48 protein-coding genes, 1 tRNA gene and 4 pseudogenes (1 of these 53 running past the window's edge) are annotated in these 57671 nt (G+C 28.3%); 35 read left to right on the plus strand and 18 right to left on the minus strand.

Annotated elements, in window-relative coordinates; translation table 11 throughout:
* The first annotated feature begins 212 nt into the window (after positions 1-212).
* The 4 genes from rnpA (at position 213) to A8C32_RS13305 (ending at position 4564) form a co-directional block, all read left to right on the plus strand.
* A complete protein-coding gene (gene rnpA, locus A8C32_RS13290; protein WP_069830922.1) occupies positions 213-590 on the plus strand; it encodes a ribonuclease P protein component in 378 nt (125 codons plus the stop codon).
* Between the two features lie 14 nt (positions 591-604).
* Positions 605-2239, plus strand: coding sequence for a S41 family peptidase (locus A8C32_RS13295; protein ID WP_069830923.1), 1635 nt, complete (start codon positions 605-607; stop codon positions 2237-2239).
* Positions 2240-2313: 74 nt separating this feature from the next.
* Positions 2314-3165, plus strand: coding sequence for an OmpA family protein (locus A8C32_RS13300; protein WP_069830924.1), 852 nt, complete (start codon positions 2314-2316; stop codon positions 3163-3165).
* Positions 3155-4564 carry a T9SS type B sorting domain-containing protein gene (locus A8C32_RS13305; protein ID WP_069830925.1) on the plus strand — a complete coding sequence of 470 codons (1410 nt, stop codon included), beginning with the start codon at positions 3155-3157 and terminating at the stop codon, positions 4562-4564. The genes A8C32_RS13300 and A8C32_RS13305 overlap by 11 nt, the downstream gene beginning before the upstream one ends.
* A gap of 100 nt (positions 4565-4664) precedes the next feature.
* Here A8C32_RS13305 and A8C32_RS13310 read toward each other — a convergent pair whose 3' ends face one another.
* From A8C32_RS13310 to rpiB, 7 genes are all read right to left on the minus strand, one after another.
* Positions 4665-5132 carry a DinB family protein gene (locus A8C32_RS13310; protein WP_069830926.1) on the minus strand — a complete coding sequence of 156 codons (468 nt, stop codon included), beginning with the start codon at positions 5130-5132 and terminating at the stop codon, positions 4665-4667.
* Between the two features lie 193 nt (positions 5133-5325).
* Positions 5326-6000 (minus strand): porin family protein, encoded by a 675-nt coding sequence (locus A8C32_RS20945; protein WP_205635393.1) that lies wholly within the window; start codon positions 5998-6000, stop codon positions 5326-5328.
* A gap of 242 nt (positions 6001-6242) precedes the next feature.
* Complete coding sequence (locus tag A8C32_RS20950) at positions 6243-6527, minus strand: hypothetical protein (RefSeq protein ID WP_205635394.1); 285 nt, start codon at positions 6525-6527, stop codon at positions 6243-6245.
* A 322-nt stretch (positions 6528-6849) separates the two neighbouring features.
* Entirely contained in the window at positions 6850-7260 is a 411-nt protein-coding gene (locus A8C32_RS13320) for a GNAT family N-acetyltransferase (protein ID WP_069830927.1), read from the minus strand.
* A 5-nt stretch (positions 7261-7265) separates the two neighbouring features.
* The gene (locus tag A8C32_RS13325) at positions 7266-7712 is read right to left on the minus strand and encodes a GNAT family N-acetyltransferase (protein WP_069830928.1); all 447 of its coding nucleotides are present in this window, start codon (positions 7710-7712) and stop codon (positions 7266-7268) included.
* 26 nt (positions 7713-7738) lie between these two features.
* Positions 7739-8656 carry a cation diffusion facilitator family transporter gene (locus A8C32_RS13330; RefSeq protein ID WP_069830929.1) on the minus strand — a complete coding sequence of 306 codons (918 nt, stop codon included), beginning with the start codon at positions 8654-8656 and terminating at the stop codon, positions 7739-7741.
* Positions 8657-9091 (minus strand): ribose 5-phosphate isomerase B, encoded by a 435-nt coding sequence (gene rpiB, locus A8C32_RS13335; protein ID WP_069830930.1) that lies wholly within the window; start codon positions 9089-9091, stop codon positions 8657-8659.
* Positions 9092-9856: 765 nt separating this feature from the next.
* Here rpiB and A8C32_RS13340 point away from each other — a divergent pair.
* The 5 genes from A8C32_RS13340 to A8C32_RS13360 all read left to right on the plus strand — a co-directional run bounded on the left by A8C32_RS13340 (position 9857) and on the right by A8C32_RS13360 (position 17729).
* Positions 9857-10744 carry a T9SS type A sorting domain-containing protein gene (locus A8C32_RS13340; RefSeq protein WP_069830931.1) on the plus strand — a complete coding sequence of 296 codons (888 nt, stop codon included), beginning with the start codon at positions 9857-9859 and terminating at the stop codon, positions 10742-10744.
* 281 nt (positions 10745-11025) lie between these two features.
* Positions 11026-13215 (plus strand): ribonuclease R, encoded by a 2190-nt coding sequence (gene rnr / locus A8C32_RS13345; RefSeq protein WP_069830932.1) that lies wholly within the window; start codon positions 11026-11028, stop codon positions 13213-13215.
* Positions 13216-13578: 363 nt separating this feature from the next.
* Positions 13579-14253, plus strand: coding sequence for a head GIN domain-containing protein (locus A8C32_RS13350; protein ID WP_069830933.1), 675 nt, complete (start codon positions 13579-13581; stop codon positions 14251-14253).
* 116 nt (positions 14254-14369) lie between these two features.
* The gene (locus A8C32_RS13355; protein ID WP_069830934.1) at positions 14370-15047 is read left to right on the plus strand and encodes a LysE family translocator; all 678 of its coding nucleotides are present in this window, start codon (positions 14370-14372) and stop codon (positions 15045-15047) included.
* A 945-nt stretch (positions 15048-15992) separates the two neighbouring features.
* Positions 15993-17729 (plus strand): tetratricopeptide repeat protein, encoded by a 1737-nt coding sequence (locus tag A8C32_RS13360; protein WP_069830935.1) that lies wholly within the window; start codon positions 15993-15995, stop codon positions 17727-17729.
* A gap of 393 nt (positions 17730-18122) precedes the next feature.
* Here the strand turns inward: A8C32_RS13360 and A8C32_RS21510 are convergent.
* Positions 18123-18272 (minus strand): annotated as a pseudogene (locus tag A8C32_RS21510) (integrase core domain-containing protein); the annotation flags it as partial.
* Between the two features lie 355 nt (positions 18273-18627).
* A pseudogene (locus tag A8C32_RS13365) lies at positions 18628-19142 on the minus strand (IS1595 family transposase); the annotation flags it as partial.
* Between the two features lie 194 nt (positions 19143-19336).
* Here A8C32_RS13365 and A8C32_RS13370 point away from each other — a divergent pair.
* Positions 19337-20272: a T9SS type A sorting domain-containing protein gene (locus A8C32_RS13370; protein ID WP_069830937.1), complete on the plus strand. Its 936-nt coding sequence runs from the start codon at positions 19337-19339 to the stop codon at positions 20270-20272.
* 255 nt (positions 20273-20527) lie between these two features.
* Here A8C32_RS13370 and A8C32_RS20005 read toward each other — a convergent pair.
* Positions 20528-21234 (minus strand): annotated as a pseudogene (locus tag A8C32_RS20005) (IS1595 family transposase); the annotation flags it as partial.
* Between the two features lie 306 nt (positions 21235-21540).
* Between A8C32_RS20005 and A8C32_RS13380 the strand changes: the two are divergent.
* A complete protein-coding gene (locus A8C32_RS13380) occupies positions 21541-23061 on the plus strand; it encodes a T9SS type A sorting domain-containing protein (protein WP_069830939.1) in 1521 nt (506 codons plus the stop codon).
* Between the two features lie 813 nt (positions 23062-23874).
* Here the strand turns inward: A8C32_RS13380 and A8C32_RS13385 are convergent.
* Both A8C32_RS13385 and folB read right to left on the minus strand, forming a co-directional pair.
* A tRNA-Cys gene (locus A8C32_RS13385) sits at positions 23875-23945 on the minus strand.
* Between the two features lie 48 nt (positions 23946-23993).
* Complete coding sequence (gene folB, locus A8C32_RS13390) at positions 23994-24356, minus strand: dihydroneopterin aldolase (protein WP_069830940.1); 363 nt, start codon at positions 24354-24356, stop codon at positions 23994-23996.
* A gap of 122 nt (positions 24357-24478) precedes the next feature.
* On the opposite strand from folB, the gene A8C32_RS13395 reads away from it, so the two are divergent.
* The 5 genes from A8C32_RS13395 to A8C32_RS13415 all read left to right on the plus strand — a co-directional run bounded on the left by A8C32_RS13395 (position 24479) and on the right by A8C32_RS13415 (position 30087).
* Positions 24479-26476, plus strand: a complete 1998-nt coding sequence (locus tag A8C32_RS13395) for a glutamine--tRNA ligase/YqeY domain fusion protein (protein WP_069830941.1) — start codon at positions 24479-24481, stop codon at positions 26474-26476.
* A 56-nt stretch (positions 26477-26532) separates the two neighbouring features.
* The gene (locus tag A8C32_RS13400) at positions 26533-27633 is read left to right on the plus strand and encodes a TPM domain-containing protein (protein WP_083253349.1); all 1101 of its coding nucleotides are present in this window, start codon (positions 26533-26535) and stop codon (positions 27631-27633) included.
* Between the two features lie 45 nt (positions 27634-27678).
* On the plus strand, positions 27679-28164 hold the full coding sequence (locus tag A8C32_RS13405; RefSeq protein WP_069830942.1) for a DUF1761 domain-containing protein: 486 nt from the start codon (positions 27679-27681) through the stop codon (positions 28162-28164).
* Between the two features lie 177 nt (positions 28165-28341).
* Complete coding sequence (locus A8C32_RS13410) at positions 28342-29502, plus strand: GNAT family N-acetyltransferase (protein ID WP_069830943.1); 1161 nt, start codon at positions 28342-28344, stop codon at positions 29500-29502.
* Positions 29503-29580: 78 nt separating this feature from the next.
* Complete coding sequence (locus A8C32_RS13415) at positions 29581-30087, plus strand: hypothetical protein (protein ID WP_240491747.1); 507 nt, start codon at positions 29581-29583, stop codon at positions 30085-30087.
* 106 nt (positions 30088-30193) lie between these two features.
* Here A8C32_RS13415 and A8C32_RS13420 read toward each other — a convergent pair whose 3' ends face one another.
* Positions 30194-31114 carry an SPFH domain-containing protein gene (locus A8C32_RS13420; protein ID WP_069830945.1) on the minus strand — a complete coding sequence of 307 codons (921 nt, stop codon included), beginning with the start codon at positions 31112-31114 and terminating at the stop codon, positions 30194-30196.
* Positions 31115-31175: 61 nt separating this feature from the next.
* On the opposite strand from A8C32_RS13420, the gene A8C32_RS13425 reads away from it, so the two are divergent.
* On the plus strand, positions 31176-31859 hold the full coding sequence (locus A8C32_RS13425; RefSeq protein ID WP_069830946.1) for a hypothetical protein: 684 nt from the start codon (positions 31176-31178) through the stop codon (positions 31857-31859).
* A 141-nt stretch (positions 31860-32000) separates the two neighbouring features.
* Here the strand turns inward: A8C32_RS13425 and gltX are convergent, their stop codons facing one another.
* Positions 32001-33512 (minus strand): glutamate--tRNA ligase, encoded by a 1512-nt coding sequence (gene gltX / locus A8C32_RS13430; RefSeq protein WP_069830947.1) that lies wholly within the window; start codon positions 33510-33512, stop codon positions 32001-32003.
* A 153-nt stretch (positions 33513-33665) separates the two neighbouring features.
* Here gltX and A8C32_RS13435 point away from each other — a divergent pair, with 153 nt between their 5' ends.
* The 5 genes from A8C32_RS13435 (at position 33666) to A8C32_RS13455 (ending at position 43040) form a co-directional block, all read left to right on the plus strand.
* Positions 33666-37151 (plus strand): DUF4175 family protein, encoded by a 3486-nt coding sequence (locus tag A8C32_RS13435; RefSeq protein ID WP_069830948.1) that lies wholly within the window; start codon positions 33666-33668, stop codon positions 37149-37151.
* Positions 37144-37563, plus strand: coding sequence for an rRNA maturation RNase YbeY (gene ybeY, locus A8C32_RS13440; protein WP_069830949.1), 420 nt, complete (start codon positions 37144-37146; stop codon positions 37561-37563). The genes A8C32_RS13435 and ybeY overlap by 8 nt, the downstream gene beginning before the upstream one ends.
* A 404-nt stretch (positions 37564-37967) precedes the next feature.
* The gene (gene mnmG, locus A8C32_RS13445) at positions 37968-39839 is read left to right on the plus strand and encodes a tRNA uridine-5-carboxymethylaminomethyl(34) synthesis enzyme MnmG (RefSeq protein ID WP_069831072.1); all 1872 of its coding nucleotides are present in this window, start codon (positions 37968-37970) and stop codon (positions 39837-39839) included.
* A 463-nt stretch (positions 39840-40302) separates the two neighbouring features.
* The gene (locus A8C32_RS13450) at positions 40303-41148 is read left to right on the plus strand and encodes a class I SAM-dependent methyltransferase (protein ID WP_069830950.1); all 846 of its coding nucleotides are present in this window, start codon (positions 40303-40305) and stop codon (positions 41146-41148) included.
* Between the two features lie 1373 nt (positions 41149-42521).
* Complete coding sequence (locus A8C32_RS13455) at positions 42522-43040, plus strand: OmpH/Skp family outer membrane protein (protein WP_069830951.1); 519 nt, start codon at positions 42522-42524, stop codon at positions 43038-43040.
* A 47-nt stretch (positions 43041-43087) separates the two neighbouring features.
* Here the strand turns inward: A8C32_RS13455 and A8C32_RS13465 are convergent.
* Positions 43088-43975: pseudogene (locus tag A8C32_RS13465) on the minus strand (transposase family protein).
* 320 nt (positions 43976-44295) lie between these two features.
* Between A8C32_RS13465 and A8C32_RS20710 the strand changes: the two are divergent.
* The 10 genes from A8C32_RS20710 (at position 44296) to A8C32_RS20355 (ending at position 52123) form a co-directional block, all read left to right on the plus strand.
* Complete coding sequence (locus tag A8C32_RS20710; RefSeq protein WP_165605843.1) at positions 44296-44439, plus strand: hypothetical protein; 144 nt, start codon at positions 44296-44298, stop codon at positions 44437-44439.
* On the plus strand, positions 44429-44926 hold the full coding sequence (locus A8C32_RS13470) for a hypothetical protein (protein ID WP_069830953.1): 498 nt from the start codon (positions 44429-44431) through the stop codon (positions 44924-44926). The genes A8C32_RS20710 and A8C32_RS13470 overlap by 11 nt, the downstream gene beginning before the upstream one ends.
* Positions 44880-45188, plus strand: a complete 309-nt coding sequence (locus A8C32_RS13475; RefSeq protein WP_069830954.1) for a hypothetical protein — start codon at positions 44880-44882, stop codon at positions 45186-45188. Before A8C32_RS13470 ends, A8C32_RS13475 begins: the two co-directional genes overlap by 47 nt.
* A 476-nt stretch (positions 45189-45664) precedes the next feature.
* Positions 45665-48040 carry a TonB-dependent receptor gene (locus tag A8C32_RS13480; protein WP_069830955.1) on the plus strand — a complete coding sequence of 792 codons (2376 nt, stop codon included), beginning with the start codon at positions 45665-45667 and terminating at the stop codon, positions 48038-48040.
* A gap of 4 nt (positions 48041-48044) precedes the next feature.
* Complete coding sequence (locus A8C32_RS13485; protein ID WP_069830956.1) at positions 48045-48890, plus strand: DUF4249 domain-containing protein; 846 nt, start codon at positions 48045-48047, stop codon at positions 48888-48890.
* A gap of 99 nt (positions 48891-48989) precedes the next feature.
* Positions 48990-49523: an RNA polymerase sigma factor gene (locus A8C32_RS13490; RefSeq protein ID WP_240491748.1), complete on the plus strand. Its 534-nt coding sequence runs from the start codon at positions 48990-48992 to the stop codon at positions 49521-49523.
* Between the two features lie 5 nt (positions 49524-49528).
* Positions 49529-50071 (plus strand): hypothetical protein, encoded by a 543-nt coding sequence (locus A8C32_RS13495; protein ID WP_069830958.1) that lies wholly within the window; start codon positions 49529-49531, stop codon positions 50069-50071.
* The gene (locus tag A8C32_RS13500; protein WP_069830959.1) at positions 50052-51140 is read left to right on the plus strand and encodes a hypothetical protein; all 1089 of its coding nucleotides are present in this window, start codon (positions 50052-50054) and stop codon (positions 51138-51140) included. Before A8C32_RS13495 ends, A8C32_RS13500 begins: the two co-directional genes overlap by 20 nt.
* A 13-nt stretch (positions 51141-51153) precedes the next feature.
* A complete protein-coding gene (locus A8C32_RS13505; RefSeq protein ID WP_069830960.1) occupies positions 51154-51819 on the plus strand; it encodes a hypothetical protein in 666 nt (221 codons plus the stop codon).
* Between the two features lie 112 nt (positions 51820-51931).
* Positions 51932-52123, plus strand: coding sequence for a hypothetical protein (locus A8C32_RS20355; RefSeq protein ID WP_123803430.1), 192 nt, complete (start codon positions 51932-51934; stop codon positions 52121-52123).
* Between the two features lie 41 nt (positions 52124-52164).
* Here the strand turns inward: A8C32_RS20355 and A8C32_RS13510 are convergent, their stop codons facing one another.
* The gene (locus tag A8C32_RS13510) at positions 52165-53319 is read right to left on the minus strand and encodes a DNA polymerase III subunit (protein ID WP_069830961.1); all 1155 of its coding nucleotides are present in this window, start codon (positions 53317-53319) and stop codon (positions 52165-52167) included.
* A 154-nt stretch (positions 53320-53473) separates the two neighbouring features.
* Between A8C32_RS13510 and A8C32_RS13515 the strand changes: the two genes are divergently transcribed.
* Both A8C32_RS13515 and A8C32_RS13520 read left to right on the plus strand, forming a co-directional pair.
* Positions 53474-54547, plus strand: coding sequence for a DUF2652 domain-containing protein (locus A8C32_RS13515; protein ID WP_069830962.1), 1074 nt, complete (start codon positions 53474-53476; stop codon positions 54545-54547).
* Between the two features lie 123 nt (positions 54548-54670).
* Complete coding sequence (locus tag A8C32_RS13520) at positions 54671-55858, plus strand: phosphoglycerate kinase (protein WP_069831073.1); 1188 nt, start codon at positions 54671-54673, stop codon at positions 55856-55858.
* On the opposite strand, the gene A8C32_RS13525 is transcribed toward A8C32_RS13520, so the two are convergent.
* Both A8C32_RS13525 and A8C32_RS20715 read right to left on the minus strand, forming a co-directional pair.
* Entirely contained in the window at positions 55859-56140 is a 282-nt protein-coding gene (locus A8C32_RS13525; RefSeq protein ID WP_069830963.1) for a hypothetical protein, read from the minus strand.
* 288 nt (positions 56141-56428) lie between these two features.
* Entirely contained in the window at positions 56429-56566 is a 138-nt protein-coding gene (locus tag A8C32_RS20715; RefSeq protein WP_165605844.1) for a hypothetical protein, read from the minus strand.
* A gap of 112 nt (positions 56567-56678) precedes the next feature.
* Between A8C32_RS20715 and A8C32_RS13530 the strand changes: the two genes are divergently transcribed.
* On the plus strand, positions 56679-57671 hold the 5' portion of the coding sequence (locus tag A8C32_RS13530) for a LysM peptidoglycan-binding domain-containing protein (protein WP_069830964.1). The gene runs 558 nt beyond the window's last position; 993 of the gene's 1551 nt are visible here — the first part of the coding sequence; its start codon is at positions 56679-56681; its stop codon lies beyond the right edge, outside the window.

Below are 57671 nucleotides of genomic sequence, written 5' to 3' on the forward strand. Positions count from 1 at the left end.
ATTAGAAACAGGTACACGTGCAAGAATGAAAATACTAAGAATTAACCCTAATAAAGACATCTCAATAGATATTATAGAACTGTTATTAAACAAAGCTCTAAATTTATATAAAAGCGGAACAATAGTAATTAAATAAATTAAATACACTATATGTTACTTTATAACAACGTGATTTTTTTATTTTACTACCTTTGGCTATTAAAATAACTTTCTTGAAATTCACGTTAAATAAAAAAGAAAAACTAAAAAGCAGAAAGCTTATAGATAAAATGTTTTCAGAAGGACAATCTGTTTCTGCATTTCCTCTACGGCTAGTATTCTTGCAAACAACTTTTAATAATGGTGTTACAACAAAAACAGGTGTTTCTGTAAGTAAACGAAATTTTAAAACAGCCGTAGATAGGAATCGAATAAAGCGCTTATTAAGAGAAAGTTTTAGATTAAATAAATCTAAGTATCTTAACAACATGGCAACACCTTATGCATTTATGATTTTGTACATTGGCAAAGACAAACCAACATTAACGCAAGTTGAAACAAGAATGAAACTATTATTTGAAAAATTTTCAAACAAGATTTCAAAAACATAAAATCCCTTTTTTTAATGAAAAATTTACTAAAGAAAAGAATCATAATCCCTGTATTAGCATTCGCTATGTTTTTTTCGGGAACTGCTTTTAAAAACGATTTTTTTGAAATAGCAAAACAAATAGAAATTTTCACCACACTGTTTAAAGAACTCAACATGAATTATGTTGATGAAACTAACCCAGGTGATTTAATGGATACTGCCATAAAAAGCATGTTAAACGATCTAGATCCTTATACACGCTTTATGAATGAGCAGGACGTAGAGGCAGCTAGAATAAATAATACTGGTGATTATACGGGTATTGGTGCTAAAGTAAAAACCTTAAAAAATAAATTAGTAATCATAGAACCTTACAAAGGTTACCCTGCAGATATAGCTGGTTTAAAAGCTGGTGATGAAATTATAAAAGTTGGAAATACTTTAATTGAAAATTATAAAGAAAATGCTGGCGAATTACTAAAAGGTGCACCTAACTCATCTATAGAAGTCATCTATAAACGTCAAAAGAAAACACAAACAACTTCAATAAAAAGGGCTGAGGTAGAAATAAAAGCTGTACCTCATTTTTCAATGGTTAATGATAAAACGGGATATATTGTTTTAAGAAAATTTAATCGTAAAGCATCTGCAGAAACTAATTATGCTTTGCGCGATTTAAAAGCGCAAGGAGCAAATCGTATTATCTTAGATTTAAGAGGAAATCCTGGAGGTTTACTTAATGAAGCTATTAATATAGTTAACCTTTTTGTTCCTAAAGGACAATTAGTAGTTACTACAAAATCTAAAGTAAAAAAATATAACAAAACATATTACACTAAAAATGACCCTATAGATACAGAGATCCCTCTTGTTATTTTAATTGATGGTGGTAGCGCTTCTGCAAGTGAAATTGTATCAGGTTCATTACAAGATTTAGACCGTGCCGTAATTGTTGGTTCTAGAAGTTATGGGAAAGGTTTAGTACAGCGCCCAAAGCTACTTACTTACGGTACTCAAGTTAAAATTACAATATCTAGATATTATACTCCTTCGGGAAGATGTATTCAAGCTTTAGATTACTGGAATAGAAATGAAAAAGGCGAAGCTGTTCGTGTAAAACAAGAAGATTATAATGCGTTTAAAACCAAAAATGGTAGAAAAGTATTTGATGGAGGAGGTGTAGTTCCTGATGAAGTTTTTGAAGCTTCAAAAAACTCAGCTATTACAAACGCTATAGTTAATAGCGATTTAATTTTTAATTATGCTACGGATTATTACTATAGTCATAGTATTGATAATGTTAACAACTTAAAACTAACAGATAAAGATTTTTCAAATTTTAAAGCCTATTTAAAAACAAATAAATTTTCTTTTGAAACGAATACAGAAAAAGCGCTTTACAAAGCTTATGAAGTTTCTGAAAAAGAAGATTTAGATGATAACATAGAAAAAGACTTTAATGCGTTAATAACACGTTTAAATCAATCTAAAGCAACGGTTATTGATGAAAACAAAGCTTACCTATTAGAATTACTAACTGAAGATATTGTAAAAAGATATGCTTATAGAGAAGGCTTATATGACTACTATAAAATTCATGATTCTAAAATAAAAAAAGCTACAGAAATTCTTAGCAATTCATCTAAATACAGTGAGTATTTGAGATGATTTTTTTTAATTACTTGATTATCAAAAATTAAAAAATAGTATATTTATAATCAAGTAATCTTTTTATCTCATCAATGAATAAACTATTTGTGTTAATATTAATAGTATTAAACAGTGTCTTTGTTTTTTCTCAAAAAGAATTAACACACGAAGTTTATTTTGAAACGGATAAATATGATGTACCTTTTACAGAAGAAAACAGATTACTCTTGTTTATTTCTACTTTAGAAGATATTGAGATTGAATCGATTTCTATCTTTGGGTTTTGTGATGATATTGGTGCAGATACATATAACTTAAAACTATCTCAACAACGTGCAAATGCTATAAAATCTATTTTCTCTAATAATGAAATTAGTGAAGATCTAATAACCAACGTTGATGGAAAAGGTGAAATATTAGTAAAAGTTGTTGAAGAAAAAAATCTTATAAAAATTAGAGGCTTAAATAGAAAAGCTGAAATTATTGTTAAGAAAAAAACACCTCCTAAAAAAGTTGAACCTATTGTAAAAAAGGTTGAAAATAAAAATGCTACCGATAAAATAAAAGGAGATATTAAAGTAGGTGATAAAGTCATTTTTAAAAATATTTTATTTAAAACAGGATACAGGACAGTGACACCTAATTCTAAAAAAATATTAGAATCTATAACAAAAGCACTCCTAGAAAGAAAAGACCTTTATTTTACCATTCAAGGACACGTATGTTGCACACAAAACTCAAGGGATGCGGTAGATAAAAAAACAAAAAAACGCAACCTTTCTGAGGTTAGAGCAAAATATGTTTATGATTATTTTGCTAAAAAAGGCATCAGTAGAAAACGAATGCGCCACGTAGGTATGCGCCGAAAATTTCCTTTAGGTGGTGAACCTAAGTACGACAGACGTGTAGAAATTCTAATAACCCACATTAGCAATGCGAATTAAATGGGGTTATAAAACTTGTTTTTTCTTAGTTTGTTTAAATTTTAATTGTTTTGGTCAAACCTTTGTTCCTGATGATAATTTTGAACAAGCCTTAATCGATTTAGGTTACGATTCTGGTCCTTTAGATGATTTTGTTCCTACCCTCAATATTAATAGCATTACAAATTTAGATATTCCATCAAAAAACATATCAGATCTTACTGGTATTGAAGATTTTTTAGCTCTAGAAAAATTTGATCTATCAAATAATAATATTACTGTTTTAGATATCTCTAAAAATATAAATTTAAATATCTTATGGTGTCATTATAACCAACTTACTAGCTTAGATGTTAGCAATAATACGCGTTTAATTTCACTAAGATGTGAAAATAATTTGATTGTAAATTTAGATGTTTCAAAAAACACAAACCTAAATGTTCTTACTTGCGAAAATAACCAAATAACAACACTCAATATTTCCGATAATTCAACCTTAGATAGATTACAATGTGGTAATAATGCACTATCTAATTTAGATCTTAGTAAAAATACAGATTTACTATATCTATCTTGTGAACAAAATCAAATAGAAAGCTTAAACCTTAATAATAATACCCATTTAAGAGTATTATTCTGTTTTGAAAACCTATTAACAGATTTAAATCTATCCAATAACAGATCTTTAGAGGTCTTAAATTGTAAATTTAATGAGTTAAATACTTTAGACCTTTCTGTAAATTCAAATTTAACAAATTTAGACTGTAGTGATAATCAATTATGTCGTTTAAATATTAAAAACGGAAATAATAACAGCATGGTTATTATGAATTTTGAATTTAACCCAGATTTAAACTGCGTAGTCGTTGATAACATAAATGATAATCATTCTAGTTGGGAACCTTTTTCTTTTTCTAATTATGTGAATACGCCCAATGACTGTAGCAATTTTGTTTTAATCGATTCATTAAACAATTTTATAGGCACAAGCTATACATTACCAGCTCTTACCAACGGAAATTACTTTACGCAATCTAATGGCCATGGTATAGCTTTAAATGCAGGAGATATTATTACAAATACACAAACAATTTACATCTATAAAGAAACTATTTGTAATACTAGTAACGAGACCAGTTTTAATATATTTATAACAAATCAAGACTATTATATTCCAAAATATTTTACACCTAATAATGATGGTTATCATGATTCATGGCAAGTCTTTGATAAAAATGGTAGTATTAATAATATTAGTATTTATAGTCGTTATGGAAAGCTTTTAAAATATTTAAGATCTGATTCTCCTGGGTGGGATGGTACTTTTAATGGTAGACTTTTAAAAAGTGATGATTATTGGTATATCATTGTTTTTAATACAGGAGAAGCTTTAAAAGGTCACTTTACTTTAAAACGATAAATTTTTACAAAATTTAATACTCACAGCCTTTATATAAAGTAAGTATCTGCTCTATTTTCAATGTCTTTTATTTCTAGAATTACTATTTCCATTTTATCAACTATTGTTTTAATTGAGCATAAAGTAACCCTATTTGCCCCAAATGGTATATATCATGCTGAATAATTCCTTCTATTAAATATTCAAAATTATAAGTTCTACCAGATACCATATTCTTGAGTAATTTATCGTTGTTTTGAGTTTTAAGGGTTTTAATTAATTTATTTTGAGTTGAAGTGAGTTTATTAAGTAATTCATCCCATTCCTTTTTATTTTGTATTGTTATTTTAGTCCAGTCATTTTTAGAGTTCATTTCTATATCAAAGAATTGATTTCCTTCAAGTTTTTCCAAAACAAAAATTCTCCAATTAATTATGTGTTGGACAATAATTGCTATAGAATTATTAGAATTAACCAATGTTTCGTTAACCAGCTTATAATCCAACATATTTAATTTTATCATTAAAGCATCACCAAACCAAGGCGTTCCTTCAAAAGATTCAATTAACTTATCTATTAGTTTATTCATTTCTTAATTATTTAATTTTATTTGTTCAAGATTATTTATACATATTCTTGTTATTAATCTTATCGTCTATTATATAAAATAAGATAGAATTAAATAATATAAATACAATCACAGAATTTTAACTATATAATAAGAATATTGATAGTTAAAATTCTGTGATTCAAAATCATTTTCACAATATTATCAGGTGTTTTCAAAATAATGAATATCCAAAAATTACTGATAAGGTACTATAATTAGAATTCCATGATAAATAATCACTTAAAACCTCTCTGTTTATCTGAGATCTCAATTCTATGCTATACCTATCATTATATTTATAACCTAAACCAAATGCTAAATTATTTCTTCTTTTAATTTTTAAATCTTGCCCTGGATCATATTCTAGGGTTGAATTAGAACTAAAATCAAAAATAAATGAGCCATTAATAAATATTTTAGAATTCTCACTTAAAAAAAAGTAATGTCTTACTCCAAATGGTAATTCAATTGACTTATAATCTACTTTAACATGTGTTGTTGCTAATTCTTTTTCAGATTTAAAGTATTGATATGTTGGTTCTATTAAAATAGCCCATTTGTTTTTATTAAAAGGCATAATAAACTCTGTTTCCACTCCAAAACGAAAACTTAATTCATTACCAAAATCTGTACTTCTTGAATTTGTATACTTATTTTCTATTGAAAGAGAAGAGCTATTAAAACCTGGTCGAATATTTAAATTAAATAAATCTCTTTTTTGTTTTTCTTCAAAATTTTTAAATTCTTGATTATTACATTCATTATATTTTATAAAAAAACGGATTAGATCATTTTTTTTATAATCAATACTTTCAACTTTACTTATTTTGAAATCTGGACATTTCAAATCACTCCATAACTGTTGCCTATACCTATTGTTTTTCTTTATTTTATATTCTTGACTTTTATATTCTTGACTTTTATATTCTTTAAAAATTAATTGAGTTATTATAGCGTTTTCTTTCTTATAAAAATACCTTTTTAGATTTCCATCTTTGTATGAATATAAATTAGCTTTACCCTCTATTAAAACTTTTAAAAAAAGTAATTCTTCTTTTAATATTGGATTTTTTTTATAGCTTAAATCATCTATACTATTACTGACCTATCTATGTTTACCTTACTTCTTATATATTTTGAAACATGATAAACACCAAACTCTTTAACGAATTTAATATTAGTCATTTTTATTTTACTGCTTTCCAACTCTTTATATTCAAAACTCGTTGGGTTATTATCCCAATCAATGTTTTTGATTAAACAATCTATTTTTTGACCAGCATTATTAATATAGTAACCTTTTTCAAAGCTAATTTGTGAATAGCAATTTATACTCAAAATTGAGATAAAAAGAAGTAATAATTTTTTTTTCATTTTTATTGTTAATTATTGGTGTAGATTTAGGAAGTAAAGAGCATAACTACTTCACATATAATATGTAGTGCGTTAAATTATATTATTTTTTAGCTAATTATTTTACCCCACATATTCCATTTTGTTTTCTTCTTAACTTTAGATAAATAATTTTCTATTTTGTGAATTTTCCTTTAATCAAGAATGCAGCAAATTAAAGGAATTTCTAAATTATTTTAATTATAAATATTAACTATATTAAAATAATTTATATATATAATTAACAATCAATGAATAACTTAAATTATAAAAAAGGAAGTTTTAATTAATTTTAACTAGTATTTTAAAAACACTTTTCCATTATTACAAAGTCAATACCTCCTTTAGTGTAAGTTTTTGAGGTTTTTAGCATTCCAAATCTTTCATAAAAAAACGTTTTATCTGCTCTGGCATTACACCATAATTTATTAAGTTTTTTATCTAGAACAAAAGCTATTAAATGCTCTAATAAAAGTGTTCCATAACCTTGCCCTTGTTCGGAAACTTTAGTTGCAAGTTTTCTAAATTGAACGCTATCATTCTTTATAAATAAAGATACAACAGAAATAATATTAGAATCTTTCCAGAGTCCAAAATGTATACCTTGGCTATCTTCTTTTAATTGAATGTAACTTTGTGGTTTATTAGGCCACATAACTTGATGTCTTAGGTTATACGTTTCTTGGACTGATATTTCTGTTATTTTAAGGCTCATTTTAGCTACGTATTATTCACCATTGTAATATGTGGTATGCCATCTTCAAGATATTCTTCTCCTATGGCTTTAAATGCTAAATTATTATAAAACTTTATTAAATATTTTTGTGCAGATATTTTAATAATAGATTCTCCAAAATGTGCTTTTACCGCTTCTATAGAAGCTTTCATAATATCGTATCCATACTTAAATTGGCGTTCTTGAGCTTGTACTACAACTCTACCAATACTAGCTTCTTTAAAATAATCTCCAGATTTAAATACACGTGTATAAGCTACTAGTTTTTCAGATTTAAAACCTAAAACATGCAATGCTTTTTGATCTTTTCCATCAATATCTTGATAAACACAATCTTGTTCAACTACAAAAACTTGGCTTCGTAATTGTAACAAGTTGTATAATTCTTGAGTTGTTAGCTCTTTAAAAGTTTTTACTTGTATTTGTAACATGTTTGATATGTAAATAAAAAACGTTCTTAATCTTGAACAATCACATCTTTAGCATCTTTTTTTCCAAATTCTGGTTGAATGTTTACATGATTGATATCGTATTTATTCAAAACTAAATCTTCGATGTCTCTTAAAATAGTTTCAAATTGAGATAAGGTAATATCTTTATTAAAATCTATATGGGCTTCTAAATGAATTTCTTCTTCATTTAATTGCCATACATGAACATGGTGTACATTTTTAATACCATCGAAAGCATTAATCTCTGTAACTATTTGTTTTAAAGGAATATCATCGGGTGTAAATAACATCAATACTTTTGTTGAATCTTTTAACAGATCAAACCCCATAACTATCAAATATAATGCTATAACAAATGTTAATACACTATCTACCCAATATAACTGATAATATTTCATTAACAAACCACCTATTAAAACAGCTACACTAGCCATCATATCTGTTAATAAATGTAAATAAGCACTTTTCATATTCATATTAACTTCAGCATCTTTTTTTAATAAAAGAACACTAAACCCATTTCCAAAAATAGCTACTAAAGACAACCAAATTACTAAGTTTGATTCTATTTCCTGTGGATTCTGAAAACGTTTTATAGCTTCAATAATTAATAAAACTGCAACTATTATTAAAGTTGAAGCATTAATAAAAGCAGCTAAAATTTCGGCACGTTTATAACCAAATGTTTTTTGTAATGAGGCTTTTTTTTTCGATAATTTATTAGCTATATAACTAACTATAAGAGAAACAACATCACTAAAATTATGCAAAGCATCGCTTAATAGTGATAAGCTACCAGACAGTAAACCACCAACAACTTGTGCTGCTGTAATTAATATATTTAATAAAATAGATATAAAAAGGTTACGACCTTTTAAATCGTCATGAGTATGAGAATGGCTATGAGAATGCTTATGCCCCATTTAGCAAGATAACGGAATTTTATCTATTCTATCTTGATGTCTACCTCCTTCAAATTCTGTATTTAAAAAGGTTTCTACCATTTGCAATGCCTGAGGTATAGCTGTAAAACGTGCTGGTATACATAAAATATTAGCATTATTATGTTGCCTTATAAGGGTTACTATTTCTTTAGTCCAACATAAACCCGCACGTATGCTTTGGTATTTATTAGCAGTCATAGCAACACCATTAGCGCTACCACATATTAAAATACCAAAATTCACCTTTTTGTTTTCAACATCTTGAGCCACTGGATGTACAAAATCTGGATAATCTACACTATTATTCACATCTGTTCCATAATTATTTACTGTATATCCCTTTTCTTCTAAAAGTGTTTTAATAGCAAATTTATAATCTGTTCCTGCGTGGTCGTTTCCTATTGAAATAGTCATTTTAATTGGTATATTATTTTGGGTATAAAGTTATGAAATTTATACCTTAAATTATCCTTTTATTTAAAAAGCAAAAAACCCACCTTTTCAGATAGCTTATATTAAAAAATAATAAATGAGGTTTATATGTATTTGTAGACCTTTTTTATTTTAAACTACTAAAAAAAATACATACATAAAACTAAGAATTTTCTATAAATTAAAATAATATTTACAGTTATAAACAATGTGTATTAATGTATTCATTACTTGTTAATAACTGTTCATTACTTTCTAAAACTAAAATTAGTATATCTCATATATTTTTCCAATCAAAAACCTGTTTGGTTTTACCAAAAATTTAACTCACTTTTTTTGGCAATCTTATCAGATATAATATTTATAGATATAAACACAAAATTTAAAAAACTTATGAGTAATTAATAACTCTATATAGTTATTAACAACTGTGAATATAAAATCAAAAACCACTTAAAATAAAGCTTTTAAAGTAATAAAAATTGTTAATTACCTATTAATAGAACGTAAATTAATTGTAATAAAAATAAAAATAAAAAAAGTTATACCACTTATTAACACACTATAATAACCACCATTTATTTTTTTAAATTTTAAAAAGAAAATATTATTATAATATATAATGTGGATAACTACAAAAAATTGAGTTTTATGAGAGAATAAAAAGTGTAGATTTGCGATCTTAAATTATAAAGAAACTATTTCTTATCTATGAATAAGGTAGTTTATTAAAAAATAGGAATAAAAATGAAAAAAATATTATGTATTTGTTTATTAATACCTGTTTTAGTTTCTGCACAAGTGCAAACAAAAGGAAAAACTAATAGAAAAACAGTAATAGATAAAGCAAGAATATTAGATAATGAAGAGAATGATTCTCTTTCAAGTTTTGTGCGTATTTATAAGTATAATGGGATCGATACTTGGATACAATTAGGTGAGGATATAAATATTGAAACTTCAATAGATTTATCAGGTAAATCAATATCTTTATCTTCAAATGGAGCTATTATTGCAGAAGCTATAGATAATACAGAAAATGTAGTTAACTCAGATCATATACAGGTTTATCGTTATAATGGTGTTAATACTTGGATGTTAATAAGTAAAGATGATGGAGGGAAATTAGTAGAAGATTTATCTAAATATTCTGTATCCTTATCCTCTAATGGAAATATTGTTGCTAGAAAATTGGATAATAAAGGGAGTACTCTTAAACCTAATGATATACAGGTTTATCGTTATAATGGTATTAATAGCTGGGAACAAATAGGAGAAAATAAGAAAGGAGAATCTGTAAAAGATTTATCAGGATATTCTGTATCCTTATCTTCCAAAGGAAACGTTATTGTTATTAAACTATCTAATAATGGTGAGAATAAAAATAATTCAAGTAAAGTACGTGTTTATAACCTTAAAGAGGTTTTTTTATCTAAAACTAATTTAAATAATTTAAAAAGCAATCCAAAACAAATAGGAGATAGCTTTAATATTAAATTAAAAACAGGATTAAAAATAAAAAAAATAAATATTTATAATAGTTTAGGAATACTTGTAAATACTACAGACAAAACAAAAATAGATGCAAGCCATTTAAAAAAAGGAATCTATTATTTTGAAATAGAAACTAATTAAAATAAATTAAAAAAGATAACTCTAAAATAAATTAATAAAAAGGTTTACATGTATTTGTAAGCCTTTTTTATTATAACATTTCTTATTTTAATTTATAGAAAAAGAGTTTTTTACAATAATAAACTAAAACATAAAATAGTAGTACTTAACATTAAGAAAATATAGGTTTAAAAATTAAATCGTAGCTTTGTATAAAATAAATAGCAAATCTTCTCTAAAAATAGCGCTATTTAGTAACAAAATTTCCACTATCTTAGGAAATGAATATGATTAAAAATTAAATGACAAAAAAGAAAAAAAGAAATCCTAAAAAAGGAATTTCTAACCTTACAAATACAATCTTAAGTATATTAAAAAAAGAAAGAAACCAAGCCTTTAACTACAAGCAAATAGCTGCAAAACTTGGTGTAAATGATGCGAGTAGTAGAAATCAAATAATAAAAACACTAGCTAAACTTGCTGGAAAACAAGAAATAGAACAAGTAGAACGTGGTAAATTTAAAGCCATAGTCACAGCCGAATATTATACAGGTATTTTAGATTTATCTGCTAAAGGATCGGGTTATATTATATCAGACGAATTTGAAGAAGATGTATTTATAGCATCAAACAATATAAATAAAGCTTTAAATGGCGACGAAGTAGAATTCTATGTTTACAAAAGACGTAAACGTGGTAAAATGGAAGGCGAAATTACGAATATTATAAAGCGTGAAAAAAATGAATACGTAGGTGTTATTCAAATGCATGAAAAATACGCTTTTGTAATAGCAGATAGTAATAAAATGTATAAAGACATTTTTGTACCAATAAATAAAACATATAAAGCCGAGGACGGAGACAAAGTATTAGTAAAACTAGAAGATTGGCCAGAAAAAGCAGATTCTCCATATGGAAAAGTTGTTCAAGTTTTAGGTAAACCAGGAGATCATAACACAGAAATACATGCTATATTAGCAGAATATGGTTTACCTCATGAATTTCCACACGAAGTAGAAGAGTTTGCAAATCAATTAAATACCTCTATTACAAAAGAAGAAATAGCAAAACGACGAGATATGCGTAAAGATTTAACCTTTACTATAGATCCAAAGGATGCTAAAGATTTTGATGATGCATTATCTTTTGAAGTATTAGATACTGGATTATACGAAATAGGTATCCATATAGCCGATGTATCTCACTATTTACAAGAAGGTACTGTTCTAGACGACGAAGCTTACGAACGTGCAACCTCAGTCTATTTAGTAGATAGAGTTGTACCCATGTTGCCAGAAGTATTATCAAACAAAGCCTGTTCATTACGACCACATGAAGAAAAATATACCTTTTCTGCAGTATTTCAAATGAATGATAAATGTGAAATAAAAAACGAATGGTTTGGACGTACAGTAACCTATAGTGATGCTCGTTATGCTTACGAAGAAGCACAAGCCATTATAGAATCTAAAATAAACGAAATACCTAAAGAAGTATCACTCACAGGAAAAGCTTATAAAACCGATCAAAAATTAGCAGATGCCATCTTAAAAATGGATGAATTAGCTAAAATTATGAGAAGTAAACGTATGCAATCTGGCGCTATATCTTTCGATAAAGTAGAAGTAAAATTCAATTTAGATGAAGAAGCAAACCCAGTAGGTGTATTTTTTAAAACCAGTAAAGATGCCAATAAACTTATAGAAGAGTTTATGTTACTAGCAAACCGAAAAGTATCAGAATTTATTGGAAAAAAAGAGCCTAAAAAAACCTTTGTATATCGTACACACGATGAGCCAGACGATAGTAAACTAGCAAATTTACAAGGAATAGTATCTAAATTTGGATACAAACTTAATTTTAAAGACCGTAAAACAACATCAGCTTCACTAAATAATTTATTAAAAGAAGTTAATGGAAAGAAAGAACAAAATCTGGTAGATACCTTAGCTATACGTAGCATGAGTAAAGCCGAATATACCACGAATAATATAGGGCATTACGGTTTAGCATTCGATTATTATAGTCATTTTACATCGCCAATACGACGTTATCCAGACGTAATGGCACATAGATTATTACAAGAATACCTAGATGGCGGTAAATCTGTAAACGAAGACGCTTACGAAGAAAAATGCCAACACTCCAGTAATATGGAAAATCTAGCAACTAAAGCAGAACGCGATTCTATAAAATATATGCAAATTAAATTTATGCAAGATCATAAAGATGAAGAATTTGTAGGTGTCATATCAGGAGTAACAGACTGGGGAATTTATGTCGAAATAATTTCTAATAAATGTGAAGGTATGGTTAGCGTTCGCGATATGAAAGACGACCATTACGTATTCGATCAAGATGTTTATGCACTTGTAGGAAGAGAATCTAAAATAATGTATCAACTAGGAGACGAAGTTGTTGTAAAAGTTAAAAATACAGATTTAGTTAAAAAACACTTAGACTTTAACTTAATAGGAAAAGTAGAAAATTAATTAAAGAAACTAAGAATACACAAATAACTTATAAAAAGTATTTGTGTATTTGTAGTAAATAAAAATGTTTAATTATTTATAGCGTTACCACAAGGGTCGGGCTTTCACTACTCAATCTTTTTAAACATTATTCATAAGCAGGTACAACTGTAGTAATCTGCTTAATTCTAGTTACAATTAAACTAAATAACCTCAATTTAAAAAGGATTTCAAACATGCCGTTTCAATCCCTAACGCAAAGTATAGATATGTTAAAAATTAGAATTAATTATTGAAATTAGCGTTAAAAAACAATTTTGTAACATATATTGACAATGGAATAATTATTGATAATTTACGTTTTAAATCAAAAAATATAAATATATGAAACGCTTAATCACCGCCTTAGTAATTCTTATAACAACCACAATTATAGCTCAAAATAAAGTAGAAAAAACAATAGGAGAATTTACCGAGCTAAAAGTATACGATTTAATAGAAGTAGAACTAATAAAATCGGACTCAGATAAAATTATTATTTCAGGAGAAAATAAAGAAGACGTATTGGTAAATAATAAAAATGGAATTTTAAAAATAAAAATGAAGCTTGAAGAAGCTTTCGATGGTAACAAAACAAAAATAATACTATACTATACCAATATTGATATTATAGATGCCAATGAAGGCGCTAAAATATATTCCGAAGACGAGATTAAACAATTTGAGATAGATTTAAACGCACAAGAAGGCAGTAAAATAAAAGTAAAACTAAACGTAACCCATACCAATATAAGATCTGTTACAGGCTCTAATATACAAACATCAGGAATCTCTAAAAACCAAAATATATCCATTTATACAGGAGGTGTATACAAAGGAAAAGAACTTAAAACAACATTTACAGATGTTTCCATACGAGCAGCAGGAGAAGCACATGTAAATGCTAAAACATTAGTAAAAGCAAAAGTTAGAGCAGGAGGAAATGTTTATATTTACGGTAATCCAGAAAAAGTAGAAGAAAGCAAAATATTTGGAGGTAGAATTAAAAAAATGAACTAATATTTTTATTAAAAATATAAATTATAAAAAACCATCACTTAAGATGGTTTTTTCTTTTTATAATAGTTTAATGCTTTTAAAATATTTCTTTACTTTGTGTAAAGCTTCACACACACATGTTCGATGATATTTTAACAGCTATCCCTTTCGGAATTATATTGGCCTTTACAATAGGTCCTGTTTTTTTTGTGCTATTAGAAACCAGTGCTACCAAAGGGTTTAGAAGTGCTTTAATATTTGATTTTGGAGTTATTTTTGCAGATATTATATTTATAATTATAGCCTTTTACAGTACCAATAACTTAAGAGGAAAAATAGGGAATGATCCAAGTTTTTTAATTTTTGGAGGTGTTTTATTAATTGTTTACGGTATTATTTCCTTTATAAAAACCTCAAAATCATTTAGAGCAATAGTAAAAGAATATTATAAAGTAGACATTCAAAAAGATTACGGAAAGCTATTTGTAAAGGGTTTTTTACTTAATTTTATAAACATAGGTGTTCTATTAGGATGGTTAGCTTCTATTGTATTAGGAGATACATTAACAACTTCAGAAAACGGAGATATTATTTTTGTAATAACTATGCTTACATCTTATTTTGTAACAGACTTATTTAAAATACTAGTAGCAAAAAGACTTAAAGCTAAATTAACACCAAGGCTTATTTTTAAAACAAAAAAAGTTATAGCGCTAGTTATTTTAGGTTTTGGAATTTTATTACTTATTCAAGGATTGTTTCCAGAAGCCTACGAAAAAAACAAAGAGAAGCTAGAACAAAAAATAAAGAAATAAAAAGCTTTACAGAATAAATAGATAGTTTTTTTATAAAAAAAAGTAAACTCTAATTAAGTAAGGTAAAGATTTTTCTTAATTTTTAAAAAGGCGTATTAAGAAAATACCCTTGTTCAAAACAAATTAGATATAAAAAATTCAAGATTTGGTAGGCTCAGGTCTTGAATTTTCTTTTTTTTGGTTATTCTTTTCTTCGAGAGTTCATTTTAGTACCGACAAGACATAGTAATTCTTGTTTTTTGGATTCGTCTAAATTTAGGCTGCTATTTCTGCTTACCTATTTCCTTTGCATTAACAGTTTGGATACCAAAAAAATATGCATAGTTTTTTCAGTAGCTTTTGGTTTAGCCTTAATTTTTATGAGATGATAATATTCTTTTTATTTACCAAAACTACCTTATAAACGAGTAGCTATTTCTTTACTAATCATGGCTTTTAATAGTTTCTCTTCTTTATTTTTTAATTCTGACATCAGCTAATTGTTTAAATGTACCCTTATTAAAAATTAACTAAATTTAGACTCTAATGAAGAAATCAAAATTTATTAATAGTTAAATCATTAAGGCTTTAAAAGAAAATGAAGCTGGTTGTTCGGTTGAAGAGATTACGAAGGGAGTTACTTTTTAGTAAGGGTACATAGGGAGATTTAATAGAGGATGTCTTAAATGTTTATCTCTTATATAGTTTGAAACAATTTCAAGTAATTTTAGACAAAATTATAACGGATTATAATGATAATAATCCACATGAATCCATAAGAGTACAAAGCCCTAAGGAATTTTGGAAAAGAAAAAATATTATTGTTGTTTTAAAACAACAATAATAACAATAAAAATTATAAGTTTAAATTTGTGACACATTTTGCCTAAAATCATAAACTCATCTATTGTTTACATTAAAGGAATTATGTTTTAATCTCCAGAAGTAAACTATAAAATAACTACTATGACCTTTTCAAAAGATAATATTCGGCATTATTTAAAGAATATATTAATTTTTTATCTATGTATATTTTATTCGTTAATTGTTTATTCTCAAATAGATGAACAATATCGTAATAAAGAAATGAGTAAATTACTTGACCACGCCATAAATGACACATCACTAATTGCATATAAAAACTATTTGGAAGCTCTAAATATTTCAAAAAAGACAGGTGCAAAAGAGTTTGAACTTTTGTCTTATCGAAAATTAATGAATTATTATGGGTACAAAAAGAATCTAGACAGTATGTTAAATTATGCTTATAAGTTTGAAAATGAAAATTACCAAGGTCAAAATATAAAATTAGTTCATAACTTCTTTTTTCAAAAAGGATATAATTTAGTATATAATTTTGAAATGATTGAGGAATCATCGGAAGCATATGAAAAGGCTTATAAATATATTGAAAAAGAGGATATAAATACAACCATAAAAACGATTACAGGCTTAGCGTATAACTATATTACAAAACGCCAATATGATAAAGCGATCGAAACATTAAGTTTCATACAAAAAGATTCAATAAGTGATGTAGAGCATAAGTTTTATTTTTTAACAACTTTGGCATCAGCATATCAATGCAAAGAAATCCCAGAAAAAAGTTATCCCATTAATCTGGAGCTTCTTGAATTAACTAAAAAACAAAGAGATTCTTCTAATATATATTTTGTAAAGACCAATATTGTGTTTGATTATTTTTTAAAAGGAGAATTTCAAAAAGCAATAGATTCCGGTACTGAAATTACAGCTTCATTAAAGAAATTTAGTCCTGATATGCTTTATACTAACTTCTATAATTTATCAAGAGCTTATGATGCTATAGGAGACACAAATAAAGCCATTTATTACATGAATAAATCTATTACTTCTCAGAGCAGTGATAAAATAGGAAGTCATAATATAATAGAGGGCTTAGATTTTTTAATTACATTCTATGAAAAAAAAAAAAATTATAAAAAAGCCTTTATTAACTTTCGGAAAAGAAGTAGGATCATTGATAGCATTAGGGCAAAAGAGCAAAAGATTTTCGTAGATTATTATGACACAAAAACTAAAATAATTGATCAAGTAAAAGAAAAGGAGAAAATACAAGCACAACAAAAAGTATTAATCCTAGAAAATAATAAACAAAGACAATATATTGTATTTCTGGCTATATGTGGTATATGTGTAATTTTTATTTTTACCTCTTTATGGATTTATTATAAATACTTCAAATCAAAGAAAAAAATAGTGGCTTTACAAAATAATGAGCGTGAGATTCTTAAAAATCATATAGATATAAGAGAAAATGAACTTTCAGTTTTAGTTGTAAGTAAAGCCAAAGCAATATCCAAATTAGCTAAAATTAAAGATGAATTATCAAAAGCTATCAAAGAAAATAGTCTAGACAAGTTTGATGGAATAGAAAAAAAACTATCTTCTTTCCTTTTAAATTTTGGAAACGATCCTTTGATTTCTGAGCGATTAGAATCTCAATATCCTGGTATGATATTAGGCTTGAAAAAACTTCATCCAGAATTATCAGATAATGATATTAAGCATTGTATTTTGGTCAAACTGAATTTGTCTTTAAAAGAGTCTGCTCAATTATTACATGTTGGAATAGGCGCAGTAAAAATGGGAAGGAATAGAGCAAAAACAAAAATGAATATTCCAAATGAAACTTCATTAAAAAACTATTTAGATCAAATATAAGTTATGCTTGCCAATTTTTTAAGAATTATTACTGTTTACTTGAAATCTTGTCATCTCCCATAGTGTTCATAAAGAGATGACTATTCAGGATTTTACTATTTCGAGGTAAAAATAGGTTTATTTACGTATCAAACGTCGGAAATGACTCAATAAAACTAGTAAGGAAGTAGAACAAGGGTCTCAAATAGTAGTTGATTTTTATGCTTTTTCCTGAGAATATTAACAGATATTTATCGATTAATGAGACATCGCTTTCCAAAGGAGATCTCTACATGATTATAACCAATAAAAAGTAAAAGGCAAGAAGGATCCCGTTATGGAATACTCTATATGTTGTAAAGTAAATCCGATGAGGCCTTGAATAATTGATCTCTTCACAGGTTTAAGTACTGGTTAAAAGTAGAAAATTTGAGCTATTTTTATTCTTTTCAACATATTCATTGAAGGACATGTCCCTAATAAACTATGTGATCTGTAGCTGTTATAATCTTCTCTCCAAATATCGAACTTTTCTTGCGCATCTTTCAAAGAAAAGAACCAATTAGTATTGAGACATTAATCTTTAAATGAACCATTTAAACTTTAAACATAAGGGTTGTCTATTGGTTTTCCTGATCTAGAGAAATCTAAGTCTATTTTGTTTTCATAAGCCCATTTATCCAAAATTTTACTGATAAATTCACTTCCATTATCAACTTTAATACGTTTAGAGGCAATTGAAATATTTAGTAATATGATTCATTACACCAACTACATCCTTCCCTTTAAGTGATTTTCTTGCGTGAATAGCCGGATATTTTCGACTAAAATTATTCATTACACTTAAAGCCATAAAACGATGACCATTATATAACTGATTAGAAACAAAATCCATGCTCCAACACTCATGTAAAATAGGATCTTTTAATGGAATGGACTCTGTGATAATTACTATATTTTGTTTTCCTACTGCATCACGACCTCATTTTTTCTTTTTTTTTGTTGTATTTCTGAAGATTCAACAGTAAAATAGCCCTCGTCTAGTTCTATCATACCTTCCAAGGCATACCTGTTATCTCTATTGTCTTTGGCCTTTCGTAACTTGTTAACCATTGCCCAAACAGGTTCATAACGCTTTAAACCTAATTGTTTTTGAATCTCTTTACTTGAAATCCCTTTTTTTGTAGCACTAAGTAAGAACATGGTCTTATACCAAATCAAAAAAGATAAATTGGAGTTCTGCATAATAGTGCCACTTTTTAAAGTCATACGCTTTCTACATTTTTTACACTCATAGCTTAAGCGACTCTTTATCCAATAATGCTCTGTATGACCACATTTACAGACCACACCTAAATTGTCTCGCTGTGACTTAAAATGATTAACACATGCTTCTTCACTATCAAAATTTGCTGTAAAATTGAAAATGTTCATGATCTTTATTTATCACAATTTAAATATTTTTTTTAGTTATGAGATATTACGGATATTAAAATTTAGAATCTATACTATAGTTAACCTTTAGTTAACTATATTTTTTTTGAAGTAAACCCATTGATAACCAAGAATTGTTTCGTTAGCATTTTTTCTATCCGTTCTTTGTTCGAAGAAATTTTAAATAAAAAATTATGAAATTAACAGAGACTTTTTTTGCTATTCTTTTAAAAGGTAAAATAATAGCTACAATAATTTTAATTAGTTCATTTGGCTTAGTTAAAGCTCAAGAAAACTGTGAATTGGAGCAAAAAATAAGCATCAGTCGTTCCCTAAATGACTGTGGTGATGGTGGTCTTTTACGTGTAGATCTATCTAATGGGAAGGCGCCTTACAATGTCAATATTAAAGATATTCACAGTGGTATATCTAGATCTGGAATTGTTTCAGGAAACTCTTTTAACGTTAAAGTATTTGCTGGAACCTTTGAAATGGTTATAAACGATGCTAATAAATGTTCAAATCTGAGAATTTTTAATGTTTTTGCAAAAAACTTTGTAATTGAGCCTTTGGAATGTTTAGAAAATGGAAGAAGAAGAGTTCGTTTCTCTAATAATAGTAACAGTTTTATTCCAGTTAAAGCTGAAATGGGAGGTTTTGGTTTTAGTCTACAAAGAGGTACATCTAATACTTTAGAAGTTCCCCCTGGAACATATACATTCAAAATAAGTAGAGAGGGCTGCGAACCTTATGACTTGACATTTACCGTTGACAATTGTCCATCAAGTAAAGCGAAAAATAGTGCAGTTATAAAAAACGACAGAAATTTTGAAATTATTAGTGATTTATCAAATTCGGAATCAAATGGAAAAATATATCCAAATCCTTTTTCAAATAATTTTACTTTGGATATGTTGGATATGACTCAATATATAAAAGGTTCATCAAAAACAGCAGAAGCCTTTAAAGTATTAATTTATAACATTGAAGGAAAAAAAGTTTACGGTGAATCATTTAAGAACTTAAAAAAGAATATCAACCTTAGTCATCTAAATTCTGGATCTTATTTCATAAAAGTTATTAGTGAAAATGGGTTGGAATTATTCACCAAAAAAATAGTTAAGAATTAGTCACAATATGATGATTCATTCTTAAATTTATTAAAGTTAGTATATAATAAGCTTGATAAACTATCGGGCTTATTATTTGAGACTGTAAACTGAATTCTGTCTGAATAAAATTAATAATTAAAGTTTAATTTTATTCAGACAGAGTTTAATTTACAGATCCAATTGTTAAAATTAATCCATCTGCAGGAGAAAAAACAGCAGCTAAATATACCATGTCTAAAAAATTAGCTCTAGATAAAACTTTAATTAATTAATTTATAAGTTTATACTCCGTTTAATTTGATTATGATAAATTGGCTTTACCATTCTATTAATCGCATTACGGAAAAATATTGGTTTTAAATTGAGAGCGGTTAAATTCTAAAACAAAATTCATAAAAGTAAGCTTGTATATACCATTTACTCACATGGGTTGGTATTGCTCTGAGCCATAACTTTACTTGTATAATCATATAATGTGTAATTGTTTAAAGTTAGCCTGCTTTTGCTTAATCTTATAAATCTCTTTTAAAGGCTCATATCCTCTCCATTTATCTGTGATTATTTTAGCAAATGTGCTTATATGTTCTTCAAATATTGGTGTCAATGATTTTTCAGAATAGTCTTTGATGAATCCGATATAAACGCGTTTTACTTTATCATTATCTGTTAATTCTACTGTAATTAATGCTTTCTTCTTTTTCATCAACAGTAAATTCATCCACATGAATTCATCTTTCTAAAGGATATTTTTGACTACTTTTCAACTTTTTGCATAAAATATCATGCAGTTTCTTGGCGGATACTAAAGCGTTTTCCTATTTGAATACTTGATACGCTTTTGCTACTTGTACTCATCTTAAAAACCACACAAAAGGCTTTATAATCCAAAATTTAACTTTATAGAAAAGAGTATTTGAAATAGCGCTTTCTACATGATGACAAGCATAACAATGATAATTATAACCTGATTTCTCACAACCTTAATATTGTTCTGTTTCTCTTTCTTTTAAAGGAAAAATATACAGAAATTAAATGACTAACTTAATAAAATACTTCAACGAAGTGGTGTTTATCCATTCTGTTAACCTAAAGTTAACCAAATAAAAAGATTGTATTCCCTTTGTTAACCATAATTATTAAAATAGTTTAGAATCATAATCCTTTATTTGTAAAAAACTTCTACAATTTAGTTTGTTAAAAGATTACGATATATAGTTATCATGTCACAACGCACATTAAAGAGTAAGGTATTACAAATTTAATTATTAACATTAAAAATTCAGAAAATGAAATCTCAAAATACTAGTATAGTGTTTTTATTTACAATGTGTTTCATCACTTTTATTAACTATGCTCAAGTTCAAATAGGCACCAATTTATATGGCAATGATGTCAATGAACAATTCGGGTATTCCGTTGCTTTATCCAATAATGGTAATGTCTTAGCTGTTTCTGGAATCGGGCTTAAGAATGACACTGGTTTGTCTTCTGGAGGAGTTCGAATTTATCAAAATAACAGTGGAACTTGGACCCCAATAGGCTCTGATATTCAAGGAGAATCAGAAAATGAAGCTAACGGATTTAAAATAGCACTTACCGGAGATGGAAATACTATTATAATAGGTTCTCCGGGATATACTCAAACCAATGGATTAGAAACAGGACGTGTAAGAGTTTTTAACAATCAATCTGGAAATTGGGTTCAGGTAGGTCAAGATATTTTAGGTAAAAATGCAGGAGACGCATTTGGTTTGCATGTTGATATTTCTGAAGATGGCCGCATTATATCTTTAGGATCAATATTTGATGATGAAATTGCGGAGAATGCAGGATCTGTTAAAGTTTACGAAATCATCGGTAATGATTGGATACAATTGGGACAATCAATAGATGGTATTTCAGCGGATGATAGAACTTCTAATCATTCTTTATCATCTAATGGAGATGTTCTAGCTGTTACTTCCAATGGTAATAATGGAGAGGAAATTGGTATTGTTAGAGTCTACGAATTGGATTTATTGTTTAATGAATGGACACAAATTGGACAAACATTAATTGGTGAAACCAAAAGTAGTTCATTTGGTGCTAATGGGATGGATTTATCAGAAGACGGAATGATTTTAGCCATAGCAGCCCCTTTCGCTAATACAAATGCAGTTGGAGTTACTAGAGTTTTAGAGTTCAATAGATCGCTAGCGGAATGGGAACAAATTGGTTCAGATATTGTTGGGGACATCGGAGTTGGAACCTTGGGAAATGGTTTTGGATTATCTTTATCTTCGAATGGGCAAAAATTAGCCGTTGGTATACCTGGTGATGCTTCAGACAATGACTTATTTAATTTTTCACGTGGATCAATAGCAAGAATATATGAAAATCAATCCAATAATTGGGTACAAATTGGAGAAGATATGCTAAGTGATAATATCAAAGATCATTTTGGCTGGAGTATCGCACTTTCGGATAATGATATCGTAGCTATAGGTGGTTTTTCGAGTGATTTTAATGGGGTTGATTCAGGAGTAGTTTCGGTTTATGATGTTAGTCCTAGCACCTTAAACATCGTAGATTTTAATACTTCTGTAATCAATATTGATGCTTATCCTAATCCAGTTTCTAATATATTAAATATAAAATTAGATAACCAGACGATTTTAAGTAGTATTGATTTATATAATAGTATGGGACAACAAATAGCTACTTTTGATAGGAATAAAATCGATGTATCAGGTTTTTCTAAAGGTTTGTATTTTGTTAAAATATCAACAAATCAAGGGAATACTACAAAAAGAGTTATATTTAAATAGCTTCAGCTTCTATTTACTAATAAATAATAATCGAACATGAAATAGACTGAATAATTAGGCATTATTATCAAAAACCAAAATAATACCTAGGGTTCTTATTATGATCTCTACTTTATTTTAAAGGCGTATTCAGAAAATAGCGCTGTTCAAAAAAATTAGATATAAAAAATCCAAGATTTGATAGGCTCAGGTCTTGGATTTTCTTTTTTTGGTTATTATTTTCTTAGGGAGCTCACTTTCGTAGCAAGTGGCATCTATTGTAATTTGATTAGTGCTATCTATATAAGGCTTCCAATGAGGAAATAAATCTTTTTCTAAAGTATCGATATTTAACCTATTGCTAGTTCACAACGAATCTGGCTTACTATTTTAAAATTGTCAAGCCTATTAAAGCCCAAAATGAATGTCAGAGAAAAACTGATAATCCATATTGCCATTAAGTCGTTCGATAAGTTTTTATCCGAACAACAGGCATAGTGCTTTAGAAGCATTAAACCTATTCTACCTCTAAGGCTAAATATATTTTACCTAAATCACTCTACAAAAAACGCGCATAAAAAGTATCAAAATTTTCTTGGGCAGATAAAAACGAAAATTCATGCTGAAACTCACTTATTCTTTGTAATTATCATAAATAACGGAAAAGTAAAACTCCGTTTTTAGTTCTCAATAGCTATTTTTTGGGTTTTTATTCACATTAATTTCCAAAGAAATCCCAATATTTCCAAGGATTTGACCATTTTATGAATAGGCCTAAATAATTATAATTAATAATAAAAAAAACCTCCAAGAAGACCTTGAAGGTTGATTTAGAGGCGTCGAGCGGATTCGAACCGCTGTACAAGGTTTTGCAGACCTCTGCCTAGCCACTCGGCCACGACGCCATTACTGCTGCAAATGTAAAAAAAAAAGTGATTTAACCTCACTTAAAATTACTTTTTACGCTTATCGGTCATTTTTATCGTTACTTTTTCAACATCTCCACCAATAGGAGGATTTAATTTACTAACCCAAACAGTAGCTTTTTTCACTAGTTTATCTTCATTAAAAATTCTATTTAATATACGTTTAGCTACCGTTTCAAGTAAGTGAGAAGCAATCTTCATTTCTTCCTTAATAATTCGATTTAAAAATACATAATCAACTGTGTCATATAGTTTATCAGATATTGCCGAGCTTTGTAAATTAGCTTCAACTTCTAGATCTACACGATAATCACTACCTATTTTTGTTTCTTCCTTTAAACAACCATGGTAAGCAAATACCCTTATGTTTTCAATTTTTATAATTCCCATTAGTTTAATAATAAATAAAAATACTTTTAATTAAATTTTCTTAGGCTTCTTAAATTTCTTAAGCTAAAATAGCTTGAATTTCCGTAATTTTGAAGCTTGTTTAGTTGAAATAAGTAAGAATAATGTCTGAAGAAAGAAAACCTCTCAATTTTATCGAGCAAATTATAGAAGAAGATTTAGCAAACGGAATGTCAAAAAACAATTTGCGTTTTCGTTTTCCACCAGAACCAAACGGGTATTTGCACATAGGGCATACAAAAGCCATAGGAATTAGTTTTGGTTTAGGCGAAAAATATAATGCACCTGTTAATCTCCGTTTCGATGATACCAACCCAGCAAAAGAAGAACAAGAATATGTAGATGCTATTAAAGAAGATGTTGCTTGGTTAGGGTATAAGTGGGATAAAGAATTATTTTCTTCAGATTATTTCCAACAGCTTTACGACTGGGCTATTCATTTTATAAAAGAAGGAAAAGCTTATATAGATTCACAATCTAGTGAAGCTATGGCAGAACAAAAAGGAACTCCAACACAACCAGGAGTAGATGGACCATACAGAAATAGAACAGTAGCAGAGAATTTAGAATTATTCGAACGCATGAAAAATGGTGAGTTTGATGAAGGTTCACATATTTTACGAGCAAAAATAGATATGCAACATCCAAATATGTTGATGCGAGATCCTATAATGTATCGTATTTTAAAAAAGGAACATCATAGAACAGGAAATACATGGTGTATTTACCCTATGTACGATTGGACTCATGGAGAGAGCGATTATATAGAGCAAATATCACACTCATTATGTTCTTTAGAATTTAAGCCCCATAGAGAGCTTTACGATTGGTTTCTAGATCAAGTAGTAGACCAAAGCTTAATAAGGCCTAAGCAACGCGAATTTGCACGTTTAAACTTAAGCTATACCATTATGAGTAAGCGTAAGTTGTTGCAATTAGTTAACGATGGTATTGTAAACGGTTGGGACGATCCAAGAATGCCAACCATTTCAGGATTACGTAGGCGTGGTTATACACCAAATGCGATTAGAAAATTTGTAGAAACTGTTGGAGTAGCCAAACGCGATAATATTATAGACGTATCGCTTTTAGAATTCTGTATACGTGAAGACTTAAATAAAACTGCCCCAAGAGTTATGGCAGTTTTAGATCCTGTAAAAGTGATAATTACCAATTATCCAGAAGGAAAAGAAGAATGGTTTGATGCAGAAAACAATCAAGAAGACGAAACAGCAGGATTTAGAAAAGTACCTTTTTCTAAAGAATTATATATAGAAAAAGACGATTTTAAAGAAGAAGCAAGCAATAAATTTTTTAGATTAAAATTAGGAGGCGAAGTTCGTTTAAAAAACGCCTATATTATTAAAGCAGAAAATGTTGTTAAAGATAATGAAGGCAACATTAAAGAAATACAATGTACATATTCTGAAGATACATCTAAAAAAGTAAAAGGCACATTACACTGGGTATCTATAAAACATGCTATAAAAGCAGAAGTTAGAGAATACGATAGGTTATTTATAGATGAAGCACCAGACAGTCATCAAGATAAAGACTTTATGGAATTTGTAAACCCTAATTCTTTAAAAACTATAAAAGCCTTTGTAGAGCCAAGTTTAAAAGAAGCTAAAATAGGGGAGTGCTTTCAATTTCAACGATTAGGATATTTTAATGTTGATAACGATTCATCTTCAGAACAATTGGTATTTAATAAAACAGTTGGATTACGAGATACTTGGGCAAAACAAAAACCAAAGCAGAACAATAATCAACCTCAAAAACCATCTAATTCGCAACAGCAAAGAAAAGCCATTGATGTTATTCAAAAATTAGGAAAAAAATACACAAATTTATCTGAAGAAAAACAGCTTAAAGTAAAAGCTGAAATTCAAGAGCTTGCTAAAAATGTAAGTTATGATGAGTTACAACCCTTATTTAATACAGCAGTAAAAAAAGTAGGAACAAGAATTGCAGTAGCATTAGCTTTAGCTGTGTTGTTACAAAACGGACAAGAAAGAAACGGTGATGTTAATGATTTTATAAACAAAGCACTTGAAGATAAAAACGAGTTACTTGTTTTTGAAGCAAAAGCGTTATCTTAATAATAAAAGAAGCTGTATAATTCAATTTTTATGCAGCTTTTTTATTATATAAAAAATTGAATAGACTAAAATTAATTATTTCCTTTATACTTGTATGTATTTCAAGTACACATGCTCAAATAGATTATCCTATTTTAACAGAGTTTGTTGCAGATAACGCACAAATTTTTAGTGAAAGTCAAGTCCTTAAATTAAGACAAAAACTCAAAGTCTACGAAACAGAAACGACACACCAAATAGTTATTTTAACTATTAATGATTTAGAAGGTGAAACTATTGAAACCTATGCGTTAGAAGTTTTCAATAGAAATAAGATGGGACAAGAGAAAAAAGACAATGGTTTACTACTATTATTTTCTAAAAATGATAGAAAAGTAAGGTTAGAAGTAGGTTATGGCTTTGAATCTATTATTACCGATGCTATAAGTTCTAGAATAATTAGAGATATAATGATTCCTGAATTTAAACAAGAACATTATTTTAACGGAATAGATTTAGCAACGTCTAAAATTATAGAAATAATTAATGATCCTGTTTATGCTAATGAATTTGCAAAAGAAGAAGCAAAAGACAATGATATTCCTCTATTAGTTAAAATAATATTAATTGTATTTGTAACTGCTTTTTTAGGAGTATTTATTTTTATTGGATTTAAGATATTTATCAATAATTATAAGCTATTAATAAATTTATATAAAGGGTTAATTATAGGGAAAATAAGCGTATATTCTTTTCCGTTTATGTTTATAATGGCAGCTATTGCTATACTAGTAAGTTCATTATTTCTTGTAATACCAACAGTTATTTTATCACTCTTTTTAGTGTTTTTTATATCAATGTTTTCTTTTGATTTAAAAATAGAACCTTTTCTAGATTTTTCTTTTAATCAAGATAATTTAAGCCAAACAAACCTTATTATATTTTTAGTTGTTTTTTTAGTAATTATACCCCTAATTATGGCTTTAATTAAAAAAACATATTCTGGTGTAGAACCTTTTAAATTTTCTTTAAAAAATGATAAAAAATATATAAGTAAGCATATTACATCTTTTGGTTCTAATAGTTCATCTTTATCCTCATGGTCATCATCTTCAAGTAGTAGTTTTTCTGGAGGCGGAGGTAGCTCTGGTGGTGGTGGAGCAAGTGGAAGCTGGTAATATTTTTTTTGTACATTTATACAACTAACTAAAAACATTATAATTATGGAATTTTTAAACCCAATAGCAATTCTTGTTGCAGCAATTTCAGCATTAGTTGTTGGATTTATTTGGTACAACCCAAAAGTATTTGGTAATGCATGGATGAAAGCAGCTGGTATGACAGATGAGCAAGTTAAAGGCGGTAACATGGCTAAGATTTTTTCATTAGCATTTTTATTTGCTTTAATGCTAGCTATGGCTATGCCAGGAATGGCTATTCATCAAATGGGAGCGTTAAGTTTAATAGGAGGAGATTCTAGTAGCGCTTTACCATCTTATGTTGCTTTTATGAGCGATTATAGCGATGCTTTTAGAACATTTAAACATGGAGCTCTCCATGGTGTTATGGCTGGTATTTTTATAGCTTTACCAATTATAGGAACTAATGCTTTATTTGAGCGTAAAGGTGCTAAATATATTTTTATTAATAGCGGATACTGGATTGTAACCTTAGGAGTAATGGGAGCTATTATTTGTGGGTGGAAATAATTTTGTAATATTTTAATATATATTGAGACTGAAGCTAAATACTTCAGTCTTTTTTTTGAATCTATTTTAAGTGTTTTTAGAACCCCTGTATTATGCATAAAGGAGCGATAAAAAAGAAATAAGAATGAAAAATGATTACTTTGCAAGTCATATTAGTTTAATAATAAGTATTAAATAGTGGTACACTATAAAATATATAAAAAAGTAAAAGAACTTCCAGATACTTGGGATGCGTTTGCTATTGAGGATATTTTTTTTAAAACAAATTTTTTAAGGGGACTTGAAGATTCAACACCTAAAAATATAACATCCTATTATCTGGGCGTTTTTAAAACTGAAAAACTAGTAGGTATTGCTATAATTCAACGTGTTGAAATGTATGTTGAAGATGTGTTTAGGAAAGACTCAAGCAGTAAAATAAAACAATATACAAAGCAATTAGTAGCTAAAATAGTTAAAGGAAACGCCTTAGTAGTTGGTAATTTAATGCATACAGGACAGCATGGGTTATGTTTTAATGAAAACAATATAACTCAAAATGAATTTCTACAAACCATTAACAAAGCTATAAAAGACTTAATAGTTGAAATTAAATCAAACTTTAATAAAAAAGTGCGAATTATAGCTTTTAAAGATTATTTCGAATCAGATAAAATCCATAAAAGTTTTAGTTTTTTTAAAGACAACAATTTATACAAAGTTCAAGTACAACCCAACATGGTGTTTTCTATTTTAGAAACTTGGAAAACAACTAATGATTATATAGCAGCATTTAACAAGAAATATAGAAAACGTTATAGAACAGCATTAAAAAAATCTAAAGACCTTGATTTTAAAGAATTAAATACAGAGTATTTGGTTAATCATTCAAAAAAAATATTTAAACTTTACGAAACCGTTTCAGATAATGCTAAAGTAAACTCATTTAAACTTCCAGAAGATCATTTTTATCAATTAAAAAGAAGTTTAAAAGAAAATTTTAAAGTTTTTGGATATTTTTTAAATGAAGAGTTAATAGGTTTCTATACACTTATTTTAAATAACAATATTCTTGAAACGTATTTTTTAGGTTATAAAAAAGAATTACAACAGCAATACCAAATGTATCTTAATATGCTTTTTAATATGGCATCGTTTGGTATAGAAAATAATTTTAAAAGTATTGTTTATGCTAGAACAGCTATGGAAATTAAAAGTTCTATAGGAGCAAAGCCAAATACTATGCATATTTATTTAAAGCACACTAACAATTTTATAGCAAATACAATTTTAAAGTGTATTGTAAAGTATATGAACCCTATGAAAAAATGGACAGAGCGCCAGCCTTTTAAACAATAAGCTTAAAGAAATTTAAGTATTTGTGCATCTTCTCGACTTATAATACATAGTTATAACCTATTTTAAAATATTAAGCTCATGAAAAAATTATATTTTCTCTTTTATATTTTACCTTTTTGTGTTTTTTCTCAAGAGATGAACAACGAAAAACTTGAAATGATATATACCAAAGCAAGCGATTCTATTAAAGGACAAAGTGGAGCATGGCAATTTTATATAAAACAAATTCCGTTAATGTCTATAACAGATGCAAACCATAATAGAATGCGTATTATATCTCCAATAGCAGATTCAAATAATTTAAGTGACGAATTAATAAAAGCAGCCCTTGTAGCTAATTTTCATACCGCTTTAGACGTTAAATATGCAGTTTCAGACGGAATACTTTGGTCTGTGTTTATTCATCCCTTAAAAGAGCTCTCAGAGTTTCAAGTTAAAGATGCAGTAAGTCAAGTCTACCAAGCCAATATAAATTTTGGAAGTACATTTGCAAGCACCTCTTTAACATTTCCTAGTGGTTCAAATAAAGAAAATGGAGAAGGGGAGAAGAAGGAAGAAAAGAAATATGAATTAAAAAAAATATAGATTTAATAAGTAATCTATTTATTTCGATAAACGAAGATTTATATTTAAAATAAAAAAGCCCAAAGATTCTAGAATCTTTGGGCTTCTTGTTTTTTATAAGACTGTATTATTCTAAGTTCTTTTTAGAATTTTTCATTGCTTCACCAATTTGATTACTGGCAGTAAAACTAGCAACCATATCATTTAACATTTGGCTTCCAGCCTGTGGCGAATTAGGTAATAAAATTAAGTTACTATTAGTTTCTCCACCAATAGATTGTAAAGTATCATAATGTTGTGTTACCACAATAAGTGCAGAAGCTTCTTGAGAGTTTATACCAACTTTATTAAGTACCTCTACAGATTCTTCTAAACCACGAGCAATTTCTCTACGTTGGTCTGCAATACCTTGACCTTGTAAACGCTTACTTTCAGCTTCAGCTTTAGCTTTTTCAACTATTAAAATACGAGCAGCATCACCTTCAAATTGAGCAGCAATTTTTTCACGTTCGGAAGCATTAATTCTATTCATAGCTTCTTTTACTTGTGCATCTGGATCTATATCTGTTACCAGTGTTTTAATAATATCATACCCATAATCTTGCATAGCTTCGTTAAGTTCTCTTTTTACAGCAATAGCAATATCATCTTTTTTAACAAAAACATCATCCAGTTTCATTTTTGGTACTTCGGCACGCACTACATCAAATACATAACTTGTAATTTGATCGTGAGGATAATCTAGTTTATAAAATGCATCATACACTTTATCGCGTATTACTTTATATTGAACAGATACTTTTAATCGAACAAAAACATCATCTAAAGTTTTAGTTTCAATAATTACATCTAGCTGCTGAATTTTTAAACTTAGTTTACCAGCAACTCTATCTACTAATGGAATTTTCATTTGTAGACCAGAATGACGAATGCTTTGAAATTTACCAAAACGTTCGATAATTGCAGAAGTTTGTTGTTTTACTATAAAAAACGCAGAGACTAAAATGAATAATCCTACAAGAATAAAGGGAATTAGAAAGAGTTTCATAATGTGTTGTATTGAGGTTAGAAAAAAAAATTATATTTGAAAAAATTGTAGATCAAACTTAATGAATAATATCCGACTTTTCTTATTAGTAGTCATAAGTACTTGTTTTGTTACAAAAAATTTTTCCCAAAGTAACAGATACAGAATAGATAATGGTATTGGAATAACTGGAGCAGTTACAAAATTTGATATTGCAACAGATAATTTTGAAACTAAATCTGGAGATGGTTTTTTAGGCGGATTAGGTATAACTGTAGATCTACCACATAGATGGTATAATTTAAGTTATAACATGCAACTTTCTGAAAATAACATTGAAATTTTAGGAAGACCAGATTTAATTTCAAATGAAGATGTTTTTATTAAATATAAAATGTTTGCTGCCCAATTATCTTTCTTAGGTCATTTAAAAGTAATTTCAAAATATCTTACTATAGATGGAGGCCCTATGATACAGTATAACGGTAGGTTAGAATTAAATGATGAATCTCAAGAAAATTATGTTATAAATAATTACACGAATTTATCTGCTAAAGATATTTCTAATATTTCTCAAGTTAATGTAAACGGTGTTATTGGCGTATCGGCAGGTTATAAATTTATTAGATTTAAAGCACAGTATATTTATGGGTTTACTAATATTTTAAAGAAACTTGAGGATGAAAACATAGATACAGCAGGAGGAAATTCTAGTTTTAAAGGCAACCAAAGCATGCTAGTTTTTGGAGCTGTACTTTCTTTTTAATTCTCATATTTATGAATAATCTAGAAGCTGTTAAATATACTTTAAACAATCTAGTTTAAATCAAAATAAAAAATGCTCGAATTTTTAAATTCGAGCATTTTTTATTGAGTATAATAAAAGAATTTAAAGCAATAATATTATTTATAAACTAGTAATAATATTTTCAATACGTTTAATAGTTTCTGTTTTTCCAATCATGTAAATGATATCAAACACATCTGGACCTTGCAAAGCGCCTACTAAAGCTAAACGCAAAGGCATCATAACTTTCCCAAAACTTATTTCATTACTAGTAATCCAACCTTTAATTTCTGTTTGAAGGCTTTCTACAGTAAAATCTTCAGTATTATTTATTATTGAAATAACCTGAGTCATTAGTTCTGTTGTCCCTTCTTTAAACGCTTTTTTAGATGCTTTTTGATCATAAGAAGTTGGAGTAGTGAAGAAGTAGTGACTTAAGTTCCAGAAATCTGAAATAAAAGTAGCACGTTCTTTTACTAAACCTATAACCATTGAAATGTAGTTAATGTCTATTTCAGAAAGCTCAGAATGCAAAGCTTGAAAAGCTTCAGCTAATTCATCATTGTTTTGCTGTTGCATATAATGATGATTAAACCATTTGGTTTTATCTGGATCAAAACGAGCTCCCGATTTATTAACACGTTCCAATTCAAAAGCACTAATTAATTCTTCAAGATTAAAAATTTCTTGTTCTGTTCCAGGATTCCAACCTAAAAAAGACAAGAAATTAATCATAGCTTCTGGGAAATAACCATCTTCTCTATAACCTCTAGATATGTCGTTTGTTTTTGGATCTATCCATTGTAATGGAAAAACAGGGAAACCTAATTTATCACCATCACGCTTACTTAATTTTCCTTTTCCAGTTGGTTTTAAAATAAGAGGCAAATGTGCAAATTCTGGAGTTTCCCAACCAAATGCTTGGTATAATTGATAATGTAATGCTAAAGAAGGTAACCATTCTTCACCACGAATAACATGAGATATTTTCATTAAATGATCGTCAACAATATTAGCTAAATGATAGGTTGGCATACCATCACTTTTAAATAAAACTTTATCATCTAAAACATTAGTGTCAATTTTAATATCGCCACGAATAATATCTTTTAGGTGTAAAGTTTCATCTTGAGGTGATTTAAAACGTATTACATAATCATCACCAGCATCTAATTTAGCTTTTACTTCTTCCGTGCTAAGCGATAAAGAATTACTTAATTTTAATCTGTTATGCCAATTATAAATAAAAGTTTTACCTTTTGTTTCATGATCTTTTCTATGAAAATCTAAAGCTTCAGAAGTATCGAAAGCATAATAAGCATTTCCAGAAGCAATTAATTTATCAGCATATTCTTTATATAAATGTTTACGTTCACTTTGCTTATATGGTCCAAATTTTTCATTTTTCCCTGGGCCTTCATCAAAAGGCATTTGGCACCAATTTAAGGCGTCAATAATGTATTGTTCAGCACCTTCTACATATCTAGTTTGGTCTGTATCTTCTATTCTTAAAATAAAAGAACCGTTATGTTTTTTAGCAAATAAATAATTAAATAATGCCGTACGAACACCTCCAATATGTAGTGGTCCTGTTGGGCTTGGTGCAAAACGCACACGAACGTCTTTGGTCATGTTTTGTAAATTTGTGGCAAAGATACAATTAACACTTAATTATAAACACCGTAAAAAATAAAATTGTAATTTAGTAAGTTATAATAAGTTCTCGAATAATAATTTAAAAGCGCAATTTATTCTATAGCTTAAGAATTAAAGATCCCATATATCATGCAAAGTAATTTTAGAAAGATACAAAATAAATTAGAAGCATTTATTAAGCGATATTATACAAACGAATTGCTTAAAGGTGTTATTTTGTTTTTCGCTATTGGCCTGTTGTACTTTATGTTTACCCTATTTGTTGAACATATTTTGTGGTTAAACACCACAGCAAGAACTATATTATTTTGGTTGTTTATTTTGGTTGAAATAATCTTGCTTTCAAAATTAATTATATTTCCATTAGCTAAATTATTTAAGCTTCAAAAAGGTATAGACTATGTAGCGGCATCAAAAATTATAGGAAGCCATTTTCCAGAAGTGAGTGATAAATTATTAAATGTACTTCAATTAAATCAAAATAAATCAGAATCAGAATTGCTTTTAGCAAGTATTGAGCAAAAATCTTTAGAGTTAAATCCTATTCCTTTTAAACTAGCAATTAATTTTAAAGAAAATATTAAGTATTTAAAATATGCTATTATACCTGTCGTAATTATTTTTTTAATTTTTTTTACAGGAAATTTTAATTGGTTTAGAGATAGCTATAAACGTGTAGTAAATTATAAAACAGCATACGAGCCACCAGCACCATTTCAGTTTTTTGTAGTAAACGATAATTTAAATGCTATCGAAAATAAGGACTTTAAATTAATTGTAAAAACAGCTGGAGATGTTACACCAGAGAGTGCAGAAATAAGTTACAATAATGAGACTTATTTTTTACAGCAAAGAGGAGTAGGTGAATTTGAATATATATTTACACAACCAAAAAAGGCTATAACTTTTCAATTATTAGCAAATAATGTAACCTCAAAACCTTATAAAATTAAAGTTGTAGAAGTACCATCTTTATTAAGTTTCGAGATGGTTTTAGATTACCCTAATTATACAAGAAAGAAAGATGAAGTTTTAAAAAGCACAGGTAATGCTTTGGTACCAGAAGGAACTAATATTAAATGGCGTCTTAAAACAAAAGCTACCGAAAATGTTTTTCTGTATGCAAAAGACACTTTGAGTTTTGCTTCAAATAAAAAAGGTGCTTTCGAAGTTTCTAAACAGGTTTTTAATAATTACGATTATACACTTAGCACAAGTAATAAGGATCTTAAAAATTACGAGAATTTAACTTTCAATATTGGTGTTGTTAAAGATGAATATCCAGAGATTAGTTTAAAAGTAGAAAAGGATAGTTTGGATTTACAATCACTTTATTTTTATGGGCAAGTAAGTGACGATTATGGAATAAGTAAACTTCAACTAGTTTATTATCCATCTAATGATGAGAATAAAAAACAATACGAAATAATTGAAACAACAAATTCAAACGTAGCAGAATTTATAAGTGCATTTCCAAATAATTTAAATATTGAAACGGGTGTCTCTTACAACTTATATTTCCAGGTTTATGATAATGATGTATTTAATAAATTAAAAAATGTAAAGAGTAGTGTTTTTAGTTATAGAAAAAGAACAAGAGAAGAAGAAACAAATAAGCAATTAGAAGAACAAAATAGAACGATTAAAGATTTAAATAAGTCTTTAGAAAAGTTTGATGAGCAAGAGAAAAAATTAAAAGAATTATCAAAGACTCAAAGGGAAAAATCTACCTTAAATTTTAATGATAAAAAGAAGTTAGAATCATTTCTTAAACGTCAGAAACAACAAGACGAAATGATGAAAAATTTCAACAAAAAACTGAAAGAGAATTTAGAAGAGTTTCAAAAGGAAACTCCAAAAGAAGATGCATTTAAAGAGGATTTAAAAAAGCGTTTACTAGAAAATGAAGAGAAGTTAAAGAAGGATGAAAAGCTGCTTAAAGAAATTGAAAAACTTCAAGAGAAAATAAACAAAGAAGAGTTAACTAAAAAGCTTGATGAACTTGCAAAACAAAGTAAAAATAAAAAGAGAAGTTTAGAGCAGTTACTAGAATTAACAAAACGCTTTTATGTCGAAAAAAAATTAGAAAAATTAAAAGATGATTTAAATAAATTATCAGACGAACAAGAGAAACTGTCAAACAAATCTAAAGAGGAAAACACAAAAGAAAAACAAGAAAAACTTAATAATGAGTTTGAAGATTTAGTTAAGAAATTGGAGGATTTAAAAAAGGATAGTGATGCATTAAAAAAGCCTATCGATATTCCTCAAGATAAATTAGAAGAAAAAGAAATAAAGAAAGAACAAGAAAATGCTTCTGATGAATTAGAGAAGAAAGAAGCGGAAGAAAAGGGTGAGGAACCATATGGAGAAAAGCAAGAAGAACAAGATAAACCAAAAGAAGATAATAACGAAAGCTTAAAGAAAGCACAGAAGAGTCAAAAGAAAGCTGCTCAAAAAATGAAGAAAATGAGTAAGCAAATGCAAAGCGCTATGGCATCCGGTGGAGGAGAACAAATGGAAGAAGATGTTGAAATGCTTCGTCAGATTTTAGATAATTTGGTCTTGTTTTCTTTCGATCAAGAAACGCTAATGAAGCAATTTAAATCTATAGAAGTTAATCATAATAAATTCGCAACATATCTTAGAAAACAAAATAACTTAAGAGAACATTTTGAGCATATTGATGATAGTTTATTTGCTCTGTCACTTAGACAACCAAAACTATCTGAACAAGTAAATACCGAAATCACAGAAGTTTATTATAACATAGATAAAGCTATGGCTTTGCTTGCCGAAAACCAATTATATCAAGGTGTCTCTAATCAACAATTCGCTATTACAGCTGCTAATAATTTAGCCGATTTTTTAAGCAATGTTCTAGATAATATGCAAGAGAATATGAGTATGTCTTCTAGTAAAGGAAAAGGTAAAGGGGAAATGCAATTACCAGATATTATTATGAGCCAAGAGGAGCTTAATAAAATGATGGAGCAGGGAATGAAGAAAGAAGGAAATGGAAAACCTAAAGATGGAGAAGGGAAGAAAGAAGGAGATAAAAAAGGAGATAAAGAAGGGAAAGGAGAAAAGGAAGGTGATAAAGGTAAGGAAGGAAAAAAGGGGAGTAAAGGAGAAAAGCAAGGAGAAGGAAAAGAAGGTGGGAAAAGTGGTGGAGAAGGAGAAGGTACAAACGAAGATTTAAATGGAGAACTTTATAAAATATACCAACAACAGGAACAATTAAGAAATGCTTTAGAAAAAAGACTTGCTAAAGAGGGAAAAGGTAAAGCAGGAAATGGAAATGCATTGGTTAAGCAAATGGAACAGATTGAAATGGATTTATTAAATAAAGGTTTTACTAATCAAACACTACAAAAAATGATGCAATTAAAGCATCAACTTTTAAAATTAGAAAACGCTACTTTTCAGCAAGGAGAAGATAATAAAAGAGAATCTGAAACAAATAAGAATACGTTTGATAATAATAGCAATAGTCAAATACCAACAGCAAAACAATATTTTAAAACAACAGAAATATTAAATAGACAAGCTCTACCTTTGCAACAAGTTTATAAAAAGAAAGTGCAAGAATATTTTAAAAAGAACAATGATTAATTTTAATTACGAAACAGAGTTTTTGTTGAAGTCTGAAGAGCAGATTTTATCGTGGATAGAGAAGACTATTTCTTCTGAAAATTATAAGTTAGAAGAAATAAATTATGTGTTTTGTGATGATGAATATTTACATAAATTAAATGTAGAATTTTTGAATCATGATACATTGACAGATGTTATAAGTTTTGATTATTCAGTTGGAAAATTAATACAAGGTGATATTTTTATATCTGTAGAAAGAGTAATGGATAATGCTAAGGATTTTAATGTTTCTTTTGAAGAAGAATTAAACCGTGTTATTATACATGGAGTTCTTCACTATTGTGGTTATAAAGATAAAACAGATGATGATGCTAAAGAGATGAGGGTTAAAGAAAATCATTATTTAAAAGAATTGAAAAGTAATTTATAAAGATTGTATCTTTGCAGGCTTAAATAAGCTAGATGTTCCACGTGGAACATGTGGTTTTTTTTAAAAGAGGTTATCTTTCTTTATGTGTTTTGTCTTTGTTTGTAGGCTGTTTATTGTTCTAAACACAACTCTAATTTAAATTAAATATGAAAGGGAATGTTTTAGAGGTTGTTTATAAACGGAAATCAATATAGTGTTCCACGTGGAACATGTTATAGTTTACTTTAAAGAAAGAGATTAATGATGTAGTTATAACAGAAATTCTTGTTAATTTAAAAACAATGATAAGAAACTGTTAATTGAAATATAGATCTTTGTTTTTAGGTCTTTTGTGGTAAACTTAGATTTACTTTTTTAAATAAAATAAATGTTCCACGTGGAACGTGTATATAAAAAATAGAATTATGTTTAATGAAGTTTATGATGTTATAGTTGTTGGTGCTGGTCATGCTGGAAGCGAAGCTGCTGCTGCTGCTGCTAATATGGGAAGTAAAACACTGCTTATTACCATGAACTTGCAGAACATCGCTCAGATGTCTTGTAATCCTGCTATGGGAGGTATTGCTAAAGGACAAATAGTGCGAGAGATTGATGCTTTAGGTGGTTATAGTGGTATTGTTTCAGATACATCTGCTATACAGTTTAAAATGCTTAATAAATCTAAAGGACCAGCAATGTGGAGTCCGAGGGTGCAGAGTGATAGAATGCGTTTTGCAGAGGATTGGAGAATGCTTTTAGAAGGAACTCCTAATCTTGATTTTTACCAAGAAATGGTTTCTGGTTTATTAGTTGAGGGCAGTAAGGTTGTTGGCGTAAAAACATCTTTAGGAATAGCTATAAAAGCAAAGTCTGTTGTTTTAACAAACGGCACTTTTTTAAATGGATTAATTCATATTGGTGACAAGAATTTTGGTGGTGGTAGAGCTGGAGAAAAAGCTGCTACAGGAATTACAGAACAATTAGTTGCTTTGGGTTTTGAATCAGGAAGAATGAAAACAGGAACGCCTCCAAGAGTTGATGGTCGTAGTTTAGATTATTCTAAAATGATTGAGCAACCTGGGGATGAAAATCCTGAAAAATTCTCATACTTAGATGTTACAAAACCATTAGAAAACCAGCGTTCTTGTTATATGACTTATACAAGCCTTGAAGTGCATAATTTACTCCGTGAGGGTTTCGATAGATCTCCAATGTTTAATGGTAGAATTAAAAGTTTAGGACCTCGTTATTGTCCATCTATAGAAGATAAAATAAATAGATTTGCAGATAAAGATAAACATCAATTATTTATTGAACCAGAAGGATGGAATACCTGTGAGGTTTATGTAAATGGTTTTTCAACATCGCTTCCAGAAGATGTCCAATTTAAAGCATTACGTTCTGTTGTTGGTTTTGAAGAGGTGAAGTTTTTTAGACCTGGTTATGCTATAGAGTATGATTATTTTCCACCTACACAGCTTAGGCATACTTTGGAAACAAAGTTGGTAGAAGGATTATATTTTGCCGGTCAGATAAACGGAACAACAGGATATGAAGAAGCAGCTTCTCAAGGTTTAATGGCGGGTATTAATGCAAGTCTTAAAGTTCAAGAAAAAGAACCATTTATTCTAAAAAGAGATGAAGCTTATATTGGTGTTTTAATTGACGATTTAATTACAAAAGGAACAGAAGAGCCCTATAGGATGTTTACATCAAGAGCGGAATATAGAACTTTGTTGAGGCAAGATAATGCAGATTTAAGATTGACACCAAGGGGTTTTGATCTTGGTTTAGCTAGTGGAAAGCGTTTAAAAAGAATGGAACAAAAACATAATGAAGCTAAAAAGTTTGTTAAGTTTTTTGCTGAAACAAGTGTGAAACCAGAAGAAGCTAACCCTGTTTTAGAGTCTAAAGATTCGTCTTTGGTTAAGCAATCTGATAAGATGTTTAAAATATTTTCTAGACCAAATATTACCATAGATGATGTTAGGAAGTTTAGAGCTGTAGAGCAATATATTCAAGATAATAATTTGGATAACGAAGTTATTGAGCAAACAGAAATTCAAGTTAAATATTCTGGATATATCGCTAAAGAAAAAAATAATGCTGATAAATTAAGTAGGTTAGAATATGTGAAAATACCAGAGAATTTTGATTATTCTCAAATTAAATCTATGAGCTTTGAAGCACGAGAGAAACTTAAAAATATTCAGCCAACAACTGTTTCGCAAGCATCAAGAATAAGTGGAGTGTCTCCTAACGATATTTCAGTTTTATTGGTTTATATGGGGCGCTAGTTTAGTTATGATGAAAATAGTTTTAAACAATAAGTTTGTTTTTTGAATTTCATTATTGTTAGGTTCTTTGATTTTAGTTTCTATTAAACCTTTTTTTTTGTTGTAATTTTAATTTATGTTTTTCGGAGTTAATTATGATTGTGTTATTACTAAGGATAATTTTTTTAGCTTAGTATAATTAAGTTTGGGAGGAAAGGTCTAGTTCTTAAGTATGTATCTACTATTTAAACAATCATCTAAGCCTGGAATGCTTTATGGTTTCATGTTCCGTTTTAAGAAGAAAGATTTAAAATGTTTACAGTAAAGTTTTTTAACGGAAAAGAAAAGGAAACTGTTTAAGTCTAATTCTAAAAAAAATATTTTGGGTATGATTAAGATTTAATCATCTATATTAAATGTTGAATTATATAACAGGTTAAAGTGAGTTCCACGTGGAACATGTTTAATATTATAAAAAGTATTTGTGGTAAAGCAAAATTTAAAAGTAAAAGATTACTCTGTTTCGGGTGAGGTGTTTGAATTAATAGAGAATTTAGAGTTTGGTTTTTTAGAAACAATTCCTAAGCCGTCTTTAAATAATTTACCGTCTTACTATCAAAGTGAAGATTATATATCGCATACAGATTCAAAGCGAAACTTATTTGAGAAGGTATATCATCTAGTAAGATCTATTTCTTTAAAAAAGAAGTTGAAACTAATTAACAGTTTTGCTTCAGAAAGTAAAAATCTTTTAGATATAGGATGTGGTACAGGTGATTTTTTGCGAACAGCTAAGGGAAATTATTGGATAGTTTCTGGAATAGAACCAAATGAGAAGGCTAGAGCAATCGCTAATAGGAAGACGAATAATTCAGTTTTTGAAACAGAACAGCTTAAAAATTTAAAAAATTCAAGTTTTGATGTTATTACACTTTGGCATGTGCTTGAGCACATGCCAAATTTGGAAGAGCATATCAGTATTTTAAAAAAACTATTAAAACCTAATGGAACTATAATTATAGCTGTTCCTAATTATAATAGTTATGATGCAAAATATTATAAGCAGTTTTGGGCTGCTTTTGATGTTCCTAGACATCTTTGGCATTTTAATAGGTCTTCTATTTCAAAATTAGTATCAAAAGAATCTATGAAAGTGATAAAAATTAAACCAATGTTATTTGATGCGTTTTACGTGAGTTTACTTTCTGAAAAATACAAATCTGGAAAAATGAATCTAATAAAGGGTTTTTGGATTGGTTTTATTTCTAATTTAAAATCTTTTAAAACAAAAGAAGCTTCTTCTTTGATTTATGTCATTAGAAATAGTTGAGATCTATTTTAAGGATGTAATTGTAGTTTGTTTTTTTGAAAGTGGCTTAAATCGCTTTAAATTGACTTATTTTTTATAGAATTTTATTATTAATTTTTAATTTATTATAATTATTAATTATAGTTAGGTGTAAAAGTAAATTAGAAAGCTTTTTTTGATATTTTCATAAAAGCGAGATTTAAAAGAGGATACTTCATTATAATTAATATTGCATGATTTTTTGGGAATAATTAAATATAACAAGAGCTTCGATTGAATACTACTTTATAAATATGTTCCACGTGGAACATATTTATTGTTAAAACAAATCTATCTTAATCATAATTGATTTCTTATTTGGGTAAATATTATTTTTAATAAAGAATAGCTAAATATTCTTAATAGTGAATGACGCTTCTGTTTCATTGTAAATATTTGAATTAATTTAGAATTTAACTTATCCAAAATAACTTCGTTATCATCTTTAGGTAATTTACCATACTACTGCGAAATTCTACTATAAAATAACATTATCTCTAAATAAAAGATAGGGAATAAGTGAGTTTTTACAAACTATAAAAGAAAATAACTGTAAGGTTTTAGAAATAGAGAAAAAAGAAAACAAGAATTATTTCTAATAAGAAACAAATAACCTCGTTTTAGTGAAAAAAGGTTAAAAAATTTAAGTCTTGGACATTATTTTTTTATGCTTAAACATTTTAAAAAAGGAGAAGAAGATATCAATTCTTTAAAATTATTAAAATCGAGTACTACTTTAATTATCACATTTTTTATGTGTTTTTCAAATTCTTTAATAAAATATTTGTTTCAAAAAAGTTTAAAAGTACTTATGTTATGAAGTTGATAAAAATCAAATGAACATTATTTAATCCGTTTTCTGTAGGTTTCCTTTTCGAAAATAGACGTTTGAAAAAATGAATTTAATTTAAAGGTTTTGAGTTATTTTCTTCAAAATATAAAAGTTTTAAGGAAAACAATATTATTTTTTAATTTAGATGACTAAAAATAGTTAAAACTTATTTTAATAAAGCTATTTTAATGTTCATTTGTATAAAGATCCAAATACTAGTTAATTTTTTAAAAGTGGCTTAAATCGCTTAAAATTGACTTGTTTTTTATAGAAATTAATTATTTTTATTTCGTTTCAGTATAAGTGTTTCTTATAGTGCTTTAAAAAGTAATTTTGAAGACTTATTGAGTTATTCAAGGAATAATAAATTTTTTATAAAAGGAGGAATTTTAAAAATGGAAAATTTTTTTTTATAAACAGTATGATAAATTATATTTTTCAAAATAATTCCGCTTTATTTTTTAGTTTACTTTATTACATTTGTTCGGATTTAAAAACAAAACCCAAATAAATATAAAAACAGATGAAAAAAGTAATTTATGTAGCTTTAGCAATATTAGTTTTTGCTTCTTGCCAAAAACCAAAAAAAATTGGATATGTAGATAATGGAATCGTTATTAACGATTACCAAGAAAAGAAAGATGTAGAAGCTAAATTTCAAGGAAAAGAAGAAGCTTTTAGAAAGAGAGCAGATAGTATTGGGTTAGCTTTTCAAGCAGAAGTTCAAAGTACACAAGCGATGGCTCAAAAAGCATCTAAGAAAAAAGCACAAGAGTTAATGGGAGGTTTGCAACAAAAACAACAAGTGTTACAACAACAAATGCAACTTGAGCAACAAAAATTAACAAAAGATTTTCAAACAGAAATAGATTCTATAATTGTTAGAGTAAAAGGTTTTGTAAAAGATTATGGAAAAACTAATGGTTATACATATATCTTAGGTACAAGTGATGCAGCTGCAACGATATTATATGGTACAGAAGAAGATGACATAACAAAAATTATTGTTGATGCATTAAATGCTGATTATAAGAAAGAATAATTTTAAAATACTGGTTTTAAAACAATTAACCTCTTTAAGTGTCTAGTTTAAGGAGGTTTTTTATGTTTGTTATTAACTAATAAATTTATTTTTAAAAGATTTAACTTATTTAAGGTTTTTATTAGGATATATTTTTTTAGAGCAATCACTATAAAAGCAATAAAATTAAAACCTTTCCAGCTTGTTATAGTTTTATTAAATTTATTTAATAAAGACCTAAAGCTATCCATTCAGGCATTAGTTATTTCAATGGAATATCTTTCTAGATATAATTTTTGATCAAAATAATCTCGATTATCACTGTTGCTATTACGTTTGTTTTCTGCAAAATTAGCTATGATTCCTTTAGCCTCACATGTATCTCTAAGTTTTTGAGAATCAAATCCTGCATCAGCATTTAGAAATAATCCATCTACACAGATATCAGAACACTCTAAAGTTGCTGTGACTTCCTTGAAATGTACTTCGATATCAAATAAGTCGCTATGGTTGCCACTAACAGGCTCAGACATAACTAAAAGTATACCTTGCAGATCGGTAAGGTATAAAGCATTTGTGGTTTTACGCTTTTTTATAGCTTGATAATCTACTTGTTCTGAGACTTTTAAGATGTAGTATGACTACCATCTAGATCACTACTTGATAAATCGAGCTTTGATTTATGTCTAGATAACAAGTGAATCCAGTAAGATTTCCATGCATCTAACTTACTCCATTTACGATAATGATAAAATACAGACTGATAGCTTAATGTTTCTGATTCAAATAAGCTACTTATTGGTAAAAACTCCCATTGAACACCTGTTTTTAACTTAATAAAGGATACAGTTTAAAAGTTCAACTAATGGAGCTTTTGGCTTTGGCTCTTGTTTTCCTATTGGTAAATAGGGTAGTATTTCTAATTCTATCATATCTTTGCTTAGTACTTGGTACATAGGGTTGTGATTTTTTATGTTTTGCAATACAAATTTCTGCAACCCTTTTCTTTTTTCTAAACCTTAAATGAGTTCATCATAAAAAATGAGTAGATCTTCGTTTCTATTTCCTTAGAAATAAAAAATATTTTTGTTTTACCTTTATGATTAACAGATGATCATCATCATTTGGAGTGCTCAAAATTACAATGAAAGTCAAATTTGATATATAGAATCATAATAAATTTCGAAAGTTTTTACAATAAAAAGACAAAGAAAAGTCTTATTAATTTGATTTTTTAATAGATTACACAAACAATTTATTAAAAATTAGATTTATTATGAAAAACACATTATTTTTTTTAGGATTTGTAGTATTAACCTTAAATTTAAACTCTTGTACAGAGGCTTCTTTTGATGAAGAAATGCAAGAAGATTTTCATCAAAAAATAGATGGAGATGAAATAACAGAAGATGACGTTTAAATTTATTACTAAAATTATTGGAATGGCATTGCTACTATCATTTGTAGCAATGCTTCCTTTTTTGCACGATATTCTAACGGATAAAGAAACAGGGTTAAGAGATTGGGTTCCTATACTTAACATAGAAAAAATGTTAACAAACTCATCTGGTAAGGTACAGAGCTTTTCATCATATCGTGTTTTTTTATATTTTTTATTACTTCACCTATTTGCAACAATTGGTTGGATGGGATGGGTCAACGATGCTAAAAAAAAATCATATAGGTTCTTCTTACTAATTCCTTCATGTATGACATTTTATACAACACTAGTTATTGTTTTTGATGCAAGAGCAACATCATACAATAATGTAAATACAAAATTTTTCCTTATCATTGTGTTGAATTTTCTTTTAATAATGTTTTATTTACATCGAAAATTTAAAAACCGAAAAGCACAAGATGACCCAAGTAAAAAAAAGTATACTTTTAATAAAAAAGATAAGTGATGGTGTTTATAATTTTGTAGATAAATTTAATGACGACACCTTATATATATATGACTTCGAAGATGTTAAATTGGAATATGAAAAAGTGTTGAAAATATACAACAATAACTCAGAGGCTATTAGTTTAAAAGATTTTTCTAAAAATTATGCTTTTAGTTTCTATATGAAAAAAAACTTATTGGATTATCAAAATGATTCAAAAAAAATGATTGAAGAAACACATAAATATCTTATAGAATTAAGGGAAAAAGGAGATATATAGTTTAAAATTTTTATAATAAAAATACAATATCCTTACTTTGAATATTAGTAGAAGAGGCTTATGTATGGGAGGTAAATATTTACTCTTGATTTGGATATTTGGAGAAAATTTGCAGAATTTAAACCTTATTGTAAGCTTCTCTAAAAATGAGTAAGGCTACAATGGGATTTACAAGGAACTATGCATAAACAAATTGTTAAAAAATAATTTTAAGATCATTAAAATTACTAAAAGTCAAGTTAAAAACTTGACTTTTTTTATGCGCTTAAATAACATAATTTACGTTTATATAAATCATAAAGATTTGTTATTAAAATAATTAAAGTCTTGTTAAGTTTTCTTAAAAAGAAAACAGAAAGTTAAAAAAGTATTTTATTAGAGGAGTTTTAAATAAAAAATATTTTTATATGCAACCATTGTTTTTTTGTGTTGTCTATGAGAATAGAATCAATCAATTATAAAACGAACAAATCAAAATGAAGAACATTTTATTAGGCATATGTCTATTATTCAGTACACTACTAATAGCTCAAAATAGCTACAGTATTAGAGGTACAGTTAAAGATTCCGAAAATGGAGAAACATTATTTGGAGCCACAGTGTTTTTAAAAGGAACAACAAATGGAGCAGTAACCAACGAATACGGTTTTTTCTCGCTCACAGCTAAAGAAGCTACTTATACCGTAGTTATTTCATATTTAGGGTATAAAGAAATCTCTAAAGAAGTTCTTTTAAATAAAGATACAGTAATAAATTTTGAAATAGAAGAACTCTCAGAATCCTTAGACGAAATTGTTATTACAGCCGAAGAAACAGAAAGAATAAGCATTAAGAAACCCCAAATGAGTGTTTCTAAATTAAACGCATCAACAATTAAACAAATACCAGCAGTTCTAGGAGAAGTAGATGTTATTAAGTCTATCCAATTACTACCAGGAGTTACTAATAATGGAGAAGGCTCAGCCGGTTTTAATGTTAGAGGAGGAGCAGTAGACCAAAACCTAGTTTTACTAGATGAAGCTATAATATATAATACCTCACATTTTTTTGGTTTCTTTTCGGTATTTAATAACGATGCTATTAAAAATGTTAAATTATACAAAGGCGATATTCCAGCTAAATTTGGTGGAAGAGTTTCTTCAGTTTTAGACGTGCATCAAAAAGATGGAAATAGTAAAAAATTCGCACTAACAGGAGGCGTTGGTTTAATATCTAGCAGATTAACAGCAGAAGCACCTTTGTTTAAAGATAAAGGATCTTTTTTAGTCGCAGGACGTTCATCTTATGCTCATTTACTAATGAAAGGAATAAAAGAACTTAAAGACGATAAACTATCTTTCTATGATTTAAACCTTAAAACCAATTATAAAATAAATGAAAATAACCGTGTTTATTTATCAGGTTATTTTGGAAGGGACATATTTAATATCTCAAAAATTATTGAGAACAGTTACGGTAATGCCTCAGGGAATTTGAGATGGAATCATGTTTTTAATGATAAGTTATTTTCTAATTTATCTCTAATTTATAGCAAGTACGATTATCAAATTGTATTAAATTTCATAGAATTAGATTGGATTGCAGATATTAAAAATTATAATTTAAAATACGATTTTGGATACTATGTAAACGATAAGTTAAAATTAGATTTTGGAGCTAGCGGCATTTTATACAACCTAAACCCAGGAGAAGTAAAACCAACATCTAATGACTCTCCAATTAACTATTTAAAATTAGAACAAAAAAGAGCTTTTGAAAGTGGATTATACATAAGTGCAGAACACCAATTAACAGATAAGTTAACAGCACAATACGGTTTAAGATATAGTAGATTTAATAGGTTAGGAGGACAAAACATGACTAATTACGTGAATAATCAACCCGTAGTTTACAATAGCGAATTAGGTATTTATGAAGAAGGAGAAGAATTAGGAGAAGCATTTTTTGAAAAGAATGAAAGTATAAAAACCTTTGATAATTTTGAACCAAGGTTAGGACTTTCATACCAATTAAATACATCATCATCAATAAAAGCAAGTTATACAAAATCATCACAATACCTGCATTTATTATCCAATACATCCTCGGTAACACCATTAGACGTTTGGACGCCAAGTGGAAAATATATAAAACCACAACTATCAAACCAATACGCATTAGGATACTATAAAAACTTTAAAAATAAAGCATATTCTATGGAGTTAGAAACCTACTTTAAAACAGTAGATAATAGAATAGATTATATAGACGGCTCTAATTTAATAGGAACCAATACCATTGAAACCGAAATATTAAATGGAGAAGCAAGAGCCTACGGATTAGAGTTTTTATTACGAAAAAATACAGGAAAATTTACAGGTTGGTTTGCTTACACACTATCAAAATCTGAACAAAGAACATTAGGAGGCAATGCAGGAGGTTTAGGAATTAATGATGGAAATTGGTATAATACAGCTCATGATAGAACCCACGATTTTTCCATTACAGGCGCCTATAAATTAAACGAGAAATGGAATTTAAGTGCTAATTTAGTATATCAAACAGGTAGACCAGTTACCTATCCAAATGGACAGTACGAATATGAAGGTCTATCAATAGCTAGTTATTCAGACAGAAACGAAAGTAGACTACCAGCATACCATAGATTAGATTTTTCGGCAACTTACAACCCTACTAAAAATAAAGACAGACGTTGGCAAGGAGAATGGGTATTTGGTGTTTATAATGCCTATGCTCGTAAAAATGCAGCATCAATTACATTTACTCAAAATAATGATACAGGGCAAAATGAAGCAAGCAGACTATCTATTTTTGGTATCATTCCTTCAATAACTTATAACTTTAAATTTTAAAACCATGCGATTATATATAAAATCTCTTTTATTAATAGTTTTAACAATTATAACAGCCTGCGAAGATGTTATCGATGTTAATGTACCAGAAGCAGAACCAAGACTCGTTATAGAGGCTTCTCTAGATTGGCAAAAAGGTACAGCAGGAAATAATCAAACCATTAAATTAAGTACATCAACACCATATTTTAATACTACGGTAAATAACACAGTAACAGGAGCCTCAGTTAAAGTTACAAACGACGCAACTAATGCCGAATACATTTTTGTAGACCAAAATGACGGAACATATAATATAACAGATTTTGTTCCAGTACTTAACGATAGTTACACCCTAGAAGTTATCTATAACAGCGAAACATATAAAGCAAAAGAAACATTAATGCCCGTTTCTGAAATAAAAAGAGTTACACAATCCTTAGAAGGCGCTTTTGATGATGAAGTTTTAGATGTTACCATTTTTTGGGATGATCCCGTAGATGAAGAAAACTATTATTTTATTAATTTTTATGAAGAAGGAGACCTGTTTCCTTTCTTAGAAGAGGTTTCTGATGAATTTACAAATGGAAATGAAATGGATGAGTTTTTTGAAAAAGAAAGAGACGAAGATGACGGTCAAGAAGAATTTAATCCAGGAGATAAAGTTTCTTTTACTTTATACGGAATCTCAGAACGTTACTATAATTACCTTCAAATTTTAATAGAACAATACGATAGTGGAGGAGATCCTTTTAGTTCTGTAGCAGCCGAAATAAAAGGAAACTGTATTAATGAAACAACTCCAGATAATTATGCCTTTGGATATTTTAGAGCCTCTGAAGTTGATACCATTAATTACACATTTCAATAATTAAGTAAATATTTTTTACAAAAGATGCAACCATAAATTTTTTTAACTGTCTATAATAAATAGAAGCCAATAAGAATTTTTATTACAACTATAAAAATAGTGGATAACCCTATATTATTTACACATAAAGACCTTGTAGAAAGGAGTAAATTAGGAGATCGTAAAAAGCAATACGAGCTATATTCATTATACGTAGAAGCCATGCTTAATGTTAGTATAAGAATAGTTAAAATAAAAGAAGATGCAGAAGATGTTGTACAAGAAAGCTTTATAGAAGCCTTTAAAAACTTAAACAAATTTAGGTTTGAAAGTACTTTTGGATCTTGGTTAAAGCGCATAGTTATAAATAGAAGTATAAACCATTTAAAATTAAAAAAAATACCTCTAACAATTATAGATGAGTTTAACTATAACATTCCAGAAACAGTAGAAGTTAAAAACGAAACACTAGAGGTAAATAAAATTAAAAAAGCAATAAAAAAATTGCCTCAAGGTTACCAAACCATTATTAGTTTGTATTTAATTGAAGGCTACGACCATGTAGAAATAGGAGAAGTTTTAGGTATTAGTGTATCAACATCTAAATCTCAATACCATAGAGCAAAAAAGAAATTAGCAGAATTAATTAGTTGAAAAGGATGGATGAATTAGAAAAATATATAGTACATCATAGAGATAAGTTCGATGATCGTAAAATGGATGAGTCAGATAAACTTAACCTTTGGAGTCATATTGCTGGAGAATTATCAGAACCTCCTATAAAAGTAATTCCTTTATGGAGAAAATCAATATTTAGAGTAGCAGCTAGTATAGTTATTTTATTGGGTTGTACATTTTCTTTCTTTATGATTAATGGGCAAAATTTAGAAAACCAGATAGTTAATGAAGAACTTTCAGACATTGACAATCATTATAGATTACTTGTAAATAATCAAATAGAGCTTATAAAAAAACATTCAAATCTATCTAAAGAAGATCAAGCCGATTTTCTCCTTTTAATAGATGATTTAGATGAAGAATATCAAAAATTAAAAGAAGACCTTAAGCAAGGTATAAACAACAAAAAAATTGTTGAAGCTATAATCAATAATTATAGGAAAAAAATAAAATTAATGGAAGATTTATTAGAACGATCATATCCAACTAAAAATAATTTTGAAGATGAAGCATTCATTTTGTAAAACCATTATTTATAGTGTTTTTGTTTTGCTTTCATATTATGTATTAGGGCAAAATAAAATAAGTAAGCAAGTAGAGAAAACATATCCTTTAACTAACAAAGGTGCTTTGTATTTAGACAATAAATACGGAAATGTTTTTATTAATGGTTGGGATAAAAACACTATTAAAATACTAGTAAATATACAGGTAAAAGGTAAAGATTTAGATAAAGCAAAGGATTATTTAAATCGCATTAAACCCAATATAATAGCAACTAACACTCAAATTATAATTAAATCAGAAATAGTAGAAAAGGAAACTAGTTTTTTTAACAAGTATGTGAATAAAATAGACCCTTTTAAAAACGAAAAAGCGAATACAGATATAGATTATACTGTTTACTTACCCAAAGCCGTAGAAGTTGAAGTTTATAATAAATATGGAGATATAATTATATCAGACTGGAACGGAAAATTAAAAGCAGATGTAGAACATGGCGATTTAAGAATAACAGACAGTATTACAAATTCTAAAATAGCTATTAAATACGGAAAATTAAGAGCGAATACTCTATATAAAACAAGTGTTCTAGCTAAAGGAGCATCGTTATCAATAAGCAACGTAAATACTTTAAAGCTAGATTCTAATGGATCTGAAATTAGTTTAGACAATATAAATCAATTAGAACTAAATTCTAATAAAGATAATCTAGAAATAAATAGAATAAATAATGTTTTTGGAAAAATAAAATACTCCAAAGTTATTTTAAATAATGTTATGAGTAAGATTCATTTAGATCTTAATTTGGCAGAACTAAGAATTTTGAAAATAAACACAGAAACCCCAGTATTTAAAGTTCATCAAAAAACATCAGAAGTCTATATAAATATTTCTAAATCACATTTTAATTTCAATGCACAACTAGAACAAGGGGTTTTAAGAATACCAAAAACAATGTATGATATTGATAGTAAAATTTTAGACGAAAAAAATAAAATTAGACACATTAGTGCTAATTATGGAAATAAAAATAAAGGCATTCTTGACCTAACCGGCTATAAAGGAATTATCATTTTAAAAGAATTATAAAATCAACCACAAAATGAAAAGAATATTAGCTACAGCATTATTTTTCATAACTGTTTACACACTTACAGCACAAGTAGAAGAAACAAACGATTATGTGCAATTTGACGATAGAAAGAATGTAGTACACGGTGTATATTTGGGCTTTAATTTACATTATGGAAGCGTAGATAAACGAGGAGCTGTATTTGGAAATTTTAAACTTGCTTATGTTGCTAATCAACAAATAGAAGTAGGTTTGGGGCTTACAGGTTTTTTTAGTGAAGAAAATAACGATAGACCAGATCTTTTTAACGGTGATAAAGTAGCTTTAATAGGAGGTTATGGCGGAATACATGTAGAACCTATTTTGTTTGGTAAACGTTTTATAAGCGTTTCCTTCCCTTTGTTAGTTGGTGGAGGTGTAGTTGGCTATTTTGGAAATAGCTTTACAGATGAATATGACGATATAAAAGATGAAGATTTCGATGATATTTTTGTTGTAGAACCAGGAATTAATATTCTATATAATTTTTCAAGATACACACAATTAGAAACAGGTATTAAATATAGGTTTACTAGTGACTATAATCTATTGCCCTATAGAAAAGGAAACCTTAATGGCTTTACAATAGGAGCAGGTTTAAAAATTGGAATCTTTAACATGGGTAGAAAGAAAAAAATAAAGGATAATTTTAATTAGAAAATAACTTAAAAATAACAGTTACAGTCATTTCGACGAAAGGAGAAATCACATTAAATAACTGTTTTCAATTTTTTAATGTAAACGATGTCTTAAATATATAAAAAACGCAATGCACCCAATTTTAATACTATCAATAATCATTTTGGCCTTTTGGTCTGTTATTACAACTTTTAAAGCTATTTACCTTATTCTAACAAAAGAATTTAGAGGAGATAAAATAAGTTGGATTCTCATTGTTATGATTGGCTTTATTGGTCCAATATTATGGATTACTAAAGGAAGAAAACTTGTTTTTAACTAAAACCTTAGTATACAATAAAACCCAAAAATAGTACTTAAATACTAATTCGCTTTTTTATGCAGTAATCTCGTCAACTTTATAGATAAATCTGTTAAAATAATTTTTGAGTTTCCATTACGCTCAATATGGTAAATAGCATCTTGTAATTCGTCACTAATTTCTAAAACATTATTACCATGAACATAAGGTGCGAAATTTTCAAGTTTAAACTTTTCGGTTTTAGGCTCAAAAAACACCAAATCTGTAGCGTTATAATTTAGTAATAAAGCCTGTCTAAAAAAGTCTAAACAAAAGTGTAAAAATTGCTTTTGGGTTTCACGACCCGTTTTAGCAATATCCTCACTCCAAGAAATAAGATCCAGAATAGCTGCTTTGTTACCTTTAGCTTTAAAAGCACTTCTAATCCAGAAAATAAACCATTCTTCAAACTGCGAATCTTCGGTATCCTGATACACTAAATCACAAGCCTTGTTGTAATTTCCGTTAGATTGATGTGCTATTTTAGTAGCAACAGAAGCTTCTAAACCATATTTTTTAATTAAAGACTCTTTTATAACATCTTCAGCTAAAGGAGGAAAATGTAATACTTGACAACGAGAGCGTATGGTATTAATAATTTGTTCTTCATCTTCAGCAATTAAAAGAAAAACAGTGTTATTTGGAGGCTCTTCAATAAGCTTTAAAAGCTTATTAGCAGAAGCAATATTCATTTTTTCAGCCATCCAAATAAGCATCACTTTATAACCACCTTCGTAAGATTTTAAAGTAAGTGATTTTACGATATTTAGAGCTTCATCAACACCAATTTGTCCTTGCTTGTTATCAACACCAAGTAGTTTGTACCAGTCAAATAAATTCCCATAAGGCTGTTCATTTAAAAGTTGGCGCCATTCCTCTAAATAATTACTAGAAACAGGATGACTTTTAGCTTTATCACTAGTAGTAACAGGAAAAGCAAAATGCAAATCGGGGTGCGAAAAGTTTTTAAACTTTAGGTTGCAAGATTCATTACCCGAATTGTTCTCTCCATTAATGTTAGAACACAAAATATACTGTGCATAAGCAAGAGCCATGGGAAGTGTTCCCGATCCTTCGGGACCAACAAATAATTGAGCGTGTGGAATCCTACCATTATCAACACTTTGTGTTAAATGGTTTTTTATATGTTCTTGACCTAAGATTTCTGAGAAAAGCATCTAGCAAATATAGTTTATGTTTTTTGAACTCATCTTGATTTTTTGGTTTTAACCAGAAATGAAAAGACAAGATAAATTCTTTAACATTATCTTGTAACAAATAAAAGACAAATCGACTTATTTTTATAATTAATAAAATAATTTTTGATAAAAAATGATTCAAAACGCTATTCTTTTTATCCCTGATATTTCAGGATTCACAGAGTTTGTTCATCATACAGCTATTAACCATAGTCGCCATATTATTTCTGAACTGCTAGAACTATTAATTGATAGTAACCAAATGGGATTAGAATTAGCAGAAGTTGAAGGCGATGCCTTATTTTTATATAAAATAGATAATAAAGTAAATGTTTCTGTTATAGAACAACAAATAAATACAATGTATCTGGCGTTTCATTCACATTTAAAACGCTACGAATACCAACGTATTTGTCATTGCGGTGCATGTTCTTCGGCATATAACTTAAAAATAAAATTTGTTGTACACTATGGAGAAATAGAATTTATAAAAGTTAAAGATTCTAAAAAACCATATGGTAGTCACGTTATTCAAGTACATCGTTTATTAAAAAACGAGGTGCCTTTGGATGAGTATGCGCTTTTTACAGAAGAAGTTTTGCCTTTAAACGAAAAACAACCACAGCAATTAACTGCAAAATATGATTTTGGAGATATCAGTTTTACCTATAATGCACTAGATCACTTAAAAAATAACCTGCCAGAAATAAACCCTATTCCAGACGATATACCAAAGCATAAACTATTTGATGAGACAGAAATTGTAAAAATATCAGCTTTAGATTTATATGAAGTGATTAGTAATTTTGATTATAGATTACTTTGGGTTAAAGGGGTTGAAAAGATAGAATATGAAAAAAACAAGGTAAATCGTGCCAGTATAAAACATAAATGTTTGATTAATAAAAATCAAGAAGTAGAACAAACTACAGTTTCCAAAGCAGTAAATAAAAGCCAATTAGTGTATGGAGAATCAACAAGTAATGTTCCGTTTACAAAACGTATGAATAGTTATTTTGTTTTAGAAGAAATCAAAGAAGGCTATACAAAACTAAATATTGAAGTTTTTGCAGATTTTAAATCATTAGGAATACTAATGAAACCTCTATTAAAAAAGAATCTTAAAAAAAACATCTCTGAAAATATTAAAGAGCTTATTATACTCATAGACTCTGGATTTACTATAAAAAGCCAAGAAGAGAAATAGTTTTTCTAAAAATGTTTAACACTTCAAACGTTTTCGTAAAAAACACGTTTTAAATGGCTCTTTAATTAGCTACATTTGTAAATCAAATAGTTGAAAACGATAAAAAATAATAAAAACAAACAAATGAAAACGCTTAACGATTTTAATTTCGAAAATAAAAAAGCACTAATTCGTGTAGATTTTAATGTGCCTTTAAACGAAAAGTTTGAAGTGACTGATGCTACTAGAATTGTATCAGCTAAACCAACAATTATTAAGATTTTAGAAGACGGAGGAAGCTGTATTTTAATGTCGCATTTAGGGAGACCAAAAGGTGTTGAAGAAGCGTTTTCTTTACGTCATATCGCTGCAAAAGTTGAAGATGTTTTAGGTGTTGAGGTTAAGTTTGTAAACCAATGTGTTGGAGAAACTGCAGAAGCAGCAGCAGCAAGTTTAGAGCCAGGTCAAATTTTATTATTAGAAAACTTACGTTTCCATAAAGAAGAAACAGCAGGAGATGTAACTTTTGCAGAACAACTTTCTAAACTAGGAGATATTTATGTGAATGATGCTTTTGGTACAGCACACAGAGCACATGCTTCAACAACTATTGTTGCTCAGTTTTTTGAAGATAAAAAGTGTTTTGGTAGTTTATTAGCACAAGAAATAGAAAGTATTTCAAAAGTAATGGAAACTGGAGAAAAACCAGTTTTAGCAGTACTAGGAGGAGCAAAAGTATCTTCAAAAATTACGATTATAGAAAACATTCTTGATAAAGTAGATCACCTTATAATTGGAGGAGGTATGTCATTTACTTTTGTTAAAGCTCAAGGCGGAAAAATTGGAAATTCTATTTGCGAAGATGATAAAATGGAATTGGCTTTAGATATTTTAAAACAAGCTAAAGCTAAAAATGTCCAAGTACACATACCAGTTGATGTTATTGCTGCAGACGATTTTAGTAACGATGCCAATACGCAAGTTTTAGATATTAATGAGATTCCAGATGGTTGGGAAGGTGTCGATGCTGGACCTAAATCTAGAGAAAATTTTCATGATGTAGTTATGCAATGTAAAACAATACTTTGGAATGGACCATTAGGTGTTTTTGAAATGGAAAGTTTTGCTAACGGAACTATTGAATTAGGAAACTCAATCGCAGAAGCAACTAAAAACGGAGCGTTCTCTTTAGTAGGAGGAGGAGATTCTGTAGCTGCTGTAAAACAGTTTGGTTTCGAAGAAAAAGTAAGTTATGTAAGTACAGGAGGAGGCGCTATGCTTGAAAGCTTAGAAGGTAAAACATTACCAGGTATTGCTGCTATTTTAAAATAATTAGCAACCGCCAGACCAATGTATTAAGGTGTAATCACCTAAAATAGTAATTGTAAAACCGCAACCAACATCGTCTCTTTCTACAACGATTGTTGGTAGCGGTTTTTTGTAATATGTTACATTAAAATCTTTATAACTAGGACAAAAAATAGTACCTAATGTAAATGCTTGTAAAATATTTAGTTTATTGGGTATACTTAAATCTTCAGTACCGCCACCTTCTCCATTCCAAAACGTGTAAGTAACACCACCATTTTTATAAGATATTTGCCCAGATTTCATACAGCTACTAGGTTCATTGTCGTTTTCACAACCTTCATATTTCTCATATACTATGGTTTGAGTTTCAGTAAAAAGACGATCTAAATAAAACGTTAAATTTGTGCTAGATATGTTTAGAGGTGGTGTATTAGATAAATAACCAGCAAATGCATATCCAGTTTGGTTTTTATAGCTTATTTCAACCCAATTATCAGTATATTCAAAACCAGAGAATTCACTAACAGTAATTACTTCAGATGTTTTAGAAATAAAAGAAACACTTTTGCCGTATGGTATTATAGTTAATTTTTAAGCATTTTTATTAGGTGCATTTCTTAAACTTAAACCACTTTTTGCCCACACATAATAAGGAAGGGTTTTAACTTCTTGAGCTAATAAAAATTTAACACTAAATAAGCAAATAAATGAAAGAGCTAGATACTTCATAATCAATTCAAATTTGAAATAAAGGTAAGTTTTAAGTGTGGATAATTTCAGTATTCAATAAAAAAACGCGATTTTAGCCATAATATCGTTTAATAACGACTCAATAGATTTTATGACATTTCGATTTTTTATACCTGTATTACTTCTAAATATTGGAATTGGTTTTTCACAAGAACGAGACACAATTCCATCTCAAAACCAACAAATTAAAGACTCTTTAATTGATAGAACGGTTAAATCTGTTAAAGCAATTCAATTTGAAGGAGATAGTACTTCTATTAAAAATTTAAAAGATAATGAGTTTGCTGCTAAACTAGATGAAAAATGGTTTAAAGAACTATATGACAATGCATTGTTTGATACTATTTATAAATCTGTAACAGAATTAAAATTTAATCCAGTAGATTATCCAGAATTACCAACAGATACGCTTAAAGCTAGATTAAAAGAACTAGATGCAAGAACACCTTTTAATGTAGAATATAACCCTGCGCTAGAAAGTGTTATAAAATCGTATTTAAAAAATAGGAGAAAGGCCATTCAAAAACTTATAAGATTAAGTGCTTTTTACTTTCCTATGTTTGAGCAAGAATTGGACAATTATAATATTCCTCTTGAAGTAAAATATTTAGCAATAGTAGAATCTGCATTAAAACCAAGGGCAAAATCTAGAGTAGGAGCAACTGGTTTGTGGCAATTTATGTTTAGTACAGGTAAAATGTATGGTTTAGATGTAAGTAGTTATGTTGATGAGCGAAGTGATCTTATAAAATCTACAGAAGCAGCTTCAAAATATTTAGCAAAATTATACGAGATTTTTGGAGATTGGGATTTGGCATTAGCAGCATACAATTCAGGTCCAGGAAATGTAACAAAAGCAATAAGACGGTCGGGAGGTTATCAAAACTATTGGAATATAAGACATAATTTACCACGTGAAACAGCTGGATACTTACCAGCTTTTTTAGCTAACATGTACATTTTTGAATTTGCTGAAGCTCATGGTTTTAAAAAGTACAAGCCTGAAGTGGCTTATTTTGAGACAGACACTGTTAGAGTGAAACAAATGATAACACTTGATCAAGTCTCAGAAGTAACAGGAACT

Origin of the sequence: Flavivirga aquatica (assembly GCF_001747085.1) — a bacterium.
GTDB lineage: Bacteria > Bacteroidota > Bacteroidia > Flavobacteriales > Flavobacteriaceae > Algibacter_C > Algibacter_C aquatica.

Bases quoted from the DNA above. Each gene is read 5' to 3' on its own strand.
- A8C32_RS13295 (WP_069830923.1), top strand. From the start codon at position 605: ATGAAAAATTTACTAAAGAAAAGAATCATAATCCCTGTATTAGCATTC.
- A8C32_RS13300 (WP_069830924.1), top strand. From the start codon at position 2,314: ATGAATAAACTATTTGTGTTAATATTAATAGTATTAAACAGTGTCTTT.
- A8C32_RS13305 (WP_069830925.1), top strand. From the start codon at position 3,155: ATGCGAATTAAATGGGGTTATAAAACTTGTTTTTTCTTAGTTTGTTTA.
- A8C32_RS13310 (WP_069830926.1), bottom strand. From the start codon at position 5,132: ATGAATAAACTAATAGATAAGTTAATTGAATCTTTTGAAGGAACGCCT.
- A8C32_RS20950 (WP_205635394.1), bottom strand. From the start codon at position 6,527: ATGAAAAAAAAATTATTACTTCTTTTTATCTCAATTTTGAGTATAAAT.
- A8C32_RS13320 (WP_069830927.1), bottom strand. From the start codon at position 7,260: ATGAGCCTTAAAATAACAGAAATATCAGTCCAAGAAACGTATAACCTA.
- A8C32_RS13325 (WP_069830928.1), bottom strand. From the start codon at position 7,712: ATGTTACAAATACAAGTAAAAACTTTTAAAGAGCTAACAACTCAAGAA.
- A8C32_RS13330 (WP_069830929.1), bottom strand. From the start codon at position 8,656: ATGGGGCATAAGCATTCTCATAGCCATTCTCATACTCATGACGATTTA.
- rpiB (WP_069830930.1), bottom strand. From the start codon at position 9,091: ATGACTATTTCAATAGGAAACGACCACGCAGGAACAGATTATAAATTT.
- A8C32_RS13340 (WP_069830931.1), top strand. From the start codon at position 9,857: ATGAAAAAAATATTATGTATTTGTTTATTAATACCTGTTTTAGTTTCT.
- rnr (WP_069830932.1), top strand. From the start codon at position 11,026: ATGACAAAAAAGAAAAAAAGAAATCCTAAAAAAGGAATTTCTAACCTT.
- A8C32_RS13350 (WP_069830933.1), top strand. From the start codon at position 13,579: ATGAAACGCTTAATCACCGCCTTAGTAATTCTTATAACAACCACAATT.
- A8C32_RS13355 (WP_069830934.1), top strand. From the start codon at position 14,370: ATGTTCGATGATATTTTAACAGCTATCCCTTTCGGAATTATATTGGCC.
- A8C32_RS13360 (WP_069830935.1), top strand. From the start codon at position 15,993: ATGACCTTTTCAAAAGATAATATTCGGCATTATTTAAAGAATATATTA.
- A8C32_RS13370 (WP_069830937.1), top strand. From the start codon at position 19,337: ATGAAATTAACAGAGACTTTTTTTGCTATTCTTTTAAAAGGTAAAATA.
- A8C32_RS13380 (WP_069830939.1), top strand. From the start codon at position 21,541: ATGAAATCTCAAAATACTAGTATAGTGTTTTTATTTACAATGTGTTTC.
- folB (WP_069830940.1), bottom strand. From the start codon at position 24,356: ATGGGAATTATAAAAATTGAAAACATAAGGGTATTTGCTTACCATGGT.
- A8C32_RS13395 (WP_069830941.1), top strand. From the start codon at position 24,479: ATGTCTGAAGAAAGAAAACCTCTCAATTTTATCGAGCAAATTATAGAA.
- A8C32_RS13405 (WP_069830942.1), top strand. From the start codon at position 27,679: ATGGAATTTTTAAACCCAATAGCAATTCTTGTTGCAGCAATTTCAGCA.
- A8C32_RS13415 (WP_240491747.1), top strand. From the start codon at position 29,581: ATGAAAAAATTATATTTTCTCTTTTATATTTTACCTTTTTGTGTTTTT.
- A8C32_RS13420 (WP_069830945.1), bottom strand. From the start codon at position 31,114: ATGAAACTCTTTCTAATTCCCTTTATTCTTGTAGGATTATTCATTTTA.
- A8C32_RS13425 (WP_069830946.1), top strand. From the start codon at position 31,176: ATGAATAATATCCGACTTTTCTTATTAGTAGTCATAAGTACTTGTTTT.
- gltX (WP_069830947.1), bottom strand. From the start codon at position 33,512: ATGACCAAAGACGTTCGTGTGCGTTTTGCACCAAGCCCAACAGGACCA.
- A8C32_RS13435 (WP_069830948.1), top strand. From the start codon at position 33,666: ATGCAAAGTAATTTTAGAAAGATACAAAATAAATTAGAAGCATTTATT.
- ybeY (WP_069830949.1), top strand. From the start codon at position 37,144: ATGATTAATTTTAATTACGAAACAGAGTTTTTGTTGAAGTCTGAAGAG.
- mnmG (WP_069831072.1), top strand. From the start codon at position 37,968: ATGTTTAATGAAGTTTATGATGTTATAGTTGTTGGTGCTGGTCATGCT.
- A8C32_RS13455 (WP_069830951.1), top strand. From the start codon at position 42,522: ATGAAAAAAGTAATTTATGTAGCTTTAGCAATATTAGTTTTTGCTTCT.
- A8C32_RS20710 (WP_165605843.1), top strand. From the start codon at position 44,296: ATGAAAAACACATTATTTTTTTTAGGATTTGTAGTATTAACCTTAAAT.
- A8C32_RS13470 (WP_069830953.1), top strand. From the start codon at position 44,429: ATGACGTTTAAATTTATTACTAAAATTATTGGAATGGCATTGCTACTA.
- A8C32_RS13475 (WP_069830954.1), top strand. From the start codon at position 44,880: ATGACCCAAGTAAAAAAAAGTATACTTTTAATAAAAAAGATAAGTGAT.
- A8C32_RS13480 (WP_069830955.1), top strand. From the start codon at position 45,665: ATGAAGAACATTTTATTAGGCATATGTCTATTATTCAGTACACTACTA.
- A8C32_RS13485 (WP_069830956.1), top strand. From the start codon at position 48,045: ATGCGATTATATATAAAATCTCTTTTATTAATAGTTTTAACAATTATA.
- A8C32_RS13495 (WP_069830958.1), top strand. From the start codon at position 49,529: ATGGATGAATTAGAAAAATATATAGTACATCATAGAGATAAGTTCGAT.
- A8C32_RS13500 (WP_069830959.1), top strand. From the start codon at position 50,052: ATGAAGCATTCATTTTGTAAAACCATTATTTATAGTGTTTTTGTTTTG.
- A8C32_RS13505 (WP_069830960.1), top strand. From the start codon at position 51,154: ATGAAAAGAATATTAGCTACAGCATTATTTTTCATAACTGTTTACACA.
- A8C32_RS20355 (WP_123803430.1), top strand. From the start codon at position 51,932: ATGCACCCAATTTTAATACTATCAATAATCATTTTGGCCTTTTGGTCT.
- A8C32_RS13510 (WP_069830961.1), bottom strand. From the start codon at position 53,319: ATGCTTTTCTCAGAAATCTTAGGTCAAGAACATATAAAAAACCATTTA.
- A8C32_RS13515 (WP_069830962.1), top strand. From the start codon at position 53,474: ATGATTCAAAACGCTATTCTTTTTATCCCTGATATTTCAGGATTCACA.
- A8C32_RS13520 (WP_069831073.1), top strand. From the start codon at position 54,671: ATGAAAACGCTTAACGATTTTAATTTCGAAAATAAAAAAGCACTAATT.
- A8C32_RS13525 (WP_069830963.1), bottom strand. From the start codon at position 56,140: ATGAAATCTGGGCAAATATCTTATAAAAATGGTGGTGTTACTTACACG.
- A8C32_RS20715 (WP_165605844.1), bottom strand. From the start codon at position 56,566: ATGAAGTATCTAGCTCTTTCATTTATTTGCTTATTTAGTGTTAAATTT.